This window comes from Sphingobacterium sp. N143 (assembly GCF_030325625.1).
Lineage (GTDB): Bacteria > Bacteroidota > Bacteroidia > Sphingobacteriales > Sphingobacteriaceae > Sphingobacterium.
The window spans coordinates 57,672-115,342 of sequence record NZ_JACAIS010000009.1; the positions used below are offsets into that span (position 1 = coordinate 57,672).

Sequence of the window (57,671 nt, forward strand, 5' to 3'; positions counted from 1 at the left end):
ATTGGGCTGGACAAAGTCTAATAAATTGTTTTCAAAATCCAAACCTCGTATAAATCCACGACGCAGATCACCATCAGTTAAAGAACCTAGCAATACTTTTTGTTCATCAACAACAAATAAAATCGAAGATGGCGAAATAAGGTCCAACTTAATCAAGGCATCTCTAATGGATAAATCTTGATTGATAGTATGTTTCTCTACAATATTCATATTAAATTGTAAAATTTTTTAATGGCCTTAAGTTCAAGATGAGCGTCCATTATTGCAATAATCTGTTCAGCAGCACCGCCATTATCATAGGGAGATTCTAGATTATTTAAGCTCACTTGGAAACTGTCTGCCTTGATTATATCAAAAGCCTTCAATATTTCATTTTCGTCACATGAGACATTGACCACACTTGCAGCCTGTATACGCCCTCGTTGCCTGTCACCAATATTTATTGTCGGTGTTTTTAGAGATGGAGCTTCTAAAATACCACTCGAGCTATTTCCTACTATCGCAGTACAAAACTTGACCAGAGATAGGAATCTTAAGGTGCCCAGTGAAGCGTACGATATCGCTTTGCAGGGATTGTCAGCAACATAGTTGTCTATCATTTGATTAATCACTCTCCCATCAGTATCGGCATTGGCTTTTGTAAAAACAAAAAAACTATCCTCTTGCAGATCTATCGCCCGCAATAAAATCTGAAATTGTTCTTCAGAACTTATTTGCCCTAGTGTCTCTGGATGAAATGTTACTTGATAGTTATATGTTTTGAATCTGATATTTAATGCAGTTTCTAATTCTTCTCTTGTTAATAGGTTTAGATTTTTAATGTTATCCAAACCAATTGCACCTACATTGAATACTGCATCAGGACTCTCCCCCATTTGGATCACGCGATTCCTATATTCTTGCGTTGAGGTGAAATGTAAATGGCTCAACTTTGTTATGGCATGTCTAATTGCATCATCATAGGCACCTTCTGTGATTTCTCCACCATGGATATGGATTATAGGAATTTTAAACATTGTAGCAGCAGAGGCTATAGCCAACATTTCATAACGGTCACCTAAGAGAACTAGCATATCAGGTTTAAGCCGTGGAATGATATCTGCCATACCATGCAGGGCTAATCCCATTGTCTTCACAATCCCTGTTGAGGTATCAGAGGATAGTAGAATTTCCAGCTTTTCATCAATAAAAAAACCATCGGCCTCTATTTGCTTATATGTAAACCCAAACTCAGATGATAAGTGTGTTCCTGTCGCAATAATTTGCAAGGTCATCCTATCAGACTGATCAATTAAATTCATTAAAGGCCTCAACAGGCCGTATTCTGCCCGCGTAGCCGTAACAACACAAATCTTTTTCATCTAAATTTCGATTAGATCATCCTCTTCAAAATTTCGAATTGCTATTTTGCCTATAATTTCATCCCAGCACATAGGTGAAATCCCGCTTCCTGGTCTCTTGACCGTCAAGTTATCTTCCGACAGCAATTCGCCTTCCTTAATGCTCCTTGCTGCAACAATGCTTTTGCGTGCAACTGCGATATTTTTTAATTCAGATTGGGAAGGGACTTTCAGACCGTCCCCTTTCATAGCAAGCTCAATATTTCGTATTGCAGCAACCATCCTAATTAGCTCTACTGGTTCCAGCGAAGCTGCGTGATCGGGGCCTGACATTGTTTTATCCAATGTAAAATGTTTTTCAATAACCGTAGCTCCTAAAGCAACTGCTGCAACCGGAACCTCGATTCCCAAAGTATGATCGGAATAACCAACCTCCGTTTGAAATTGTTCCTTAATAGCCAGCATGGCTCTTAAGTTAACATCTTCCATCGGTGTAGGATATTCGGTATTGCAATGTAAAATTGTTATGTCAGTAATTCCTTCTGCCTTGAGAACGTTAACCGCAGCTGAGATATCATCCATAGTTGACATCCCCGTTGATAATATTACTTTTGAAAATAATCTTGCTGCTTTCCTTAAATAAGGGAGGTTGGTTATTTCCCCAGACGGGATTTTTACTAACTCTAATCCTATATCACTCAAATATTGCAATGAGTCCAAATCAAATGCTGTTGAAAAAAATTGTACTCCCTTTTCATGACAATAATTTATTAGCGTTTCATGATCATGAATTGAAAGTTCCAGTTTTTTCAACATACTAAATTGAGAATCTTCTTCGCTTCCAGTATTCTGAATTTGGTATTCCGCTTTCTTCGCCTCCTTAGAAACTAATTTTTCTGCTTTGAAAGTTTGAAATTTAATAAAATCTACTCCAGCCTCAACAGCAACGTCAATAAGCTTAATCGCATTATTGATGTCGCCATTATGATTCACTCCCGCTTCTGCAATAATCAACGTTCTTTCCATTACTTAAGTTTTTTTGCAGGGTTGCCAACCCAAATTTCATCATTAGGAATATCATGCAAAACTACACTCCCAGCTCCGACAATAACATTCTCACCAATGGTTACCCCTTGCTTTACAACCGAATTTGCGCCTATAAAAGTGGATTCTCCAACAGTAACATTCCCAGCCAAAATAGCTCCGGGACCTATATGTACATGATCTAAAAGAATACATTCATGCTCAATCACACAGGCAGTATTTAAGATGCAATTGTTACCTATCCTTGCAAAAGCATTAATGATACTATTCACGGCAAAAAAATTTCCTACTCCTACAGAAGAATTTGTACTGATATATGCCGAAGGATGGGTAATTGAAACCAATTGTTTATCCTTCGAGATAACAAGATTGGCAATCTTTCTTCTAATCTGATTGTCACCAATTCCAACAATAAAATTATTAACATTATTCCAGTTAAAATATTCACTACTTTCATCCCCCAAATATTTTAACTTATAAGGGTTAAAACTTTTTTCCTCACGTTCACAATAATGGGACACTAATACCCCAGCTTCATTCGCTGCATCCAAAACAACCAATGAATGACCAGAATAGCCAATTATCGCAATATCTTTATTATCGTACACTACTTGGTATATTAACAATACGTTGCTCTAAAAATTCAGCATTGATTTGCTCATCACGATGGCAATGCTGATACATTGGTAATCGGTAAGTCAGTGTCCATATTGGACGCGTCATAATTCCCTTTTCGTTTGTCTCTTTCAAAAAACTGTCACGTTCTGATCGATCGCCTAATTCCACACACATCAACCAATAATTTGCTTTGGTTTCATTTATTTCAGTTCTGAAATTTACGCCAATCGATTTGAAGAATTCTGTATACCCGCCTGCCAATTTTCGTTTATCTGCTAAAAATGATTCCAGCATTTCCATCTGAGCACAAGCAAGGGCTGCGTTCAAATTTGGCATTCTATAATTATAACCTATTTCATCATGAAAAAACTCATAGGGATGTGGTCTCTTCGCCGTTGTTGTCAGATATTTGGCTCTAGTCCCAAGTTCAAGATCATTCGAAACGATCGCACCACCTCCTCCGCAAGTAATCGTCTTATTTCCATTAAAGGAAAAACAACCAACTTGGCCAAGCGTTCCAGTATGCTTTCCTTTATAATAACTACCCAAGGATTCTGCTGCATCTTCCACAACTGGAATTTTCCAGGCTGAACAAATGGTCATCAGCTCATCCAAATGGACAGGAAATCCAAAGGTATGCATAGGAACACATGCTGAAATCTTATTCCCCGTAAATTTATTATAACATCCATCTTCTCGCAACTCGGCATAATTTTCCAGGAACCGTCGAACAGCTCGCGGTGATAATCCCATTGTATCAAGATCAACATCCAAAAAGACCGGAGTGGCACCATTATAAGCAATAGCATTTGCGGTAGCAATAAAAGAAAGTGCTTGTGTAATGACTTCATCACCCTTAGCAACCCCTATCAATCGTAACGCAACTTGTAAGGAGGCCGTTCCATTAACGACAGCAACAGTTTTTCCCGCTCCTGTAAAATGTTCCATCTCACGCTCAAATCGGTCCACATAAGCTCCCACTGAAGACACAAATGTTGAATCTATTGTATCTAATAAATATTCTTTTTCATTCCCCCGAAACCTGGGTTCATGTAAAGGAACAAACTTGTCTGTATGATACTGCTCTCTTACAAAAGAGACAAACTGATTTATACTTTCCATCTTTACATTTTAGCATCTAAGTATCGTCCCATTTCCTTATGCCCAAAATCTGGAAGCATATAGAAAAATAAATCAACAATCTCATTTTTCGTCCATTTGCGATTATCTTTCATCATTAAAATAGCGTCTTCAAAGTTATTCAACTTTTCCGTCTCCACATTTAACTCGTTTTTTATAATCCCGAGGTTTTCAAAACGTCCCATGTCTAAAACCTCCTTATCGGTAAAAAACTCCTCAAAATCTTTTTCACCGGTAGTATCACTAACAGTAAACAAACAAGGCCATTTACCTTTTTGTGGCAGGGTATTCATTAGAGCTCTTGCTTCATCCTCGCTGTCACAATAATGCGGTTCATAGCCCTTTTCCTGTAGATATTTAATAGCAATATCAGCGAAAGTTATCAAGTGCAAGTTTTCATTTAGCTTAGGGAAAAAGATGTCTCTATTTTCACCAAATATGCAAGACATCAAACAAAGTTCTCCGGACTCCTTAGGAATAACAAAATATCTTTTGATATCATTGGGAGCTACAATTGGTTGTCTTTTTTCTATTCTTTTATTAAAACCATGTAACAATGACCCATCTGAAAACGCTACATTTGCAAATCTTGCCGTCGAAATCACAATATCTTTACTTCTCCGCATCAAAAACATTTCCATTATTCGTTTGGAAGCCCCCATCATATTTACAGGGTTAGCAGCTTTATCCGTTGATACACAAAAATATTTCTTAACACCTTTTTTTGCGGCTTGGTTAAGCGTTTTATCTGTATTAAATATATTTACGTCGATCATACGCATCAAGGTATATGGATCTTTCTCGCTACGAACATGTTTTAGAGCAGAAAGATTTAGCACATAATCGTAGGCCCCGTCTGCTTCCCAAAAAGCATCATATTCTATAGAACCTATATCTAATGCAAAAGTCTGAAAGTCCCCATCTATATAGCCAAAAGAACTTCGAATATCACGCACCAATTCAACCAAATTATTTTCACTGATATCAACCACATGTAATTTAATTGGCTTCCGCTTAAAAATTTCTTTGACAGTAGCTTGACCGATGGATCCTGCTCCTCCAATTACCAAAAATCGAGATTGAGAAACAATTTCAGTTAATCTCAATTCATAAGCATCTACATCATTCTTAAATAACTCTTGATTTCTTCCTACAAGTTTTAATATATCCATGGTGATCTTTAATTCGCAGTTACACTTGTATACAATCTTCTTACTGTAAACCAAATCATGGTCAGGAGCCCAAGCAAAAATGCTCCTATAACAGGAGCTTTAATAAATCCAACCTTTTTCTTTTCTAGCGGATAAACTGGAGTATCCACGGCCTGGATTAAAGGGGCTTCCTTCATGAGCGCCATTTTTGACATCTCAAGATGTTGGACCAATTGTCCTAAAATAGCCTTATTCGTTTCAGCTGAAAATTGGGACCTTTGAGAAGGAACTATACGCTGCACCTGTCTCGTTGGGTTTAAATTTGGCGTAGCATCTATCGCCGCCGCTGCCGTACTGATACTCCCATACATGACTGCTCTTACCGAATCCGTCTTATGTTGCAATATCTCAATATTGTTTAATGATTTCTTTGTCTTTGTTGCCAGGTAAAATGCATTAACCTCGTTTACAAGGGCTTCATTAAATTCCTTTGCAAAGATCTCATCTTCGGATTTTACATCAACTTTTATAATAGATAGTTTTGAGCTCGGTTTAGCAACAGATAGGCTACCTTTATTGATATCTTTAATTATTTTTTGCAAGATACTATCTCTATCTCTTTGAAGATTACCTTGATTACTTCTTCTGAAATCAATTCCCATCAAGGACGGTTTTTTAGACTTCCAATCCTTTTTCATTTCGCTTACCTCTAAATAGCGATCTATTAAAAGCTTGGAACTATCTTTTTTTAAAGGTGTCAGCAATGCTGCTTCCAGCATCTTACGGGACTTATACAATTCCAAAAGATTATCTCCTTGAAAGATTCCTCCACTGCTTCCGCCCAAATCTATTCCCACCATTGCCGCAACACCAGCATATTGTCCTAATCCACTCGCTTTTTCTCCAGACTCCAAAACAAATGTAGTAGTTGCAGTAAATATAGGTTTTGTAAATTTTGCATATAAAAGTCCGAGGCCAGCACCGATAAGTCCAGCAATAACCAGAATATGCCATTTCGAAATAAAATACTTTATCCAATTCTGAAGAATCAATACAAATTCTTTAACCCCAGGTTCTTTATCGGTTTGATTTATCTCTGCCATTACGGTTATCCTAATTACTTAAATAAACTAATAATAATCGCCAACGTAGAGGCAATACCAGTACCTATTCCTATCCAAGCCTGTGAGCTCAATTTTTCTCTCGGAGCCCGCTTCGGCACAACAATTTCTGCTCCAGGTTTTATATCCGGATAACCGCCCGACTTTCCTTTAACCGCACCATTGGCATATTGCACAAAGACGCGTTTTTTAAGCGCATTGTCGGTAAAGCCTCCGGCTTGATTGACGTAGTACTTCAGTTTTTTTCCTTTCACATACACCACATTATTCGGATTCAAGACCTCACCAACCACCTTCACCGTTTCCAGTTCTTTTGGTACTGTGATAATGTCGCCGTCCAGCACCAGTAAATCACCACGCTCATACGGATTTTCCAGGATCTTATTCAATTCAATTCCTACCAGATCACTAGGTTCAACTTCTTCTGCAGACATTCCTTGCTGCGACACCTTCGCCAAAGCAGCATTCTTCGCCCTGGAGTTGCCTTCCTTTTCTTCTTCCAACTCTTTCTCCTTACCGCTTTCCTGATCTTGATCCAAGCTATCCTTCTCCAACTCTTTTTGCAGCCGCTCTTTTTCCTTTTTCTCCTCTGCCTTCAATTTGGACATACCGGTACGCTTCAAGGAAGCACCTTCTGTGTAGGCATAGGGAGTCAACCCGCCTGCACGTTTAATGATATCAGATATCCGCTCATCCTCACGCGAGATGGTATAGAATCCCGGGTATAACACTTCGCCTTCAATTTTTACCTGCCGCTGTGTACGGAAGCCCGCATCGCCCAATATGGAGATGACATCATAAGGTTGCAAAGCGATATTCGGATCGGTTAATAGACCATCTTTGATATCCACCAAAATCGTCTGTGAAGAACTGTGGTCATTCACATCACGGTGATTTAACCGTCTTGCGATCTCCACACGTGCATTTTTGGCGGCTTCGGTCAGACCGCCAGCTTTCTGAATGACATCCCCCAGGGTTGCATTGCTGGAAAAAGGTAAGTCGCCAGGAAAACGGACTTCCCCCTGAACGGTAAACTTATATTCATCACGCAGATCGAAAATCGAAGAAATCTCGATCTTATCTTCTCTTTTTAATGGGATATCGGCAGTCGTCCCGGCCAAAACTTCACGTACATTAAAATTGATGAGTTCAGCCGTATTATCCGATTTTAAACGATTAATCAGACCGCGCTCCAAAAAGGCATCCTCACGTACTCCATCGGCCATTTCCAGTACTTGTTTCAAGGTCATGCCCGGTTCCAAACCGAAAATCCCCGGACGGAATACGGCCCCTAATACACTCACACGATTTGCAAAGCGCTCCAATATTGGATCAACAATATATTGGTCCCCGCCTTTCGGGGTATAATTGGCGAACTGATCTGCATACAGATCCTGCACACTTCTTTCCCGGCCTGTGGTCTGCAACACTTTGATTTTGGCACTATAGGCATTTTCAGTAAAGTCTCCCGCATAACGCAAGATATCTAACAGTGACTCACCTGGTACTGTCTCAAATATCGCTGGCCGTTTCACCTCGCCCTCAAACTGCACGCGTGCGCCATAGACCGGAATATGAATGATATCTTGATCTTGTAGGTGAATATTCCCCTGCTGTATCCCATTGGCCAAAAAATCATATACATCAATGGTGCTCACCACACGGTTGGCACGGATCACTTGAATTTGACGGTAGGTTCCGTTTTTATTTGGCCCTCCTGAAGCATATAGTGCATTAAAAACTGTGGCCAAGGAAGGGAGACTATAAGTCCCCGGTTTGGTAACGGCACCCGTCAGGGTCACCCGGATGGTACGGATATTTCCGATCGTAACAGAGATATTTGTTCTCCCCGAACGGATGGCGGGATAGGTTCCACTCAATCGCTGTTCTATTTTGCTCTTTGCTGCCGCAATAGACAGGCCCGCAACATTGATCTGACCTACGTATTCTACCTTGATCATACCATCTGGACTAACAGGAAGGGTATATGAGGCTTCATTATCCCCGGTGATATCCAGCAGTATTTCATCATCGGGACCTATTATATAGGAACTCGGTGTCGCCATGCGGAGGTTAGGTTCAAAGGTAATGGCATTATTTTTAAATAGGTCAGCGCCAAAGATCTTCAGTTTCCCTTCTTCATTATGCATGGAATCCTGCTCACTCAGGCGTCTATTCTGCAGGGAATCCCTATTGGAAGAACCGCCATTGACCTGACGCCCCGAACCCCGACCTGTCGATGAACTATTATAACTGTCCTGAGCCTGATCCGGCTGCTGCTTTTTACGTTTAATCTTCGCCAACCGTTCCTTTAACTTCTGCACTTCGACAGCAGATACCCCCTGAGCACGTGCAAAACCATCCAATTGGCTTTCATCATAGCCCATTAAAGCGGCCTGCTTTACATATTGCTCTATTTGAGCATCTGTCAGATTATCTACCTTAATACTTGCGGGGTTGGTTTGCGCATGTACAGAGCCTACAAAACCCACTATGCATAACCATAATATTATTCTTTTCATTCGATACGTCGGCATTTGCCGCAAAATTAGTAAAACTATTTAATTAAATGGTTTAAAAATTTATCCAGTTATTCTATCGCCAGCTAAACTTTCTTTTCAGGAATCCTGCTTATTCGCGATCTTGTGTTTCTAACGTAAAATGATACTTTTTCGCTACGCTGCCCTCCAAGATACCCTTGAGTAACATTTCCGTAGCATCCTGTTCTGTAACCTGCACTTGGAACGAAGCATTGTATTGGCAAGTATCTATGTTCTAACGCGATAGTTTTTAAAGATAGTAACAGCTTTATCTTATGATCCAAAGCGAATAAAATTTTCGTTGTCCTTGTTCCTATAAAAGATAGAACAACAGTTGTGAAAGTTTTATTAACTTCGTAAAGTTAAGCATAAATTAAAATGAAACGTTTATCTCTTGGTTTTTGGCTACCGTTGAGCATCATTACCTTGCTCTTTTGGGCATGCAATGAAAAGAATACATCAAAAAAAGAAAACGATACTTCGGCAAAACAGCAAGCCGCCGCCAATCCTGCAGATAGCACGCTACAGCATTTTTGGGATACTTTTAACATGCAGGATACTGCTCAGGTTAAAAACCCTGACAAGGGCGAACAGCACCTAGCTGACTTTATCGCCTTATTATCAAAAACACCGGATTCGGCCACAAGAGACCGGGCGGTAAACCTGATGCTGGACAAAGCCAAAGCGAACAGAACCAGCTTTGACCATTTTATCAAGCTTTATGAACATTATCTTTACGATGGCAATTCACCCATGCGTGATGATGTCGTTTACGAATCTGTATTGCGCTATATGATCAAAACCGACCTGCTTTCTGATTTAGAAAAGGAAGCCTACCGACCTGTCTATAAGCTGGTCAGACGGAACAGGGTGGGCCAGCCGGCGGAAGATTTCAGTTTTGAGCTCAGTAATGGTACAAGCCAAAAGTTGTCACAGGTAAAAGCGAAGTACACATTACTGCTTTTCTATGATCCGGACTGCGCCCATTGCAAGGAAACGATTCATCAATTACGTGACACACCGCAATTGGCCGAGCTCTTTACGCAATTACAGGTGCAGATCGTTGCCATTGACCCTTGGGGCGACCGCAGTAAATGGAAGGATTATATGCCAGAGATCGCTAAAGACTGGATCAATGGCTTTGATGCCAAATCCACCATCCTGCAGCAGAGTCTGTATGACCTAAAAGCCTCGCCAACGATTTTCCTCCTCGATGAAAACAAGCAGGTCATCCTAAAGGATACGTACCTGCAATCGGTTATCCAACATTTTGTTCAACCCAATTAATGTGGCATGGCTGAGTATCCTGACAATAGCAGCACACGTATCCTTTCCAATGCACACTATTTTGCTGAGGTCCAGCATATGCTGGATGAGGGTAAAGAGGTCCGCATCCGGATAAAGGGAAACAGCATGCGTCCCTTTATTGCCGACGGCGACACTGTCCTCTTGAAGGCCTACAAAGGCGAGGTACTCCCTTTAGGAATAAATGTACTGGCCAGACACCAGGGGAAATATGTATTTCACCGTTATGTGGGTACCAAGGATTACAAGATCATCCTGGCAGGGGACGGCAATCTGGTACTTTGTGAGTCTGTCGACAGAATTGACATCATGGCCACTGCTATCCAGCACTTTCCGCAAAATCAGTCCAAGCCAATAGACCTGAGCAGAGGCTGGTACAGACTACGAGGGTTAGCCTGGTACCATATCCGCCTTCTTCGCCGGATTATCGCCAAATTGAGACGCTAAGAAGAGAAAATAATTATTAACTTTGGTTTTATTTAGTCCTATACATATGAAATTAAGAGCAGATTTAGTTTTGAGAACAATTGGTTCTGATCATTTGATCGTCGACCCAAGCCAAGATATGGTTGATCTTTCCACGGTGTACACCTTGAATAGTTCGGCGGCATGGCTCTGGGAGCAACTGAAGGACAAAGAATTCGATCTTGGGACTGTTGTTGAGCTGCTCTGTGAGAACTATGATGTGAGCGGGGAACAAGCCCAATCTGATGCTGAAATCTTACTCCAGGATTTTGAGAAGCAGGGGCTATTGGAAAAATAACCTTTTCATAGAGCAAGCAATCTGAATGAGCAGCAATAGCCTGAAACAACATTTGAGCTGGGCATGGTCTCTCAGCGAAGGGTACCGTGGCAGGTTACTATGTTATTTTCTGTTGGAACTGCTGTGCATCATGCTATCCCTTGTTTTTGTTTATCTATCCAAGGCTGCTGTTGATGTGGCAACCTCTCCTGGAGAATTGTCCCTCAAATGGATACTTATGGGCATCGTGGGCAGTATAGCGCTCAATGTGGGGATCAAGGGGTATTCGGGGCGGCTCATGGAACGTATCAAATTGATGCTCACCTTACAGCTGCAGCGCAAAATGCTTGATGCACAAATGCTTTCGGTCTGGAAGCTGATCAAAAACTGGCATACAGGCGACATTCAACTCCGGATACAGACGGATTGTGATGAAGTGGCCAATACCATTGCCAACACAGTGCTTTCCTTCCTGTTGACCACCATCCAATTATTGGCGTCCGTGGGTTTTCTCTGGTACATGGACCCCATGCTTGCCCTAATGATCCTGGCCATCTCGCCTTTATTTGTATTTTCAAAAATCTACTTCCGGAAAATGCGCAAGCTGAGTAAGGCGGTAAAGGAGGAAGAAAGCAATTTTTCCAACGTACTACAGGAGAATCTACGCTTTCGCCTGCTGATCCGTGCCATGGGTATATTCCCCAAAAGGCGGACAAAATTAACGGAAAGTCAGCAACAGCTTTTTCTATTAAAAATGCGGCAGCTTAACTTTTCCACTTATACCCAGGGAGCTATGAAAGTCGCCATGAATGCAGGTTATCTGATCGCTTTCATCTGGGGGATCTACCGGTTACAGGCTGGGCAGATCACCTTCGGCACCATGACTGCATTTTTACAGCTGGTCGCCAGAATCCAGTCGCCGATCCTGGCCCTGATCGCTTATATTCCCGGTTTTGTCCGGTTCAGGGTCTCTGCAGATCGCCTGCTAGAGCTTCAAGAGGGAGAAATAGAACCAGTGGTGGAGCAACAACGCCTTCAGCAGACATCCGAACTCCGGATTAACAACCTTTCTTTTCGCTATGAAGACAAATGGGTGCTACAGCAGTTTAACCTCGTTTTAAAAGCCGGTGAGCCCACAGCGATTATCGGGCCGAGCGGCAAGGGGAAAACGACACTGATCCGCCTATTGCTGTCATTGCTCAGTGCCGAAAAAGGGGAAATTCTGCTGACCGACAAGGATGGTCCACGACCGCTAACGGCGAGCCATCGGATCAATTTTGCCTATATCCCGCAAGGCAACTCGCTCTTTAGTGGCACCATACGCGAAAATCTTCTCCTTCATGTGAAAGAAAATAGTCCAATGACCATGCAGCAGGCGCTTTGGCTAGCCTGTGCAGAATTTGTATTTGAACTCCCGGATGGTATTGATACCCTGGTGGGCGAGTCTGGCATCGGCCTATCCGAGGGACAGGCCCAACGCATTGCCATTGCCCGCGCACTGATGCATGATGGTGATATCTGGCTCTTTGATGAGGTGACCTCCGCCTTGGACCGAAGCACATCCGACATCCTGACACAACGACTATTGGAATATGGAAAGCATAAACTATGTTTATTTGTTACACACGACTTAAATCTTGCCGACAAATGCCAGCACCGGATCTATCTCGACTAAAGTCATATCCAACATGCCAAGGACAATGTGGACGACAAGCCTTCAGGTATATGTTTTTAAATAACTATTTATAGATGAAATAACCATGAACATGATAAAATCAGCTGAACTATCTCAAACACGTTACCGTATCGCAGATTTATTCTTGGAATTTAACCATCCTGTGAGTTTACCCTTAACACAGCTTCTTGCTTCGTTTCGGGATTTCCAGATCAGTTCCACAATGGATAAAGCTGACATTGTCATCAATATCAGCCTGGAGGCTCCCCCTGTCACCGATGATATGGGCATACTTCGCACCGATGAGTCTATTGCCTGGGGTGACCGGTTCCGGTTTTATGAAAAGGGAGATCAATTTATCACCACCATTGCTAACGAGCAGGCTAATGGAACATGGTATCAATATAGCGAGCGTAATTTTGAACAATCCACCATTTATGTACCGGTAAGTTCTGCCGATGAGCAAAGTGCCGTCATCACCTGGATATCCATGATGATCTTCGGCCAGGCCAGCCTATTGCACGACACCATCATGATCCATGCTTCAGTTGTCAACCATAAAGGTCATGGAGTGGCATTCTTAGGGAAAAGTGGTACTGGAAAAAGCACGCATAGCCGGTTGTGGCTCACGCATATTCCAGCTACGGTACTGCTCAACGATGACAATCCGGCGATCCGCCTGACGGCAGCAGGTATTTTTATTTACGGGACCCCCTGGAGCGGGAAAACCCCTTGTTATAAGAATGAAAAGTTGCCGTTAAAAGCTTTTGTCCGTTTACAGCAGGCTCCCGTCAACCAGTTTGAATGGCAACCGGGGATGAAAGGTTTTATCGCGGTGCTTCCAAGCTGCACCTCTATTCGGTGGAATAAGGATCTTTTTTCAAGTATGAATACCATCCTTGAAAAAATTATCGCTGAGGTACCTGTAGGCTACCTCAAGTGCTTACCGGATGTAGATGCGGCGCAACTGTGTCACCGTCACATCTTTAGCAAGTAACGCCTTTATCTTGCGTGCACAGGGCTGTTGGCCCGCACGCCATGCTGAATCCGCTAGATCACTCTTTGAATTTCTTGATCATACCGCGGTCCCGTGGAGCATTGACTGTCCCTGCACCTAAGCGGTGCCGCATTTTGCTGCTCACAGACTGGAGCGCTGCCCGGGTGCTGCTGCTTGGAGCGGCATCATTTAATGCCGTCTCCAGCATGGTTTCCCGCTTGTCTCCGACATCGACAAAAATGTAGTCTTCAATATTCGGTTTGTCAGGGACCAGGCCATCCCAGTAATCGGAGAATCCGGCAGAATTTTTCAACAGAAAGGAAACCGGCCAAAAGGAAACTTTATCCTGAACAACCTGTTCAAAAAAACCAACTGGTTTACCAAAAGTACGGGTCTCCGAAGCTATGATCTGTACGGACAGATGTGGTTTTAGGACATTGATCAACATTTCTGCAGCGGAAGCCGTTTTATCACTGACCAAAAAATAAACTTTATTCAGGTTCAATGCGCTTAATCCTGTAAACTTGGTATCCTGAAACATCTTGTTGACACTTGGGGTTTTCTTAATATATGCGTTCACTTCATAGCTGAGCATGAGCTTACCGCGTGTCTTACTACCACCGATCTTATCCGCAACATAGGCTGACGCATCTACATAACCCCCGCCATTATAACGCAGGTCGACAATCAGGCTCTGGATCTGCGCATCCTCAAATTTTTTAAAGACCGCATCCATCTGTTGCTGATTGAGATTGTTATTTTCAATCTCTTCGAAGGAAGATAAGGCCAGATAACCTACATTATTGCCACTGTTCAGATATACGGTGTCCTTGTAGATCGGATCAATCGTATAATTACTATAGGTTAAGCTCTTCGTCAGGACCTTCCCATCCTGTTGTTTTACCTGCAATTTGAGTGTCCCAGCATCCAGAGCCGCATCCAGCTTGTTCTCAATTCTATTCTTGTCACTTTCATTATAAGTACAGTCCCTATCGTCACAAGTAACAGAAAACGAATAATCTGTATCATTGTTAACAGAAATCACATAATCTGAACGTTTTAAACCAGCCTTTTGAGCCGGAGATCCGCCCTCTACAAAATAAATAATAGGATAGGCTATTTTACCATCTTCTGTCCCAAAACTAAAATAAAGACCATAACCATCGTTATTGTCCATTTTGAGGCCGTTCCTTGCTGAGGTACCTGTATTATACCCATTGATGCCTTCCATAAAAGAAAAACGATCAAGCACACCGCCATCATACGCGGCATGTACAGGGGTCAGCTTTTTCAGTGCAGTAAGCACGTCATCCGCCGAACGATATTTATCCGTAAATTCAGCGGGGTTCTCCGTGTAATCTGGAATGGAAGTATCCCAAAGAGAATATAGTTTATAATATTTATAGATATCGTCCTTGATAAGCTGGCTTTCCGTGCGGTCCACAGGTTCTGGCTCCGGTTCGGGTTCAGGGGCATCCTTTTTACAGGAAAGAATAAAAAGTCCCACCAGGGCAATCAAAGCCCAGTGGCCAACTGGTTGTAAAACCTTTACGTTCATGCTTTCAACAGTTTAATTGAACAAACTTAGATAAATTTGTGCGTATACACAATGACAATGTAATGAGCTCCAAAAAAAATTTCAAGACCACAAGTCACGCTTAAAACGGTGCTATTGTTTCTCGATACAATAATTATTAAGTAATTGAATTAAAGCTCATTAATTATTATCAAGATGTAGCAAAATAAATCCGAAAAAATCACCAATTTAGCTCATAATTGGTACTTCTTCCACCTGAATCAGCCTTGATCAGAACACCTTTATTCACTAAATCCGTAATATCTCGTAATGCAGTATCTGCCGATACCTTTGTCATCTTTGCCCATTTTGATGAAGTTAGATTTCCTTCAAAATTATCTATTAATCTATTCAACATCGTTTGTTGCCTTTCATTACTGACATTAATATTGTTTTGCATCCAAAAGTGATGTTTTCTAACGACTTTACCTATTATTGTATTCGAAGCAATAATAGCTTCTTTGAGACAGTTTAAAAACCATACTACCCAATTGGTAATATCCGAATCTCCTTTTTGTGTTTTCTCCAGAATCGCATAATACTCCTTATGCATCTGTTTAACTTGCGCAGACATACTATAAAAGCGTTGATTGACACCATCCGCTTTCGATAGTTGCATATCTGTTAATGCACGAGCAATACGTCCGTTTCCATCATCAAATGGATGTATAGTCACAAACCATAAATGTACAATAGCAGCTTTTAAGACTGGATCTATGTCAGATTCTGCATTAAACCAGCCTATAAAACTCGTCATTTCTTCTTCGAGCCGTTCAGCTCTAGGTGCTTCAAAGTGTACAACTTCTTTTCCCATTCCTCCTGAAACGACTTGCATATCACCACTTCTCCATTGTGCCACATCAATTTTGTACAAGCCACTTCTTCCAATTGGAAATAATGCACCATGCCAGCCAAATAATCTTTCTTTACCTATGGTCTTATCCGTATTCTGTGTCGCGTCTAGCATCATTTCTACTACACCATCGATATGACGATCAGAATTTACAAGACCTAGATTGTCTAATCCTAATCGAGTCGCTATCGACGAGCGGACTTGTTCTGGATTTAATGTCTCTCCTTCTATTTCTGATGATTGAACAACATCTTGGATAAGTGTTTCCAAGTTTGCTTCGTCTTTTAACTCAAATCCTAGCAACTCTACTTTTCCAATAAGCTTCCCTTGAAGATGCCGAACTTCGCTTAATAGATTAAGAATCTTCTCATCTTCCCATTGAAAATTCGTCCAATTATGTCGCTCGTATATATAGACTGCCATGACCTCAAAATTATATGCGGTAAATATAAGTAATATTTACCGCAAAAAAAGCGGAGAATAAGCTGTTTATTCTCCGCATATAAGTATATCTTTTTATTTACCGCCATCTTACAACAAGTTTAAACCCTATAATTTACGGCCAAAACATTCTCTACTAGCCTTTGGTTGTCCTTAGGGATCATTGGGTCCGGATCAATACCTATATTTTTCCTTCCACTTATCCCGTAGGCTCTGACGCAATTTTTCTTCCTGTGGATTTTGCCCCGGGTCATAGAGCTTTACACCGCTCACTTCCTTGGGCAAAAATTCCTGCAGCACAAAGTTCCCCGGATAGGCGTGTGCATATTTATATTCAGCACCATAATTCAGGTCTTTCATCAATTTAGTTGGTGCATTGCGTATATGCAAAGGAACTGATAGGTCTCCGGTCTGCTTCACTAAGGCCTGGGCTTTATTGATGGCTTCATAGGATGCGTTACTCTTGACCGAAGTGGCCAGGTAGATCACGGTTTGAGAAAGGATGATACGGGACTCGGGCCAACCAATGACATTGACTGCCTGAAAACAATTATTGGCCAGTAATAAGGCGTTTGGGTTGGCATTGCCGATATCTTCTGATGCCAGAATCAGTAGCCTGCGCGCAATGAACGACGGATCTTCTCCACCTTCAATCATTCGTGCAAGCCAGTATACTGCCGCATTTGGATCAGACCCACGGATGGATTTGATAAAGGCTGAAATAATATCATAATGCTGCTCGCCGGCTTTATCATAAATTGCCATATTCTGCTGTACCTGCCTGAGCACAAAAGCATTTGTAATTGGTTCTTTATGGAGGACAGCGGCATTGATCACCAATTCCAGTACATTCAGTAACTTCCGGGCATCGCCTCCTGACAGCCGCAATAAGGCCTCATACTCTTCTACTACGATGTCATGCTTCTGGAGATACTCATCTTCATGAAGCGCCTTCTGGACCAAGCCGATCAGGTCTTCCTCGGATAGATGCTCGAGCACATACACCTGACAACGGGATAGTAAGGCCGATATGACCTCGAATGAGGGATTTTCTGTCGTCGCCCCGATCAATGTGACCAGCCCTCGTTCTACTGCGCCCAGCAGCGAGTCTTGCTGTGATTTGGAGAAACGGTGGATCTCATCGATAAATAATATAGGTTGGTCCTGATTGAAATTCATCAGTCGTTCGGCCTTATCAATGACCTCACGGATGTCCTTTACCCCCGCTTGAATCGCACTCAAAGAGAAAAAAGGTCGATCCAGTTCCTTGGCAATCAACAGGGCTAAGCTTGTTTTTCCAACCCCCGGCGGCCCCCATAAGATCATGGAAGGGATATTTTTTTGTTGGATCGCATGGTAAAGCACCGCATCGGGACCAACGATATGCTGCTGCCCCACATAATCGCTCAATTGATGAGGCCGGAGTCGTTCTGCAAGAGGTATTCGTGTTGCCATAGTACAAATTTAAAAATTATAGCGTACAATAACTAAATATTTTAGCTTAACTCAGGACAGCAGCAGCAAACAAGCCTAACACGAGCTTAGCTAAAAAATACCCAGCACTCATTACTCATTATACCATACTCTATCAGACTTTAACATTTTTTCACATAATTTTTCTTCATATTTGCTCTAATATTAAAAAACCCTATAATGCAGAGCAGAAATCGATAAATTGCTTTTACTATACAATTTATCTAAGTTTGCAATAGACGTTAATTACGATGTAATAATGCATGAGAATGACGAAATACTGGATCTTACTTTTAACAGTCCTAACCATCAGCGTTGGGGCGAACAGAAAAGTGATGGCACAAAAAGCGCCCGAAGATTATACTGGGGCCATAAAAAAATATGATGCCGCATTTAAAGGCATCGGTCCTGAGGTGTATTTTTTACCGCCCCCCAAGACCAAGAATGAAATTATTGAAGACAATTACTCCGATAAAAAAGCTTTTAGTAAAGAAATTGCAAGACAGCTGCTTTTTCAACGCTTATTATTGCAGCTCAGAAGCACCAATAATACGGGCCATTTTCAATATCTGATGAATCCTGTCCCCACCACTGCCCAACAATGGGGCAGTGCCATCGAAAATCAAAAAAAATCAGGAAACTGGATAGCAGGCTATGCCCTGGCGAATGAAGCGGCTTTATTTGCGATCAAAAATCAAGATAGCAGTCATGCTTCCACATTCTTATATGAAGCACTGACCTTAGCAAACCGGACGGATAACAAAGATGATATTGCAACCATCAATATGAATATTAGTAATTTCCTATTGTACAGTGGCGATTTTGTCAAAGCCGAAGAAAGTGCCCAAAAATATCATAGCTATGCCATGACGAACAAAAGCTATTTAGAACAGGCAAATGCCTGGCTTCTGATCGCCATGACACGTGCAGGACAGGGCAACTTTAAAGCCGCTGAGAACAATATCATCCGCAGTGCCATCCCTTTGTTCAACAAGGCCAAAGCCTACGAAGGGAAGATCTTCGCCTGGGAAATGCTAGCTGAAATCTACTTTCAACAAAATAAATACACGCAAGCCCAATGGTTTCTGTTACAAGCACGTGATTTGGCCAACGCAAAAAAACTAAGTAGTGAACTTGCTGAAATCGAATACCTGCTCGCTGCTTCAAAACAGCAGGATGGAAATTATAATGTGGCGATCAAAGAATTTATCCAAGCGGCAGAATTGGCTTCCGGAGAAAACAACAAACAGCTGTCTCTGGCCATCCTGGACAAACTTGGCGAGGTCTACCTGGTATTGAAGGATTATCCTGCAGCCGATCAGACCTATCAGGCGTATATACAATTGAAAAACGAATTATATAATTAAGCTGTACCGCCATGATATTTAAGTTTTTTGTAAATATTAAAGGATAAATCAAATAATTCTTTAGAATCTATGCCAATGTGATGCGAATTTCACTAAATTTAGCACGCTTATTAATAGGAGCTCAATATGACTATTTTGTCTTTTAGGATTAAAAAGTTCTTGATGGCAAAGGAGGAAAATAATGATTGCATGTCTTATGCAAATTTATCTTAACTAAAAATGATTATTAAAACTGTCGAAAATATGTTTAGAAAACTCATATTTGCACTTTTTGTGATATCCATAGTCTCTTGTGGCTCAAAGCCCCGGGTGGCACTTCCCGATGATAACGGACTTAAACCAAGTACACAGCATCAGATCATCGCCAAGGAAGTAATTGGCTTATTGGAAAATGCAAGTTACAAGAAAGTCAACATGAATGATTCGATCTCTGGAATTATTTATGACAATCTCATCAAGGGCCTGGACCAAAGTAAAAATTACCTTCTTCAATCCGATATTGATGAATTTCAGGCTTACAAGAATAATCTTGCCCAAGATATGAAAGATGGCGACCTTTCTGCTGCCTTCCATATTTTCAATGTATATAAAACCAGGTACCTGGAAAGAATGCAATATGCACTCTCCGAGATTGATAAAAAGCACGATTATACCAAAGATGAGTACTACCAGCCTAACCGTGAAAAACTAGCCTGGTTCAAGACCGAGGCCGAAGCCAATGATCAATGGCGGAAACGGGTCAAGTATGATCTACTGAATCTGGAAACCGCCAGTGGGAAATCGACCGACAGTGCCAAGACCAAACAAGTGGAAACGCTGAAAAAACGTTATGTGAACTTAATTTCACAAACAAAAAAATATAATGCAAATGATGCCTTCCAGATCATTATGCAATCCTTGACGGATGCAGTGGATCCGCATACCTCCTATTTCAACCCATCCTATGCACAGGCATTTAACGAGGGGATGGCCAATACCTTTGAAGGCATCGGGGCGAGACTGACCATCGACAATGAAGCGGTGAGCATCAATGAGATCATCCCCGGAGGGCCGATCTTCAAAGACAAAACCATTCAGGTAAATGACAAAATCATTGGCGTAGCACAAGGTAAGGATGGGGAATTTGAGGATATCATCGGTTGGCGACTGGATGCTGCCGTAGCAAAAATCAAAGGACCAAAAGGAACCGTAGTGCGCCTTAAAATTATTCCTGCCGGACAACCGATGAACTCGCACCCGCGCATTGTATCGCTGGTACGTGAGAAAATCGTGGTTGAAGAGGAATCCGCTAAGAAAGAGATCATGAATGTTAAAGGTGCAGACGGAAAAATGTACAAAGTTGGGGTCATCAATATCCCTAAATTCTACATGGATTTTGATGCCTACCGCAGACGTGATCCAAATTATAAAAGTACAACGCGCGATGTCAGATTGATCCTCGACACGTTAAAGCAAGCCAAAGTTGATGCCGTTCTTATCGACTTACGCTTCAACGGCGGAGGTTCCCTGCCAGAGGCCATCGATCTTACAGGTTTGTTTATTGATAAAGGACCTGTCGTGCAGGTAAGGGATACAAAAAACAATATCGACGTCGAAGAAGATAAAAATGCAGGTACAGCCTGGGATGGTCCATTGGGTGTGATGATCAACCGCTTTTCAGCTTCCGCATCCGAAATCTTCGCCGGGGCTATCCAGGACTATGGCCGAGGAATCATCCTAGGTTCACAAAGCTATGGTAAAGGAACGGTACAATCTGCCATCGACATGTCGCGCGTGATCAGTCCTACAAGCCGCTTACTGCTCAAAGCCTCCGGAGAAAAGGATCCCGACACCCCCGAAGGTGCTCCTCAATATGGACAGATCAATATTACTCTGGGTAAGTTTTACCGTGTAAACGGTAGCAGTACACAACATAAAGGTGTAACGCCGGACATTACGTTTCCTTCACAGTTCTCGGCAGAGAAATTCGGTGAAAGTTCGGAAAAGTCTGCGCTCCCATGGGATCAGATCCAATCCAGTAAATTTACGAAAGTAGCCGACATGAGCGGGATAGACAAAAAATTGGAAGCCCTGCATGAAGCTCGGAGTAAGACATCACTGGAATACAAGTACCTGAAAGAAGATGTTGAAGAAGCCCAAAAGGATGAAGATGTCAAAATATCGCTTGAGTTCAACAAGTTCAAAAAAGAAAAAGATGACAATCTGAAGAAAAATAGGGACCGCATCAACGCACTCCTAAAACTGCAGGGCAAGCCGGCCTGGGTAGAAGGAAAACCACAGCCCAAAATGGACCTTGATTTTGTTAAGGATGAAAGTGCAAAAGTAATAACAGATTATATCATTAATTTTTATCAGAAGTAATTATGATTACCAGCTGATCAAAATAATCCTCATTCCAAAAAAGGCAATCATGATGCATGATTGCCTTTTTTGATGCTTATAACCGATCTGCCCCAAGCCCTTATTTCTTCCTTATTCATTCCCCATGATCCGGAGGGGCCTATAGGATCTTATGATTAAATTATCGTTTCTTTACAACATATCGTTGTCTTAGTTGTTTTATCCATAGCGTTCATCTGTACAGAAAGCGATGCAGGCCATCCTGGACAGCAGGCATGAACAATAAATCAATGAATTACACAGCAATTAAACAATAGCACCATGAAACGTATTCTTCTTTTAACCGACTTTTCCGAAAATGCACTTTTAGCAGCAAAGCAGATTGCCTTATGCGCGGAGGCATGGAAAACTGAAAAGGTCATTATCTATCATGCTTACAATAGTGTAACTATCGTCGAAAATGAGCCTATTGTTGTGGTCAATGATGAAGTAAAAGCGGCCAAAGAGAAAGAGCTGCAGGAATGGTATGATCAGGTGCGCCCATTATTCTCCCCACAAGTCGAACTGCTCCATAAAATGGAGGACATCGACCTACCACTTGGGGTTAATGATATGTGCAAATCTGAAGCGATCGACCTGGTTGCGCTGGGTATTACCGGTCAGACCGGCTTCGCCAAGATTCTCGTCGGAAGCAATGCGATTACCCTCATGGATCTTTGCAATAAGCCCATGCTCATTGTATCCCACAAAGTCATTCCGGCCCTTCCCAAAAATGTCCTGGCCACGACAGACCTTAAAGAGGTGGACCGCAAACTAGCCCTATTCGACCTTGATCAGGTCCTGGAAACATTTTCGGCCCAGCTCTACGTCCTGAATGTCGCTCAAAGAGAATCCTCAGCAGCTGATCTGGCCCAGGAACTCAAGCATCTGCATGAAAGACTTGACAAGTATAAACCTATTTATGACTATATCAGCCACGATGATATTACGATGGGGATAGCTGAATATGCGAAAGAGAAACATATCGACCTTATCCTTTCATTCCACAAAAAACAAGGTTTACTGGCAAGCTTGTTCAAGACCAGCATATCGAAAAAAATAGCCTGGAATGGAGCCGCCAACTTATTGGTCATCCCCATGGATAAGGCATAAGTTCAATCGACAAGGTCTCCGCATGCGGAGACCTTGTCGATCAGGATGAAATAGTTCCATCCAGTTATTTCTTATCCACAGAATGCTTTCCAGGTCCGACAAGGACAAGCCCCAGAAATACAAAAAACAACTCAATGGCATGTGAGGCACCAGATACGCCATCCCCTTTGGAAAGGTGCATCAGCCCGGCAATGAGCATGGTAAAGGCAAGCAGCAGTGCCGCAGGTCTAAAAAACAGGCCCAATAACAGGAATAACCCACCGACCGTCTCCGTGGCCGCAGCCATAAATCCCCAAAAAGTAGGTATAAAATGGATCCCTATATTTCCCATGGATTTTCCTACACCTTCCCACAACCCTGGCCCGCCCTGCAGTTTGGGCAAACCGTGCATAATCATCATCACGCCCAATCCAATCCGAAGGATCAACAATCCTGTATCCTTATATTTCCCTAATGAATTCCAAATCGCCATAAATGAAAATTTATAATTACCAAATGTTAATGATTGACCTTTCTAAATTAATCAAATTATCTGTATTGCCAGCGATTTGTTTTTCAATAGAAAAAAATTGCATTTATAAGAGTTAATATGTAATTTAAGGGGTATAGATCCAATTATGATATCGCTATGAAGAATCTACTTTTACTAACGGATTTCTCTGAAAATGCTTATGCAGCAGCAAAGTATGCCGCACAGTTGGCGCCATTGTGGGGTATAGAAAAAGTCATTCTATATCATACTTATGAAGTTGTGCCCACGGTAGGTACCGAACCAGTGGTGATCAGTAACGCCGAAATATTGGACGAAAAACAAAAGGATCTGAACACCTGGCAACAGGATCTCATGCAGCTTTTCCCACAGGGTATCGCCTGGAAGGTTATCCTTGAAGAATATGAATTGAGCTATGGCGTCAATCGGACCTGCGCTGAAGAAGATATCGATATTGTGGTCGTTGGAACCGCAGGAAAGAGCGGCTTTAAGAAACTGCTCTTGGGCAGCAATACCTTAAAGCTTATCGAAAACTGTCATACTCCCTTGTTGGTGGTCCCTGCCAAAGCTGAATTCAGAATACCCAAAAAGATGCTGATTGCAACAAATCTAAAGGAGGTACGACTGAAACTGGATCGTCTGCTGATCAATGCCGCAGAAGTATTGCGCAAAAGCGACGTATATGTCGTGCACGTCACCAAAGAGGACCCTGCCAATAAAGTCGTCAACAGTGAGATCGCCATTATGAAAGAACTCCTGGCAAGCTACCATCCCATCTATAGTTATATCCTAACCACAGATATTGCCGTGGGGATAAACCAATATATCAATGAAAATCATATCGATATGATGGTGACCTTCCATCGGGACAAAGGGCTGCTGAGCCGAATTTTTAATACCAGCATTGCTCAAAAAATGGCTTGGAAGAGCCAGGCTGCCATGATGGTTATTCCGGTGCATAGTGGATAGCAGGTTATTAAAAAGACATGCTTATCTATAAGTAAGTCAGCGAAACGCCATCTTCTGTCGTAGTCAACTTGACCTTTCGGCCCAGTACCAGCGCATGATTGTCATCGATATGCCCTGCTGGATAACCAAAAGCAACAGGAAAATCATATTCCTTCACTTTGTCCCATACCATCTCTTCCACAGTCTGACCAAAAGGTGGGTCATTGTCTTTCATCGATGAAAAACCTCCAACGATCAAGCCCTTTAGTTTTTTAAATTTACCAGCCCGTTTTAAAGCCCACAGCATTCTGTCAACGGAATAGTAAGCCTCCCCTACATCCTCAATAAATAAGATTTTATTGTTATAGTTGCTATCGGAATCTGAAGCCAGTACAGACAATAAGATCGCTAAATTTCCACCGATTAGCTTTCCTTCGCCCTCCCCGGCACGGTTCGGAAACAAAGATTGCTTGTACGCCAAGTCAACTGCTCCACCAAACAATGCATTCTTTAATGTCTCCAGTGATGCCGGTGTACCCGATTCAAAAGATTTGGGCATCTGCCCGTGAATGGTAGGCACCTTAAAATTTCGTTGAATATGGCTATGCAATACGGTAATGTCGCTAAAACCGACCAGCCATTTCGGATGTTTCTCAAATTGTGAGAAATCTATTGCATCAATGATCCGGACACAGCCATAGCCGCCCCTGGCTGCAAATACAGCCTTAATGGAAGGATCATCCAAAGCCCATTGCAGATCTGCGGCACGCAGCTCATCATCTCCCGCAAATTGATGAAAAGAAGTCCCCACTGTGTTTCCCACCACGACCTCCAGGCCCCAGCTCGTTAAGGTTTTAATACCGATATCGATATTTCCCCGAATAAAACTAGCGGGACAGACAATCGCAACTTTATCGCCTACATGAAGAAAATCCGGTAATTTAGACATATCCTTATTATTTATATGGGAATGGTGATTCATTCCTGTTTATTTTTCAATTGTATCCATGAGCTCAAAGGCTCAGTGATTTCATAAAATTTACTGGTGCTGATCCACTTGTATCTACAAATAACGCAAATTTATCTTAGAGCCAGTTTAAAATTATAAAAACATCTAGCAATAAAATTTAAACAGGCTCTTAGTTTAATACCGCAAATTGAATTATCTTTGTCAAAGAAACGGGTAAGATACTTGTTTCTTTATTTCACTTAACTTTAACTTACTTTAAAGCATTGAGTATTCTAGATAAAAAACGTTATACGATTACATCGGCATTGCCATATGCCAATGGACCTTTACACATCGGTCACCTTGCGGGAGCCTATATCCCAGGAGATATTTTTGTCCGTTATTTACGCTTGAATCAAAAAGATGTGGTTTACGTCTGTGGTTCGGATGAGCATGGTGCCGCCATTACCATCCGGGCGAAAAAAGAAGGCATCACACCGCAGCAGATCATCGATAAATACAACAAACAGATTAAGGAAAGCTTTGAGGAGTTTGGTATTTCCTTTGACATCTACCACCGTACTTCAGAACCTATCCACCATCAGCTGTCGCAGGACTTCTTCCTGAACTTATTCAACAAGGGTGAGTTTGTGGAAAAATTTTCCGAACAATATTACGATGAAGAATTCCATCAGTTTTTGGCCGACCGCTATATCACCGGGACCTGCCCCAACTGTAAGTCGGAGGGTGCCTATGGCGATCAGTGTGAAAAATGTGGAACCTCACTGAGTCCGACCGACCTGATCAATCCGATATCCACCCTGAGTGGCAAAACTCCGGTACTGAAGGAAACGAAGCACTGGTACCTACCTTTGGACAAATACCAGCCCTGGCTGGAAAAATGGTTGATCGAAGGCAAGAAAAATATCCTTAAATCCAATGTTTTTGGGCAATGTCAGTCCTGGCTCAAATCCGGCCTACAGCCACGTTCAATGACCCGAGATCTGGATTGGGGTGTGGATGTACCGCTAGCCGAGGCACAGGGTAAGAAATTGTATGTCTGGTTAGATGCGCCGATCGGTTATATTTCAGCAACAAAACAATGGGCTCTTGACCACGGTAAAAACTGGGAAGATTATTGGAAAACGCATGAAAATCCGGCCGATGATGCCACCCTGATTCATTTTATCGGCAAAGATAATATCGTATTCCATTGCATTATATTTCCTGCCATACTTCATGCGCATGGCGGCTATGTTTTACCGGAGAATATTCCTGCCAATGAATTCCTTAACCTTGAGGGAGATAAACTTTCCACCTCCAGAAACCACGCTGTTTGGTTACACGAATATCTACAGGAATTCCCAGGCAAACAGGATGAATTACGTTACGTCCTGACATCCATATTACCTGAAACCTCTGATGCCGAATTTACCTGGAAAGATTTCCAGGCCCGAATCAACAATGAGCTCGTCGCAATTTTGGGCAACTTTGTCAACCGGGTTATGGTACTTTCACATAAATATTTTGAGGGGAAGGTATTGAATGGATCAGCATTGACCTCAGTGGACCAATCGGTGTTAGATGAACTAAAAACATATCCTGCTTCCATCAAATCTTCTTTGGAGCAGTTCCGTTTCCGTGAAGCATTGGCCGAATTTATGCATGTTGCACGTCTTGGTAATAAATACCTTGCGGATGAAGAACCTTGGAAAATCATCAAAACAGATGAAGAACGTGTCAAAACGATCTTAAATGTAGCGGCTCAAATCGTTGCTAACCTCGCGGTACTGGCTCAGCCATTCTTACCGAAGACAGCCATCAAATTATTTGAAATGCTCAATTTCCCACAAGCAAACTGGGATGATGCCGGAAAAGACAAGCTGATCGAAGACGGCCATCAATTGGGCGAAGTACAGCTGTTATTTGAAAAAATAACTGACGAACAGGTGGAATTCCAACTCAATAAACTGGCTGAAGCTAAAGTGAAAAACCTGGCTGACAATGCAAAAGTTGCGCCTGCAAAAGACAACATCAGTTTTGACGACTTTGTGAAGATGGATATCCGTGTGGGTACAATTTTGGAGGCAGAAAAGGTGGCTAAAACAAAGAAATTACTCAAATTGACCATCGATACCGGGATCGACAAACGCACAGTTGTATCTGGTATTGCCGAGTTTTTTAGTCCCGAAGCAATTGTCGGGCGCCAGGTATCTATTTTAGTGAATCTAGAACCGCGCGAAATCAAAGGTATTACCTCACAGGGTATGATTCTGATGGCTGAAGACGCAGATGGCCGCCTGGATTTTGTCAAACCTGATACAACAATCAAAGTGGGCAGCAGCATACGCTAAATGACACACAGGACAATATATGAAAAATGCCTGCCCTACCGGACAGGCATTTTTTTTAGAACAATATACTCTGCAGGCGTTTCTTAAAATCCTTATCCTCCATCCAATCGTAGACGGTCTCTTTCAGTTTTTTGATGATGGCTGTTTTACTTTCCGGGACGACTTTTTTCTTTTTAGTGAGCACGTTGTAAACCGGGGTATTGGTGATCTCAACCTTTGTCGCGAACATATTGATATTCAGACTGGGCACCGATATGCCCAGAATCAATCCGGGAAGCCCATGGATCAATTCAGGGCCACCTGAAATAGGGATCTGTCCGGCAAAAAATGCGACGACATAGATGGAGTCCTGTATAATGCCATTCGCCCGCCGGCAATCATAACCGGCAATATGACGATACTCATCCGTATATTTCCACTTCACCGCAGGCAGGGAATCCTTCATCAGCAATTGCTCATCCCCAAAGGGCAATAATTTAAAGAATTCCTGCTCTTTAAAGTTGATATAGGTCTTCGAATCTGTTAAAGTAGGATTATACCGGGTGACATTACGGTAATTGGCAGGATAGTCTTCTTGTATTGTCTCAAAAAGGGTTTCCCGATCATAGAACTTCAACGTATGATGGGTAAGCATTTCGACAGGGCCATTTTTGACGGCATTGTCCACACTCAGCCTCTCCCAAGTATCCAGATCAGGCTTATTGAGATAGTTTCGTTTCAAATAATTCTGGACGTGAAACTTCCGTTCGAAAGTTACTGTTCCACTGCTCGGAAAATACGCGTTCTGCGCGTGTACCAGCCCTATGGATACGAATAATATGAGCAGGAGCAGCCGTAATAAATCTAGCATCTTCATCATCGGTTCATTGTTGTAAAATTATAGATCACTTTTAACATCCCATACCGACGCAGCACATCGTTGCTCGTCTGTATAAAGGAGGTCCCATTTTGGTAGCGGTATATACCATTGTTTTTATTTAAAATATCATTCACGAATAATTGCGCCTCAAGAGACTTGTCCTTCAAGAACTTCTTGGAAATATAGCCATTCATATTGACCACATTGATCGACTGCAAGGTCTTTGTAGCCGCCTGATAATTTTGTTGCATGGAAAGGGATATTTTGAAATCCTTCGGCAGATAATAGGTGAATTGGGAATAGGAATTGAATTTAAATGTGGTCTGATTCAACTCAGGCTGCAAATAAGAGTTCATTTGTTCAACCCCCGGTCTCAGGGATACATAAAAGTCCATCTTATTGGCTTTATACCGATTAAAACCGATATTTGGAGCGATATTCCAGGTCTGGTTGCGGTTGAGCTGCGGTTCTTCATTGACCAAGGACAGGTAACTGTATTGACTATTGTATTGCCCTTCCATCCCTAGGTTCATCTTTAGTCCCCATTTCTTTTGTAGGACAAAGCTATATCCGCTACCCCCATATATCCGCCAGTTATCTTTGTCGATGTTGACAAATGAAATCTGCTGTGTACCTTCCTGTAGGTTGTAGCGTATGCTGCTATTGATATTTTTCTTGCCTTGGTTTGCGCTCAAATAAACATAGATGTTTTGATCTTTCAGCTGTTTATAAGCATTGTAATTGATGGAATACGAGTTGTTAAAACCGGCTTTAAGATCCGGATTGTCCAGATATTCCACCAGCGGCTGGGCGTTTTGTTTGAGCGGCTCGATCTGTGTCAGCGAAGGCTGGATCGTTCGCCCATTATAATAAACGCCCAGACTTCGGCTCTTGGAGATCTTATAGTTCAGTGAAAATGCCGGCCTTATGGAGGTTTGGTTTCGCTGTAAAGTTGTGTTCAGATTATTGTACGTCCTTTTGACATCCTCAAATTCCGTGAGGTTGCTCAGGTTGACCGTTAGTTTACTGGATTTATAATTTAAGGAAGCATTGATCCCGTTTTTCAGGCTGGAAAAATCAAAATCATTCAATATGCGTTGGTCCAGTACGGTATATTCTCCCGTGGTAGGATCCCGGTCAAAAGACTGGTTCAATGTTTCGGCACTGTTGCTGGAGAATGAATAGCCGATGGAGCCCGTTATCTTTTTGGATAGCGGTTCTGTATAGGTCAGGGAAGCTCCGTACGTATTATTGCCCAGTTTATCATTTTTATACTGGTCAATCAGGGCAGTGCTATCACTATTGTTAAAATAGTTTTCTGAAAAGTACTTGGTCCGGGAACGGTTCTGGTCCGTATTGGCATTGACATTAAAGGTGATGGACCGGCGTTCCTTCTTGAAACGGCGGGTCAGCATGGCATTGATATTAAACTTGTCCTGATCGCTATTGCGGTCTGTATTGGAGTTTGTACGCGTAATCAATTGGCCATCCAATGTACGCTGATCAGCAGCTGAACTGGATGCATTTTCCCGATTGGATTTGCTGAAGCCCATATTGACTGTCAGGTCCGAAAGTGAATCCAACTTGTAATCATAGCGCAGGTTGGCCACATTGGTTTTGGTCTCATTCTCTGACCGGGTTATGTTATTGTCTATCTGGGCACGCTCGGGCAGATTGTTCTGCGCATTGTATGTACTGGTATTGGCTACATCGATCTGGGTACGCTTATAATTTACATTGATCTTATGCTTATCATCTTTCGATTTGTCTGAATAGCTGGCCCCCATATTGATCGCCTTGGGCACACCGCCGCCATTATATTTACCATCCCATCCCCCGTCGGCATCATCACCATTGGATGAGATCATAATACCACCGCCATCCATCATCTGGATATTGCTACTTCCACCCACACCATACTTCTGGCTGTCCTCAAAGCCCAAGCCGACCATACCATCATTGGCCAGAATACCAAATGCCGCAATTTTCTGCGCGCCTTTAAATTTATTGAGCATCACCTTTCCGCCATAGTATTGGTCGGTACCCGCACCAGCGACCGCCTGCCCAAACATGCCCTTCTTCTTATCTTCCTTCAGCTTGATATCAATGGTCTGTGTCCTTTCTCCATCATCCACTCCTGTGCGTACCGCCATGTCTGACTTCTTTTCATATACCTGAACTTTACTGACCATATCCGATCGGATGTTTTTAGTGATCAGGGTGGGGTCATCGCCAAAAAATTCTTCCCCATCCAACAGTACCTTTTTTACTTCTTTCCCCTGCGCCGTAATCTTTCCCGATCCGTCCATGGTGATGCCCGGCAGGACTTTTAGCAAATCCTCTACTTTTGCATCTTTCTCCACTTTAAAGCTTCCGGCATCATATTCTATCGTATCCCCCTTGATCACAACCGGAATCCGCCCGTTGACCTGCACTTCATCCAACAGTAATGCAGCCTTTGCTAAAGATATGCTCCCGAGATCAAGATCGCTCGCCTCAACCTGCACATCCTTGACAAGATCGGCATATTGCGGATACGACACAATCATCTTATAGGTCCCCGTATCCAGGTTGCTGATCTGAAACTGCCCATTTTCTTTTGTCCGGTCGAACTTGATTAAGATAGAATCTTTGGGATTGAGGAGGGCCACTGAAGCTTGATGTAGTTTTGCATGATCTTTAACATCAGTCACAGTACCCGTCAATTTATATTGTGCACGGGCAAGGGGGCCGAGGACTGAAAGCACGAGCAGCAAAAAAAAGGAATAGGCTAGTCTCATAAAATTTCGTTTATATATTGTTGCAGTAAAGATATCAATGTTACTACGGAAAATTCGTAAAATAATGTTAAATAATTATGTAATTAAAAAATATATAGAAAAACATTAAAAAAAACAGGGTATTTAATATCATTAAGGGCAACTAACAGCAAATATAAGAAATAAAAAAAGAGGTGTAACGGATCCGTTACACCTCTTTTTTTAAATCCCCTAGTAGATTTTATTTCGTCTCATCCACATTCAGGTTCAACTCTTTTTCTTTATTGATTAAATGCGCGATGCTCGTATCGTTCAAAATCTGCAGCATGGCATTTCTCACTTCAACAAACGTATCACGGATACCACAGGCATGTTCTTCCGTACATTCTTCACAGGAACGATAAAAATTTAAACTGACGCAGGGTAGCAGCGCGATAGGTCCGTCAATGAGACGCATGACCTGTGATAAGAAGACATCTTCTGGAGCCTTATTGAGGCTATAGCCGCCACCGGCGCCCTTCTTGCTGTAAAGAATGCCCGCATTCCGCATTTCAAGGAGGATCTGTTCCAGAAATTTCTTTGGAATATTTTCTTCCTGTGCAATCTTGACGATTTGCATAGGCTCATTCCCATAATTACGACCAAGCACCATAAGTGCTTTTATAGCATATTTTGTCTTTTTGGAAAGCATAATTTGTTTACCCCCTGTTAAATTGCAAATTTACGTTTTTTATTCAATAGAATAAAACCCGCCTGAATTCGGCCGCTTTGCCGTTCCCCAGGATACATTAAGGCCTATTTACCCCTGCAACCCAGTGCCCAATTGCCCCTCCTGTGAAGCCCATGGAGACAGCAAACCTATAGACAGCAAGAACCCTCAGCACTATCCACCCAGGATTAGAGGCGACAATAGTGCTGAGGGTTTTGTATCCAAGGCGATCGTAAGCTTACTGTCCCAAAACTTCAGTAATGGGTTTACCGATACTGCCGTTTGGCTCCGTAATATGCAATAAGGATGAGATTGTCGGAGCAATGTCAACAATATGTACCTCGGTGTTGGACACACCTGGCTTAATGCCCCAGCCCATAAATACCAATGGAATATGGGAGTCATATCCCGACCAGGTACCATGCGTGGTTCCTGTAGAACGCGGTGTACCATCATACCATTGTGGCTCGCAGACAATCTGAATAACCCCGCTGCGCTTAAAATTATATCCATTGATCATTTTCTCACGGATGGGTTGTGGAATCATCAGGCTTTCCCCTTTTTCCATGTCGGCCACATAAGCAACCCCCTCCGTATGACGCAATTCGCGGATGATCGTCGCTTTGATCTTATCCCTGTCCAATTGTAATGAATCGATCATCTGATTGTTCAGGTGCACTTGATAGTTCATTAAGCTCTTGACAATCTTTTCCTGACCAAAATCCGCTTTCAATTTTTTATTCAGATCGGAGATGATCTGACGCGAGTAGAAATAGCCGCCATTACCCCTCATATCCATATAAAACCTGGAGTTATAGGAAGCGCCATGATCTGCTGTCAAGAAGAATGTATAATTCCCTTTGCCCACCGTATTGTCCAGGTAGCTAAAAAAATCTGCCAGCTGTTTATCCAATTGCAGGTAAATATCTTCGATCTCCACGGCTGTCAGCGAATAACGGTGCCCCACATAATCTGTTGCCGAAAGGCTCACACACAGAAAATCTGTATTTTTGGTCGGATTATTTCCCATCTGTTCATGCTTGATCGCTTCCATGGCCAGGTCTAACGTCAGTTGATTCCCCATTGGCGTTGTCTTGATCAATTCGTAGCCCTCATCTTTCATCAACTTGGATGTTGCACGAGGTAATGTAGGCTTATCCTCACCAGGATATTTTCCTTCATAGCTATTATCATCGGCAATGCTATTGGCAGCATAGGTACTGACATCATACATTGGCTTCCAGTCACCTTTTAGGTATTTATCCGCCAATTTTTTCTTATTGAAATCAACCAGCCATTTTGGCAATTGGTCCATATAAAAATTGGAGGTGATCCAATCGCCGGATTTTGCTTCAAACCAGTATGCTGCATCGGCAAAATGTCCCGCAGGCAAAATGCCGCCTCTATCCTTAATCGCGATACCGATGACTTTGGACTTAAAGTTTGAGGCCAATTTCAATTGGTCAGTCACTGTCGAAGCCAGTAGATTGCGTGGAGATTGCTGCCCTTCTTTGGCTGTTGTCCCAACACCGACCACATAATCATCTTGGGTACAGTACATGTTCTTTCCGGTCTGCTCCTCAATCCAGTCATTGCCCGCAATACCATGTATGGAAGGTACAGACCCTGTATACACCGAACTGTGACCAATGGCAGTATAGGTCGGAATATAATTGATCAAGGTATTCTCGCAGGAGAACCCCTCTTTGAGCAACCGTTTGAAACCATCGTTTCCATACCGATCCGCAAAACGGTACAAATAATCCCAGCGCATCTGATCGACCATCAGACCGACAACCAATTTAGGTCTTTCCGGTTGCTGTGCCATGGCAGAAAATACGGCCATGCCGAGGACAACACTTAAGAAAAATCTTTTAATCATAATAGTATTTAGTATTGAGTAATTAGTATTTAGATTTTAGTTGTGCAAACCTTTGGTTTACTAACATGATCTTTCATTCCTTGCTCTTTAATCTTCGTTGTTACCCGCAGTATCCGGAATACGAATCTATCGCTTAATAACGTATGCTAAAGTAGGATTTAATCCGTTAAATGAGCTTTTAAATATTGTCCTGTATAAGAATCTTTACAATTCACAAGCTCCTCGGGAAGTCCCGCAAAAACCAATTGTCCCCCTTTGTTTCCGCCTTCAGGGCCAATATCAATAACCCAGTCTGCCGACTTGATCATGTCCATATTATGCTCAATCACCAGGATACTATTACCCAGTGAAATGAGGGCATCAAAAGATTTGAGCAATTTTTTTATATCCTGAAAATGCAGGCCCGTCGTAGGCTCATCAAAGATAAACAGTGTTTTCTTACTGTTATTGCCCTTGATCAAAAAGGAAGCTAGTTTGATCCGTTGCGCCTCACCACCTGAAAGCGTACTGGAAGACTGTCCTAATTTAACATAGCCCAGACCAACATCCTGCAAAGGCTGTAATTTGGCCAGTATTTTGGGCTGGTCATCAAAAAAAACGATGGCCTCATCCACACTCAGCTCCAAAACATCGGCCACAGACTTACCCTTATACTGCACATCCAGGACAAACTGCTTAAAACGCTTTCCTCCACAGGCTTCACATGGCAGAACAATATCCGCCATAAACTGCATCTCGATCTTAACCTCGCCTTCCCCCTGACAGACATCACATCGACCACCTTCCACATTAAAAGAAAATGCTGCGGGTTTTAATCCTGCAGCCTTTGCCGCAGCCTGATTTGCATAGAGTGCCCTTATTTCATCCCAGGCCTTGACATAGGTGACCGGATTAGATCTTGACGACCGCCCGATGGGATTCTGGTCCACCATCTCGATTTGTTCAACCTGGTTAATATCACCTTCAATAGCATCATAAACCCCTGTCTGTTCACCGGAATAATTGCCGATTGCTTTTTGCAGTCCCGGATAAAGGATCCGTTTCACCAGGGAAGTCTTACCCGATCCCGACACACCCGATACGACCGTAAATGTATGCAATGGGAACTGGACATCGATACCTTGGAGGTTATTCTCATGGGCACCCTTGACCGTAATGCTATTGGACCATGGCCGACGTTTTTTGGGGATTTCAATCCGGCTTTTCCCACTCAGATATTGGCCTGTTAGGCTTTCATCATCTTTCAGGATCTCGTCGTATGTGCCCGCAAATACCATCTCACCACCGTTGATTCCGGCCTCAGGTCCGATATCAATCAGGTAATCCGCCGCTTCCATCATCTCCTGTTCATGCTCCACCACCACCACGGTATTGCCCACATCGCGGAGCGACTTGAGTACTGAAATCAGGCGCTGGGTGTCCCGTGGATGCAATCCGATACTCGGTTCATCCAGCACATAAATAGATCCGACCAGGGAACTGCCGAGGGAAGTTGCTAAATTGATCCGTTGGGATTCGCCCCCCGAAAGCGTATTGGACAGCCGGTTCAGGGTCAGATAGCTGAGCCCGACATCGCAGAGAAACTGCAGGCGGTTATTGATTTCGGCCAAAAGGCGCTTGGCGATGACCTGCTCATTACCGGCCAGCGGTAAGGTTTTAAAAAACTCCAGTGCTTCTTCCAAAGGCATCAGGACAATATCGGTGATCGATCTGCCGCCCACTTTGACATAGGTAGCATCTTTACGAAGCCGTGTGCCCCGACAGTCCGGACAATCGGTTTTACCCCGATAACGTGACAGCATCACCCGGTATTGAATTTTATAGGTCTGTTCTTCAAGCTCCTCAAAAAATTGATTTAGCCCTGAAAAATAACTGTTTCCTGTCCAGAGCAGTTCCTTCTGCTGTGGAGTCAGATCAGCATAGGCCCGGTGTATCGGAAAATCAAACTTTAAAGAGTTTTTGACCAGCACCTGAAGCCATTCACCCATCTTTTCCCCCCGCCAAGGTGCAATAGCACCATCATATACGGAGCGGCTCTTATCCGGAATAACAAGGTCGGGATCTATACCGATGATTTTCCCGTAGCCCTCGCATCGGCGGCAGGCCCCATAAGGATTGTTGAAGCTAAAAAAGTTGGGCGTAGGCTCCTCAAAAGTGATTCCATCGAGCTCAAATTTATGGGAGAAGTGATGTCTTTCACCATTTTCTTCCACATATAACTCGCCTTTTCCTTCAAAAAATCCAGTTTGAATGGAATCTGATAAGCGGTTGACCGTATCCTCATCCTCTTCTTCTATCCGTATACGGTCCACAACAATCAGAATCTCACCGTCTTGAACGGGCGCATTTTCAATGCCCTTGTCGTCAATAATCTGTTCGATTTTCTGCATCTGCCCCTGATACACTACACGGACAAATCCTTTCTGCAGTAATAGCGACAGCTCTTCCTTTAATTTACGCCCATGTGAAGGGATCAGCGGGGACAGCAGCGTCACCGACTTTCCGGCACCAAGCTGGATGGCAAAATCGACGACAGAACTTACACTATCTTTGGTCACCTCCCTGCCCGACACGGGGGAGATGGTCTTCCCAATGCGGGCGTAAAGCAATTTGAGATAATCGTAAATCTCGGTGGATGTCCCTACTGTAGAACGCGGATTGCTGGTAATGACCCGCTGTTCAATGGCAATCGCCGGGGCAATGCCTTTGATATAATCCACTTCAGGTTTATTCATCCGGCCCATAAACTGTCTGGCATAGGACGACAGGCTCTCCACATAACGCCGCTGCCCTTCCGCATACAGCGTGTCAAAAGCCAAGGAAGACTTCCCTGACCCGGACATACCGGTAATAACAACCAATTTATTTTTGGGGATGTCCACGTCAATATTTTTTAAGTTATTGACCCTTGCCCCTTTTATCTGAATATATTCTTTTGGTGTATGCTCCACTTTTTTACGCATAATGATCCTTATCTCACACAAAGTTACGTAATCTTGACTGATTATGACCCTTTATGAATGAAAAGCCCCGTCGAAAAAATGAACAGCTATAGCGATGGCATCATCTGCCGCCCATGCCGTCAACGTGCTATTCGTCAACGGGGTTTTTCCTTAGCGGTCATGCTATTATAGGGGCCTGATTAAAACGGGCAAATTAATTCCTGCGCAATTTTAATTTACCAAACAATTATTTTAAAATAATACACATATACCGTTAATCCTTCTTAAATTCCCCTAGTCTTAGAAATATAGTTTTTTTACTAATCGTGTAGCAAAAGGAACGCAAATAGCGTTCAATAAATAAAAATTAAAAGATCGTTATGAGAAAAAATATATTGAAAGTGATGGTTATGATGCTGTTTGCCATAGTTGCATCAACAACAGTAAGTCAAGCTCAAATGGTAATAGACAAAATAGACTTGGGTATCTTTCCTTCCCCAGAAAAGGGATATAAGAAAATGGTCATTGAAGTTCCCCATTCGGACAATGACAAAAATAAAAAAATTGAATTCGCTGTCGGTAAATGGATGGAAGTAGATGGCTGCAATACCTTCAACTTATCGGGGACATTGGAAAAGAAAGACCTTCAGGGCTGGGGTTACGATTATTATGTCTTTAAAACCAACGGAAATGTAGCGAGTACCATGATGGCCTGCCCCGATAAAGCAAAAAGAAATCTTTTTGTTTCCGCTCAGCCCGAAACCCTACGTTACAATAGAAGAATGCCTATTGTCATTTATGTCCCTGAAGCATATGACGTGCAGTTCAAAATTTACACGACTGATGGCGACAGCTACCGTGCAGCAGAAGTAAGATCTAAAAAATAACGAAAGATTTCGCAGAACCTGAAATCACAAAAAAAGCCATCGAAAGAAGTTTCGATGGCTTTTTTTATGTGGTACACCTGAGGTATCAATACCCCCGATGCATGCTAATGACTATTGGAATTTTTTCGCATTTTGTTTACGCTCATTTTCCGTCAAATAGATCTTACGAAGACGCATAGATTGCGGCGTTACCTCAATATACTCATCTGCCTGGATGTACTCCATACATTCCTCTAAAGAGAATTTGATCGCCGGAGCAATACGCGTATTATCATCCGAACCGGAAGCACGCATATTTGTCAATTGCTTTCCTTTAGTCACATTGATGGTTAAATCGTTATCACGGATATGCTCGCCCAAGATTTGTCCCTCATATACTTCCACACCTGGATCAACGAAGAAGCGACCACGGTCTTGCAATTTATCAATCGAGTATGCCGTAGTTGAACCTGTATCCAAGGAAATCAATACACCCGCCAAACGGCCAGGGATTGTACCTTTCCAAGGCTCGTAACCTTTCAGACGGTGTGCCATTACAGCCTCACCGGCAGTTGCAGTCAAAACGTTGTTACGTAGACCAATGATACCACGGGAAGGAATAGAGAATTCAAGATGTTGCATATCTCCTCTAGCTTCCATGATCAACAATTCACCTTTACGTTGTGTGACCAGCTCAATTACTTTTCCGGATACATCCGAAGGAACGTCAACAACAAGCTCTTCGATCGGCTCACATTTTTGACCGTCGATTTCTTTCACGATAACCTGAGGTTGTCCTACCTGTAACTCATAACCTTCACGACGCATTGTTTCGATCAATACAGATAAGTGAAGGATACCACGTCCATATACCAACCACGCATCAGGAGATTCGGTAGGAACGACACGCAATGCCAAGTTCTTCTCTAATTCTTTCTGTAAACGATCGTAGATATTACGCGAAGTTACCAATTTACCTTCTTTGCCAAAGAACGGGGAGTTGTTGATGGTAAACAACATGTTCATTGTCGGCTCATCAATGCTGATAACTTCCAATTGCTCTGGATTTTCAAAATCTGCGATGGTATCACCGATATCGAAACCTTCGATACCAACGACCGCACAGATATCACCTGCATGTACTTCTGGCACTTTGATACGACCTAAACCTTCAAAAACCTGAAGTTCTTTCACGCGTGACTTAACCACTTTTCCGTCACGTTTTACCAATGATACCGGCTGGTTTTCTTTGATTGTACCCCGAGCAATACGGCCGATAGCGATACGACCCACGAAAGTCGAGTAATCCAAAGATGTTACCTGCATCTGCAAAGTACCCTCGGATACTTGTGGAGCAGGAATATATTTGATGATGGCTTCCAATAGGTCTGTGAAGTCTTCGGTACGATTTTTCCAATCTGTAGACATCCAGCCTTGCTTGGATGATCCGTATAATACCGGGAAATCCAATTGCTCCTCAGTAGCACCTAAATTGAAGAATAAGTCAAAAACATTTTCGTACACTTCATCAGGACGACAGTTTTCTTTATCGACTTTATTGACAACGACGATTGGTTTGATCCCCAATCCCAGGGCTTTACCGGTAACGAAACGCGTTTGAGGCATAGGACCTTCAAAGGCATCCACCAATAATACAACCCCATCAGCCATCTTCAATACGCGCTCTACCTCACCACCAAAATCGGCGTGACCAGGGGTATCGATGATATTGATTTTAACACCTTTATATGTTACTGATACGTTCTTAGATACAATAGTGATCCCGCGCTCACGCTCTAAATCATTATTGTCCAAGATTAATTCACCAGCATTTTCATTTTCTCTGAATTGATTGGTAAAATATAAAATTTTGTCTACAAGCGTAGTTTTACCGTGGTCGACGTGAGCGATGATCGCAATGTTTCTAATGTTTTGCATTGAGCAAGAATATTTTTATAAAATTTTAGGGTGCAAAGATAAACATTTTGCACCATAAAATTTATAACTATGTGTATTTTATTTAATTACACCTAATTCTTTACCTACTTTGGTAAAGGCAGCGATCGCTTTATCCAGATGGGCCACTTCATGCCCTGCTGAAATCTGAACCCGAATGCGGGCTTTTCCCTGAGGGACAACAGGATAGTAGAAACCAATGACATAGATACCTTCGTCGAGCATCTTTGCCGCAAATTCCTGCGCCAATTTCGCATCGTAAAGCATGACAGGCACAATCGGATGAAAGCCAGGCTTGATATCAAATCCTGCAGCTGTCATTTTTTCGCGGAAATATTTGGTGTTGGACTCCAATTTATCACGCAGCGCTGTCGTCTCGCTCAGCATATCCAGTACCGCAACCGAAGCACCTGCAATAGCCGGAGCCAGGGTGTTGGAGAACAGGTATGGGCGTGAGCGCTGACGTAACAAATCAATAATCTCTTTTTTACCCGAAGTGAAACCACCGGAAGCACCGCCCAATGCTTTGCCCAAGGTACCTGTGATGATATCCACACGGTCAATGACATTGAAAAGCTCATGTGTGCCTCGTCCCGTAGCACCGATAAAACCTGTACAATGCGATTCGTCAATCATGACCAAAGCTTGGTATTTGTCCGCCAGGTCACAGATCTTGTCCAATGGAGCAACAGACCCATCCATAGAGAATGCACCATCCGTAACAATAATCTTATGTCTTGCGCCCGCTGCAGCCTGCAATTGCGCTTCCAGATCGGCCATATCCGCATTTTTGTAGCGGAAACGTTGTGCTTTACACAAACGGACACCATCAATGATAGAAGCGTGATTCAGTTCATCAGAGATAATTGCATCCTCTGCTCCAAACAAAGGTTCGAATACCCCGCCGTTTGCATCAAAGGCAGCCGCATATAAAATCGTATCTTCAGTCCCTAGGAACTGAGAAATTTTCGCTTCCAACTCTTTATGTACATCTTGTGTACCACAGATAAAACGCACCGAAGACATGCCATAACCATGGGTATCAATTGCTTTCTTAGCAGCTTCGATTACGCTAGGATGAGAAGATAATCCCAAGTAATTGTTTGCACAAAAGTTGACGACCTCTTGTCCTGTGCTTACTTTAATGTCTGCTCCCTGAGGAGTAACAATCACCCGCTCCTGCTTATACAATCCCGCTTCTTTGATTGCCTCCAATTCCTTTTGTAAAACTGGTTGTAATGTATTGTACATAATTCGAATTTATTTTTTATACAATATTACAGGTTTTCATTGAGATAATCTGCTTTTTCCCTTTGGGAAAGGGGCTATTCAGATAGAATTCATATCAAATCAATGATTTGATAACATTAAACCGTTTGCATAAAATTCCTTTTTCAGGCCATTCGATTTTCTGCAGCCATCAATCAACATCGTCTCCCTTTGTCCCAAAGAAGAACCTTTGTTGTTCCACTCTGTAGTCAATGCTGTTTCCAGGCATTTACGCAGGCCTGGCAGCGACCAACTAGGAGGCAAGTCTTGGACATATTCGCCCTGTAAGCAGGGTACAAACGGCTTGTTCCTATGGTAACTCCACCTTTAAAAGGTGGAGTCAACGTGGACTTAAGGTGGACTCACTATGCTTTCAGTCCGAAATTGGTATAACCTTATCCCGACTTTGGTCCCTAGCATTTCCAAGTAAACGTGTCGAAATTTAGATAGCAGATAAAGTTCGTAAAGATAGAGAGATAGACGCTCCAATGTGAATTACTCGTAGCGAAGCGCGTCGACGGGATCCAATTTAGAGGCTTTTGAAGCTGGATAGTATCCCGATAACATGCCCACCAGGCCACAGACCGCAAAGCCCAAAATAATTGCCCCCCAAGGGATGATAAATGAAGTACCCAATTGGAGCGCCAGCACGTTGCCGATCAGGATACCGATAAAAATACCCGCCACACCACCGATCATACAGATCACGATCGCTTCCATCAGGAATTGCTTACGGATTACACTGGGCGTGGCACCGATTGCTTTTCGTATCCCGATCTCACGGGTACGTTCCGTCACAGAGACCAGCATAATATTCATCAGCCCAATGGATGCTCCCACAAGCGTGATAAAAGCAATCACGACAGCCCCCAAAGTCACCATCGCCATATTCTGCATCAGCATCTGAGCAACAGCATCCGATTTGGTCATTTCAAAATCATTCGGCTGACGTGATGACAAACCACGGATATTCCGAAACACAATCGTAGCCTCACCAATAGCCGCTTCGAGTCGCAGTGGATCATTTGAAGAGACCGTAATCACATAGGAAGGCTCTACCAGCTGCATCACAGCCCGTGCTTTGATCAGCGGAATAAAGCAAGCCCTATCACCCCCCATCCCCGCAGAAGACCCTTTGCTCTTCAATACTCCGATCACCTGATAGCGAATATTATTGACCGTAATAAACTGCCCTATAGGATCAATGATCTCATTAAAGAGCATCTTACTGACCTCACTTCCAATGATAATCACTGCTCCACCTGTCTCGATATCCCGCACAGAGAAATTACGGCCCTCACTGACCACATAGCCCGAGGTCTGGAGATAATTTTCATCCGTCCCGATCAACCCTATGTTCGGATTGGTTTTCTTCGATTGAAACTTGGCCGTCGAATTCCAGCTCACATTGGCACTGACCGAGGTAACCGCATTAAACTTAAAATTTTGCCTGAAGCGCGAGGCTTGCGCATAAGTAATATTGGCGAATACCTTGGAACGTGTACCGCCGGTACCGATCTGCACATTCAAGCCCCGATTACGAATATTAAAAGAATTCGAGCCCATGGAGGAAAAAGAATCCGTCAGCGAATTCTTCATCGCATCGATCGACGTGAGCACACCGATCAGCGCCATCATCCCTATGGCAATAATAAGCGCCGTTAAAAATGTCCGCAGCTTGTTCCCCACAATAGATTGCAGCGCAAGCTTTACGTTCTCCACATAAGACATTTTTACAGCCATAAGATGATTATAATAGAATAATAGGATGAAAATACTGTTATTCCCGCATAAAACCAAAAGGCAATTTATTTCCATCGAATAAATTGCCTTTACCAGGTCTTTCAATAACAATCCCCAGCCGATATTCACCGGCCTAAATTAGCAAAAGAGCTTTCTCCTACTGCCAAACCTACCTAAAGCTTCAACATCACTGGATTCTCTTCCAGGTCTCTGTCCGCCCCAGCAGACTCACGCCAACATAGCCTCTGATATCCAGCTTGTCTCCTTTTAACGTCATCTTACAACTATAGGTTTTTCCAGACTTGGGATCATAAATTTTTCCATCCACATAGGTATTGCCCTCTTTCACAAAATTGGTCAAGATTTCCAGCCCCTGTGTATTTCTACCCTGAAGTGCTTTATCGGGATTCTTGACATCCTTCTTGGGCTGCCCGGATGCATCATTCGGAAATTTCAGCCAATAGAGCTTACCGAAAAACCGGTCCCCCTTTTTGTAAATCTCCACCCGTCCTTCCCCGCTGGGATTCTCCCATTTCCCCACAACAGGATCAGCTTGCGCAAATAATGCCACCGAAACGAGCAGCATTAGCAATGACATCATCATTTTCTTCATCGGTTTATTATTTTATGAACAAGAATAAATATACAAAATATTTACTATGCTCGCATATATTATTTTTAACAGGCACAACCCATTGTGGCTTCTTTTTCAGGACTCAATTTTCCCTGCAAGAGCAGATCAGTCTATATGCGCAACAAGCTCCATGACAGGAACATCAGCAACAAAACGAAAACGCCAAAGTTTGGCATTGCGTTTGCACGATAGTTTTTATATTATTACTTTATTTACGATTTTATAACTTAGCACATCTTATGAAATTTATTATTAGTCTTTTGCTTACAGGTGTAGTGATTGCAGTGGCAAGCTGGCTTATACCAGGCGCACATGTGGCGGGTTTTGGCTGGGCCATCGTGACAGGACTGGTTATTGGGTTTGTCAATGCTACAGTAGGTTCAATCTTACGATTGTTCACATTTCCTTTAAACTGGCTGACATTAGGGCTTGTTTCTTTCATTATCACCGTATTAATGGTGCTACTTTCAGACTCCCTCTTGGGCTCCAAATTTGATGTTGACGGGTTCTGGACCGCAGCATTGTTTGCTATCGTCGTAGCGCTATTGGAAATGGTCATCGGAAGCAGCTCCTCAACAAAAGAATAAAGCTACCTCCAGCGCTAATAAATTTACAACGATAAAAAGGGATGTTTTTGTCACTTAAAATTATTAATTTTAAATGAATTAATAGAACCCGATCTATGTGCGAATACAATCACGAGCATAGCCATACCCCAAAAGACCGTCCCTGGTGGATAGTCCAAAGCAAGCTCCTCATTGCGCTGGTTATACTTATCCTGCAATTACTCTTAAAATATGGGTTTAAAACAACATTCCCCTTCGGTGTTGCCCTGGTGCTGAATGTTACGGCCTACCTACTGGCCGGCATCCCGGTCATCAAAATGGCTTTTCGCAAAGCAAAACGCGGTGATATCTTCAACGAATTCTTTTTGATGAGCATAGCGACCTTAGGAGCCTTTGCCATCGGAGAATTTGAAGAAGGGGTCGCTGTCATGGTATTTTACCAAATCGGTGAATGGTTTCAGGACACAGCCGTTGACAATGCCAAAAAATCGATAAAATCCTTACTGGATATTCGACCTGACAAGGTCACGGTACTACGCGATGGACAGCAATTACAGGTCAATCCCAAAACTGTCACCATCGGTGAGACCATCCTTGTGAAAGCAGGCGAAAAAGTTGCCCTGGATGGACGGCTTGTCAATGAGCGCGCAGCATTTAACACCGCCGCCCTGACCGGCGAAAGTAAACCTGACACCAAATATACCGGCGATGCTGTTTTTGCGGGGATGATCAACCTGGAGACGGTATCCGAGATTGCGGTCTCAAGCTCTTTCCAGGACAGCAAGCTGAGCAAGATTCTGGAAATGGTACAGGATGCCACAGCACGAAAATCGAAAACACAGTTATTTATTTCCAGGTTTGCACGCATCTATGTGCCCATTGTATTTGGCTTGGCACTTCTGGTCCTCCTCATTCCGGCATTAGTGCTGAGCGACTATAGCTTCCAGGAATGGTTTTACCGTAGCCTGGTATTTTTGGTCATCAGCTGCCCCTGTGCGCTGGTGGTCTCTATTCCATTGGGTTATTTCGGAGGAATAGGTCTTGCTTCCAGAAATGGTATTTTATTCAAGGGCGGCAATTTCCTGGATGCGATCACGGCGGTCGATACCATCGTGATGGATAAAACGGGAACCCTTACACAGGGTGTCTTCGAAGTCAAGGAAGTCAATGCCCTCCATGGAGAGGACAAGGAACTCCTGGATTATGCCAAAGCCATTGAATCAAATTCAACCCACCCTATTGCAAAAGCAATCGCCAACTATCAACCTGGCAGCCTTACGCTCAAAGCCGAGGGGATCGAAGAAATCGCCGGGCATGGTCTCAAGGCAACCGTAAATGGGAAGGAAGTATTGGCGGGTAATAGCAAATTGCTGGACAAATTCAATATTAGCTATCCCGAAGAGATTAAAAACATCGTTTATTCCATTGTCCTGATTGCAATAGCAGGTCAATATAGGGGTTATATCACTGTTGCCGACCGCAGTAAACCTGATGCGAGCGAGGTCATTGCTGCCATGCGGGTGCAGGGCCTATATACCGTGATGCTGTCCGGCGACAAAACCGCGGTGGTGAACGAGGTGGCCAAGGAACTCGGTGTCGATAAAGCTTATGGTGATCTTCTGCCAGAAGACAAGGTAAAACATGTGCAGCAGTTGCTCGATGAAGGCAAAAATGTAGCATTTGCAGGCGATGGCGTCAATGATGCACCTGTGGTCGCCCTGGCCCAAGTGGGCATCGCCATGGGCGGACTCGGGGCGGACGCAACGATTGAAACGGCAGATGTCGTCATTCAGAATGATGAACCCCAAAAAATTCTGTCGGCGATCAGAATCGGTAAAATTACACGCAGCATTGTATGGCAGAATGTGATCCTAGCCATGGGAGTCAAAATTATTGTCCTGATATTGGGGGCCGGTGGGGTGGCAACATTATGGGAAGCTGTCATTGCTGATGTCGGCGTAGCTTTATTGGCCATTTTAAACGCCATCCGCATCCAAAATAAAACCGTATAAGGCTGATAAAGTCCTATCATGCAGAAGGCCGGTCTTAATAAAGACCGGCCTTCTGCATGATATCTTCAGCCATCTAACTGAACAGGAATACCCGGTTAGTCACGCCAGGTTTTATATTGATTGATCAATCCATTGGTAGATGAATCATGCCCTGTGACCGGGTTTGCATCAGCCAGTTCAGGCAGGATCTTATTGGCCAGCTGCTTGCCAAGCTCAACGCCCCATTGGTCGAAGCTATAAATATTCCAAATTACCCCCTGTACAAAAATCTTATGTTCATAACATGCGATCAGTCTGCCCAATGTACGGGGTGTCATTTTTTTCAGCAGCAGTGAATTCGTTGGCCGGTTGCCCTCAAATACCTTATAAGCCTTCAGTGCATCAATTTCTGCAGCCGATTTTCCGGCACCTTGCAATTCAGCGACAACCTCTTCTTCGGTTTTGCCATTCATCAGGGCCTCTGTCTGGGCAAAGAAATTTGACAATAAAAGTTGATGGTGGTTACCGATGGGGTTCAAGCTGTTGGCCGGCGCAATAAAATCGCAAGGGATCAACTTGGTACCCTGATGAATCAATTGATAGAAGGCATGCTGTCCATTTGTGCCTGGTTCGCCCCAAATGATCGGGCCAGTTTGGTAATGCACCTGCTCACCATTGCGGTCTATATACTTACCGTTACTTTCCATATCTCCTTGCTGAAAATAAGCCGCAAACCGGTGCAAATACTGATCATATGGCAAGATAGCATGACTTTCAGCCTGAAAGAAATTGTTATACCATATGCCCAAAAGAGCCAAGATGACAGGAATGTTGGACTCGAATGATGTGTTTTTAAAATGAACATCGGCTTCGTAAGCTCCTTTGAGCAATTCTTCAAAATTATCGAAACCTATGGCCAGGGAAATGGAGAGTCCAATGGCCGACCAAAGTGAATAGCGGCCCCCGACCCAATCCCAAAATTCGAACATATTTGCTGGATCTATCCCGAAAGATTGCACGGCAACAGTATTTGTGCTCAATGCAGCAAAATGCTTGGCCACGTCCTCCTCCTGAGCCGAGCCATCCAGAAACCAGTCCTTGGCGGTATGTGCATTGGCCATGGTCTCCTGTGTCGTGAAGGTCTTGGATGCGATCAGGAACAGCGTTGTTTCTGGATTTAACCCCTTTAATGTTTCTGCTATATGGGTACCATCCACATTGGAAACAAAATGTACATTTAACCGCGTTTTATAGGCTTTCAAAGCCTCTGTTACCATGACGGGACCCAAATCAGAACCACCGATACCAATATTGACAACGTCGGTGATTTCCTTGCCTGTATAACCTTTCCATGCTCCGGAGATAATTTTTTCGGTAAAAGTTTTCATCTGTGCCAGGACGCGTCTAACATCCGGCATCACATCTTTTCCTGCGACAAACACAGGTTGATCCGATTGATTGCGCAGGGCAGTGTGCAACACAGGCCTGTTTTCTGTCACATTAATGCTTTCACCCGAAAACATCGCGGCGATTGCTTCAGGCAGCTCACACTCTTTCGCCATCTGCAACAGCAAAGACATCGTTTCGCTCGTAATGCGATTTTTGGAATAATCTAAAAGGATATCTTCAAAAGTAACTGAGAATTTCTCAAACCGGGCCGGATCTTCTGCAAAAAGTGCGCGTAAGTCTTTGAGTCCGTTGCTATATGGACCAAATAAAGACCCGAAATGCTGTGTCAGATCTTTATAGGCTTGTGTCTTTGTAAAATTAATTTTTGGGAACATACTGTTTCTGAAATTATTGTTTTAAACGTCAATAAGAACCTTCAGCATTTTCTTTCCTTACACATCGTGTAAATGTTTAGATGAAGGTTTATTCTGTTGATGCTATCAAAACTAAAAAAAAAAGGTCAGATATTTATATAGTATGAGCTATTGGTATTGAGACTCTGAAGATACAAACCTGTGGCTTACTAACATTGTCTTTAATCCCCTTTTTACTTTTTAATTTTTAATTTCTACATTAGCAGCTATGACAAAAGAACAAATCCAAGACTTGAGGGACCGCGTGACGTCCCTGAGGAGGCATCTTTGACATTGATGTCCGTAAAGAAGAAATCGAAAGAGATCAGGCAATTACCCTAGAGGCTAACTTCTGGGACGATTCTAAAGCCGCCGAAAAGATCCTCTTGGCCATCAAAAACCAAAAAATATGGACAGATCATTTTGATGAGGTAGCCTCGGCCGTTGATGACACCCTGGTCATGTATGAGTTTTTCCAAACTGGGGATGCCAGCGAGAAAGAGCTTGATGATCAGTATAGCCTTGCCTTGGAAAAGATCGAGGAACTGGAATTTAAAAACATGCTCAGTGCCGAAGAGGATCAACTGGATGCCATTTTACAGATCACCGCCGGTGCTGGAGGTACCGAAAGCTGTGACTGGGCTGCCATGTTGATGCGGATGTATATCATGTGGGGCGAAAAAAATGGATACAAGGTCACCGAACAAGACTCCCAGGAAGGAGATGTGGCGGGGATCAAGAGTGTTACCCTTCAGATTTCCGGTGATTTTGCCTACGGATACCTCAAAGGAGAAAATGGCGTGCACAGGCTCGTCCGTATTTCACCATTTGATTCCAATGCAAAACGGCACACATCCTTTGCCTCTGTCTATGTATACCCATTGATTGATGACAATATCGAGATCGACGTCAAAGACTCCGAGATAGAATGGGATACCTTTCGCTCAGGAGGCGCCGGCGGACAAAATGTCAACAAAGTGGAAACTGCTGTCCGTTTACATCATAAGCCGACAGGCATTATCATTAAAAACCAGGAATCCAGATCCCAGTTGCAGAATAAAGAAAATGCCATGCGCTTGCTGAAATCCCAATTATATGAAATTGAAATGCGCAAACGGCAGGAAGCAACAGCGGCAATCGAAGGAAATAAAAAGAAAATCGAATGGGGCTCCCAAATCCGTAACTATGTACTGCATCCCTACAAATTAATTAAGGATTTGCGGACCAATTACGAGACCTCCAATACCCAAGCTGTATTGGATGGCGATCTGAATGACTTCCTAAAAAACTACTTAATGGAATTTGGAGGCTAAGCCCGCACAGCATTCCATCCATACGATAAAAAGACGCTCCTCACGAGGGGCGTCTTTGCCTTCTTTCCTACACAGTTTGTATCATTTGGCACGACATTTTTTCCCGAAAAGAGGGTTAAAACGTTAAAAAACCTTAAAAGTCTTTTGTTTGTACAAATACGATCAAACACTGCTTATTTGGTTACAAGCCCCTTACAATAACCTACAAATCAATAGATTACAAAACGACATATTGTATCAACAACGTTACAATTGTGTTAATTCGTCCATTTTTGGCACAAAATAAAGGCATGTATTTTGCGTTTATGGATTCGTAATATTTTCATTACAAAAGACACCCTCGGGTGTCAGGTAAAGTAAAAGAAAGAATGTATATCTAAAATAAGAACGGTTATGAATTACATGAAAGAAGACTCAATCGTATCGAAGCAGATGGCCAAACAATGGACACCTGCGGTGTACGAAGTAAATGAAGAGCAGAAACAAACTGCAAACACATCCACAGCGAGCACAGCTGAAGAAAGCAATTTTGGTCCCAAGGAATACGGTATTTTTGGAGGAACCTTCTTTTTACTATTTGCATCAGTATTTGGTGTATATATGCTCCAACCAGATTTTGATGCCTTACGTTTTCAACGTTTAGATAGTGTTGGTGGTACATTCCTGGTAGGTTTCGGTATATTCTTAGCAGCTGTTGCAGTAAGCTTTTTGGTTCTTTTGATTGTACTTCATCGTAGGTATAGACCCATCGCCTCTGTCTCAGACGAGGAGCTTCCTACCTGTACGATCATTGTTCCTGCCTATAACGAGGGACAATTGGTATATGATACGTTACATAGTTTGGCAAGCAGCGACTATCCAGCAAAGAAATTGCAGATTATCGCGATCGATGACGGTAGTAAGGACAACACTTTTGCCTGGATACAACGTGCCAAAATGGAGTTGGGTGACCGGGTAGAAATCTATCAACAACCCAAAAATATGGGTAAACGCCATGCGCTATACCGTGGTTTCAAACTGGGAACCGGTGAAATTTTCATTACGGTAGACAGTGACTCTGTGGTCAAAAAAGATACCATCCGTAATATGGCAAGCCCATTTGTGACGAATCAAGATTGTGGTGCTGTGGCCGGAAATGTGCGCGTGCTGAACAATAAAAAAGCCATTATACCACGCATGTTGAATGTCAGCTTTGTATTCAGCTTTGAATTTGTACGTTCGGCTCAGAGTATGTTAGGTACCGTCATGTGTACACCTGGTGCGCTGGCAGGTTACCGTAGGGACGCCGTTATGAATTGCCTTGAGGACTGGATGAACCAGACTTTTATGGGACAGCCTTCCGATATCGGTGAGGACCGTGCGATGACCAATATGATTTTAAAACAAGGGTATCATGTATTGTTCCAATCGAATGCTTATGTATACACGGATACACCTGTACGTTACAAAAATTTATACAAGATGTTCATTCGTTGGGAACGCAGTAATGTGAGAGAGAATATCATGATGAGCCAATTTGCATTCAAGAATTTCCGCAAAGGGCCAAAATGGGGAGCCCGTATCCTGTTGATCATGCAATGGAAAAGAGTACTGCTTTCTTATCCCATGTTGTTATTGATGCTATGGACAGTATTCCATTACCCGCTGATGTTTTTGAGCTCTACCTTGGTCGGTATACTCATCTTCTCCAGTATTCAGGCTTATTTCTTTGCATCCAAAAACGACAATGCAAAAGAGGCATTCTGGGCATACAGCTATAGTATATTCTATGCATTCAGTTTATTCTGGATCACTCCTTATGCTATCGCAACAGCAGGACGCAGAGGCTGGTTGACTAGAGGTTAGATTCATTATAAAAACTTTGTTTTCATAAATAACCAGAATTTCAAGATATAAACATATTATATAATCTCACCAGAGGGAGCATTCCATATACTAATATGCAGAAGAGGAAAGCTTCCTCTTTTTTAACAATAATCTCTCGAACCCTAAGTTTTAGCTGAACTCATTCAGCTAAAACTTAGGGTTTTTTGTGAATACACCTTATGCAATCGTTTGTTTAAAAAAACATCATCAAATTATTTGTTTTTAATACTAACTTAACACCACAATTATAAATTTGACCTCATTAAACTAAAGGTATTTAGCACAAATTGCGGTAATTATGGAACAGTTAGATGACACCGAGCTACTCAGCAGCATTCAGGCGGACGACCGTCATGCTTTTGCTGAGTTGGTTCATCGCTATTCAGATATTCTTTTCCGTTTTATTCAGCGCCGGATTGCATGTGTTGAAGACAGCGAGGATATTCTGCAGGACATATTTGTTTCGCTGTGGAACCTGCGGCACCGAATAACCATTGAACGCTCCCTCTATCCTTACCTCTTCAAAACAGCCAAATACAAAATCATCGATTGGACCATCAACGAACAAAGGAATGAGTTTGTTGATCAAATGTGAAGCCCAAAAATTTACTGTTGGCATTCAAACTTCGCGGTATCCGCAATCCTGTAAGCTGGCTTTAACAAATCATTGCATAAAAGCATAAACAGAAAGCGATAAGTTGTTTATCGCTTCTTGTTAGTATTAGGCAATATTTCGATCCTTATGATCTGTTTTTATAAAAGTAAACGCCTGTGGAGGACATAGCTCTACCATTTTAACAAGGCCTTTTGGCACCGCTTTATTTTTCTTTCCAGCCTCTCCATATCCAACGCAACCCTATTATCCAGAAGTTTCGCATAATGCTGTGTTGTCTTGATATCTATGTGCCCGAGCATCTTGGATACTGTTTCTATCGGAACATTATTTTAACAAGCGTAACCGAAGTAGCGAAAGTATGGCGTGATTTATGGAAAGTCAATTCTTTGGTAATCTCGCATAGGTCAGCAATTTCCTTTAGATAGCTGTTCATTTTCAGATTGCTGAGAACCGGTAGTACCATATCCTTTGCCACGCACGGTGGATAGTTACGGTACCTTTCAACAATTTCAAGTGGCCTGGGTAGTAACGGAATATTTGATGATGTTTCATGTACTTTGCTGCCGACACAGCCGAACAGCCTATTGTAGCACGCAAGAAGAATTCGTATCCGGTTACAAAACTATGGTCAATCCTTTCTTCTATCAATATCTGCCAATCTGAATTCTTTCTCTAGGTAACCACCAACATGGGAAAGCGAAGTTTTATACCCTTTGGGCGTATTGGGCTTAAATCCATTGCCTAGAAGTGCTTCCATCTGGTTATTGTGCTCCTTGAATACATCTAAGAAATTTTTGCGTTTGATATCCTTGCCCTGAAATCTAAGTTTAAGAGATTCTACATTAATTTCTTCTCCTGCAGCTATCATAGCTGTATTGATCGTACTTACTTTGCTGACGAGAGTGTCACGGTAACAATTCAGGGTCTTGACAGCCTCTGTTGTGCCTTTCAAACGATTGGCTTTGGAAGTCCATTTCGGCGGATCGCATTCCTGTCCTGTGGACACTTCTTTTTTTGGGATACCTTCTACCGTAATCCGCATGTAGATTGGCTTGGGGCCACTAACATAATTTTTTGGTTTCTTCAAGTAGAAGAGCAAGGAATAATTTGTACTCATGACAACATCATTTAAGTGAAACAAACCGAGCCGCCTTTGCGGCGAGCTCTTCATCACCACTGAAAAACAGATTTCAGCGATGCAAATGTAGCCTTGCAATTAAAAACGGATCAAGATGTTCTATTTTTTAATATACTGATTTCCAATTAATTAAATCTCTATCAGTGAGTAAGTAAACTCTAGAAAATGACTCACTTTTTTATTGGGAGTTCATATAGGTTTTGTAGATACTGAAAAACAAAAAAGCCTGCAAACGTTTAATTTGCAGGCTTTTGTATGTTTTGACTTTTAGATGTGTAGCCCGTAGGGGAATCGAACCCCTGTTTCAAGAATGAAAATCTTGCGTCCTAACCCCTAGACGAACGGGCCGTTTTCTGTTTCGGTGTGCAAATATAGAAAGTTTTCTAAATCGCACCAAATTTTTGGGATATTTTTATTCATTTTTTTGATAATCCGGCATAAAGCCTTCCAAAATAGTTATATTTAAGCACATTGAAAAAAGTAACCAACATGACTAATTTTAAAAAAATCAGCACAGCATTTCACTGTACGGCCCTTGCTTTGGCCCTCATGGGGCAAGAAGCCACAGCCCAGCAGTCCAGCTCGATTGCAAACCAACTGCAGGTCACCTGGCAGGTTAAAGACGGGCAGCATATCCGTAAAGATCCTGTATCGACCCTTATCCTGAAAAATAAAGGGACAAGTGATCTTCAACTCAATGACTGGAGCCTTTGGTTTAATTTTATACGGTCTATCGATCCCAATAAAGTAGATCAGCGATTTGCCATAGACCATCGGAACGGGGACCTCTTTCAGGTCAGTTTTAAGAAGGATAAACTCACCTTGAAAGCGCAAGATACGGTCCATATTGATTTTGTGACCACTGGCCTTGTCAATTATACCGATGGCCCCATAGGGCTCTATGTGAAGAATAATACCAGTGGTGTATCCACCGATATTTCGGATTACACAGCCCTTAAAACAGCTCCTCAATCCGAAGCAGAAAAAACGAATTACTGGACGTATAAATATGAGCAGAACAAGCTCATTGATGGCATTGATGCACAAAGTATCATTCCTTTACCGAGCAGCATCTCGATCAATAAGAGCAAAAAATTCAATCTAACGACAGGCACCACGCTTGCTGTCGCCAATGAGTTCGCTTCAGAAGCAAGCTTCCTGACCAGCTTCTTCGACCAATATACTGGCATTAAGCTATCCACTGCTCCGGGCAAGCAAAATGGAATTTCAATTACAAAGGACAACGCGCTCAAACCGGAGTCCTATCACCTGAACATCGACGCAGCAGGCATAAAAATAGCCGCTTCGGACAAAGCAGGCGCTTTCTATGCCATACAGTCTTTAAAATCACTGATCAATCATACCCAATGGAATAAGGCCACCACAATGATCGCATTGCCACAAGTTGCGATAGAAGATAGCCCACGTTATGGTTACCGGGGCTTTATGCTGGATGCTGCGCGTAATTTTCACAGTAAAGCGGAAGTACTGCGCCTATTGGACTTGATGGCTGCCTATAAATTAAATAAGTTCCATTTTCACTTTATTGATGACGAGGGCTGGCGCTTAGAAATACCATCATTACCTGAACTTACAGCAGTTGGTGCGAACCGTTCGGCCAATTTCGAAGACGGCAAAGCGATCCAGCCAGCTTATGGTTCGGGAGCGCTTGCTAAACCGCAACAATATTATACCGTGGCGGATTATATCGAGATCCTGAAATATGCACAGGCCAGACATATTGATGTCATCCCTGAAGTGGAAACGCCGGGGCATGCCAGAGCCGCCATCAAAGCAATGCGCGCCCGTTATGAATATTACATGAAAGCTGGCGATAAGCAAAAGGCTGAAGAATTTTTATTGGACGACGAAGATGATCAGTCGATCTATAACTCGGCTCAAAATTGGAACGATAACGTCATGAATCCTGCTCTCCCCTCTACTTATCACTTTTTGAGTAAAATCATTGACGAAATCCGATCTATACATGATCAGGCTGGGGTTCCTTTGAAAATCATCGATTTGGGCGGCGATGAAACACCAAGCGGTGTTTGGGAAAAATCACCCAAAATCGCTGCTTTTATGAAAGAAAACAATATCGCAAATGTGCTAGATGTATGGCCTCTTTACATTACCAGAATCAATAAGCTTGTCCAAGATAAAGGTCTCATCATGTCTGGCTGGGAAGAGATGGGTATGCGCAATAGAGGGAAAGGCATGCAAGTCAATGCTGAACTGGGCAAATCAGGCATTCACCTCAATGTATGGAACAACCTGCCTGGTCAGGGACAAGAAGACCTGGCCTACCGACTAGCCAATGCAGGCTATAAAGTTGTCTACACCAGTGCTGCAAACAACTATCTGGACATGTCCTGGGACCGTGATTTTGCCGACCCTGGACATAGTTGGGTGGGAACAGTGAATTTGAATAGAACCTACTCTTTCGCTCCTGAAAACTTTTTCATCAATTTGCGTAAGGATGACACGGGACAAGACCTCAAACCCACGGCTTATACCAATAAAGAACAACTTACCGCTGAAGGCAAGAAAAATCTACTGGGCATAAAGGGCGCACTCTGGGCCGAAAAGGTATCCACAGACCAGCGCCTGGAAGAAATGATATTCCCCCGCCTGATTGCCATTGCTGATCGTGCCTGGGCACCTGAACAAGCTTGGGAAAAAGGCAGTTCATTTAACGAGACTACCTACCGTCAGTCTTATACTTCATTTATAAAGAAACTAGGGGAAGATGAGCTGAAAAAACTGGATATAATAGATCATGGTTATCATTATCGTATGCCTAAAATCGGGATCAAACAAGAAAATAATCAATTACATATCAACACGGATTATCCTGGTTTTAAAGTCTATTATACGGACAATGGTGACACACCAACGCAGCAGTCTAAGCTCGTGAACGGCACAATTCCATTTCAGTCTGGCAAGAAATATTTGTTCAAAGTATTTGATGCCAAAGGAAGATCTGGCGACACGATCCAATATTAAGCAAGCTGAAAGGGGCATGGCGACCGTTGTTGGACCAGCATGCCCCAGGCGCACCTTTACACAGCAGGCCGATTTCTGATTGAAATCGGCCTGCTGTGATTTGTACGGAAATCTCCTATCGATTAGAATTTATAGTGCAATGAAAAAGCGACATTTCTCGGGTCGATCTGATTGATGAAACCTCCCCGGAAGTAGGAGTTTAAGCCAATCTCATTAGTTATATTATTGACAAATACTTTCGCATCGAATTTACGCCACTTGTAACCGACTTGGGCATTTAGCGTGGTATAGGCCGGCATATTGAAGGGTTCTGTACCATAATATTCACCATGACCATTTGGTGTAAGACTATATTCGTTCACAGGACGATCGCCTACATAGTATACACCAGCACTTAGGCTCAGGTTTCTCAGGGCACCTTGATTAAATACATATTGTACCCATGCATTGGCGGTATGGTCCGGTGCGTTCATTGGTGCCGATCCGTCCATATAAGAAGGCGAATTTTTATATCTGGCATCTAAATAAGCATAGCCTAACATAACGGTCAGGTTTTCCAGGATACGGCCATTCAATTCTGCTTCAATACCATCACGGACCAGGTCTCCGGCTTTGAAATATAAACCTGTTGCAACGTTCGTTCCAGCCGTATATTCTGCATTTGTCAGGTTGGAGGTATAGATATGGAAGTACGTTAAATTGAACCGTAATCTATTATTTAACCAATCGGACTTGATCCCGCCTTCAAACTGCTCAGTTTTGGATGCGCCCGCTGTTGTTCCATCGGTCAATGGGTTAGCCGCATTCCTTAAATTCGTGGAGTTCGTATACGATCCAAAGACATTGAAATTCTCGAAAGGCGTCACGATTATACCCGCCATTGGGTTCCAGGCAGACTCTTTTTTATTTCCATTCGAAGTAAAATCCTTTGTATTGATTTCGGAATACCGAAGTCCCAAAACTGCTTTAATATATTTATTGAACTCAATGACATCCTGTGCCATAAAACCGATGGAAGAATAATAACTTCTTACCGGTGTATTGGCTGTATACGTAATTTTCTTCCCTTTTCGTTGATTTCCTAACGAATCGACATACGCAACTTCCGAAAGATCATTCACCCAGTCACCATGGATATCAATGACATCGATAACTGAGCCATTTTGATCGGCTTGTTTCAATAGCACATTTTTCTCCAACGGGCTCAGCTTGCCTGCAAAGGAAGTTGTGGTGGCATCCGCAATACGATAATCTACACCTGCTTGTACCAGATGCTTCACTTTGCCTGTATAAAGGTCTTTTCCGATCAAGTCAAATTGGAAGGTTTTATTTTTGTCATCACGCAAGCTCCGGCTCATCTTACGTGAAAATGTGTTATATTGCTTCGCTTCATCTTTAATCAAGGAAGCGGCTGAAGATTGATTATCCACTTGATAAGAAGAGGTCGCCACAGAGGCCCGAATGCTCCAACGATCTGTCAGCTCATGATTGATCTGGGCCATGAAGCTCTTCATTTCGGTATTGTTATTGTCGGAATCGAACCCCAGAAACTTATTATTAGGAATCACATACAATGCATTCACTCCTTGGGAAGGGTTTAAATTAACAGCAGAGTTGACTGGTGTGCGATTATCATTAAAATAATCACCTTCTAAGGTAATTGTCGTTCTATCAGTAGGTTTCCAGGCCACTGATGGGTTTAGGTATACACGATTGGCCGATAGCCCTTTTCTGTAGCTGTCTCCTCTTTCGTAAGCTCCATCCATGCGGAAGGCTACCGTTTCTTTCTTATCCAGTACCGTCTGGAAGTCAAAGGTAGGCCGGAATTGCCCCCAGCTTCCGACACGCACACCGACATCGCCTGCATTTATAAAATTCGGTGTCTTTGTCACAACGTTGATCACCCCTCCGGCATTACCGATATCGGTAATAACCCCTTGGGTAACCGCTGCAGAACCTTTAATCATCTGAATGGACTCAACTCCTTGCATATCGACCACACCAGAGGCCGTCTGAAACTGTGAATCCATACGTACGCCGTTTTTCAATACCGGAACACCACGAAAACCACGTGTCGACAGCGACTCTTTAACTCCACCATAGGATCCGAATAATGTCACTCCGGGAATATTTCTTAC

At 42.8% G+C, this 57,671-nt stretch carries 42 protein-coding genes and 1 tRNA gene (2 of these 43 cut by a window edge); 17 read left to right on the plus strand and 26 right to left on the minus strand.

The features are described from left to right. The 8 genes in view from HX021_RS16820 to HX021_RS16855 are tightly spaced (at most 14 nt apart) and all read right to left on the minus strand, a layout consistent with a single transcriptional unit that may run on beyond the window. Window positions 1–210, minus strand: partial view of a nucleotidyltransferase family protein gene (locus tag HX021_RS16820; protein WP_286591668.1) — the beginning only. It extends 840 nt beyond the left edge of the window; only the first 210 of its 1,050 coding nucleotides appear in the window; it begins with the start codon at window positions 208–210; its stop codon lies beyond the left edge, outside the window. Further along, a complete protein-coding gene (neuC, locus tag HX021_RS16825; RefSeq protein WP_286591669.1) occupies window positions 207–1,361 on the minus strand; it encodes a UDP-N-acetylglucosamine 2-epimerase in 1,155 nt (384 codons plus the stop codon). The genes HX021_RS16820 and neuC overlap by 4 nt, the downstream gene beginning before the upstream one ends. Then, window positions 1,362–2,366, minus strand: coding sequence for an N-acetylneuraminate synthase (gene neuB / locus HX021_RS16830; RefSeq protein ID WP_286591670.1), 1,005 nt, complete (start codon window positions 2,364–2,366; stop codon window positions 1,362–1,364). Beyond that, window positions 2,366–2,992 carry an acetyltransferase gene (locus HX021_RS16835; protein ID WP_286591671.1) on the minus strand — a complete coding sequence of 209 codons (627 nt, stop codon included), beginning with the start codon at window positions 2,990–2,992 and terminating at the stop codon, window positions 2,366–2,368. The genes neuB and HX021_RS16835 overlap by 1 nt, the downstream gene beginning before the upstream one ends. Then, complete coding sequence (locus HX021_RS16840) at window positions 2,982–4,124, minus strand: LegC family aminotransferase (RefSeq protein WP_286591672.1); 1,143 nt, start codon at window positions 4,122–4,124, stop codon at window positions 2,982–2,984. Before HX021_RS16840 ends, HX021_RS16835 begins: the two co-directional genes overlap by 11 nt. A 2-nt stretch (window positions 4,125–4,126) precedes the next feature. Further along, a complete protein-coding gene (locus tag HX021_RS16845) occupies window positions 4,127–5,314 on the minus strand; it encodes a UDP-N-acetylglucosamine 4,6-dehydratase (protein ID WP_286591673.1) in 1,188 nt (395 codons plus the stop codon). An 8-nt stretch (window positions 5,315–5,322) separates the two neighbouring features. After that, entirely contained in the window at window positions 5,323–6,396 is a 1,074-nt protein-coding gene (locus HX021_RS16850) for a lipopolysaccharide biosynthesis protein (protein ID WP_286591674.1), read from the minus strand. 14 nt (window positions 6,397–6,410) lie between these two features. Beyond that, window positions 6,411–8,936 (minus strand): SLBB domain-containing protein, encoded by a 2,526-nt coding sequence (locus HX021_RS16855; RefSeq protein WP_286591675.1) that lies wholly within the window; start codon window positions 8,934–8,936, stop codon window positions 6,411–6,413. 396 nt (window positions 8,937–9,332) lie between these two features. On the opposite strand from HX021_RS16855, the gene HX021_RS16860 reads away from it, so the two are divergent. The 5 genes from HX021_RS16860 (at window position 9,333) to HX021_RS16880 (ending at window position 13,673) form a co-directional block, all read left to right on the plus strand. Further along, on the plus strand, window positions 9,333–10,241 hold the full coding sequence (locus tag HX021_RS16860; RefSeq protein WP_286591676.1) for a DUF5106 domain-containing protein: 909 nt from the start codon (window positions 9,333–9,335) through the stop codon (window positions 10,239–10,241). Between the two features lie 6 nt (window positions 10,242–10,247). Continuing rightward, window positions 10,248–10,706 carry a S24 family peptidase gene (locus HX021_RS16865; RefSeq protein WP_286591677.1) on the plus strand — a complete coding sequence of 153 codons (459 nt, stop codon included), beginning with the start codon at window positions 10,248–10,250 and terminating at the stop codon, window positions 10,704–10,706. A gap of 46 nt (window positions 10,707–10,752) precedes the next feature. Further along, window positions 10,753–11,022 (plus strand): PqqD family protein, encoded by a 270-nt coding sequence (locus HX021_RS16870; protein ID WP_286591678.1) that lies wholly within the window; start codon window positions 10,753–10,755, stop codon window positions 11,020–11,022. 25 nt (window positions 11,023–11,047) lie between these two features. Further along, window positions 11,048–12,676 (plus strand): ABC transporter ATP-binding protein, encoded by a 1,629-nt coding sequence (locus HX021_RS16875; protein ID WP_286591679.1) that lies wholly within the window; start codon window positions 11,048–11,050, stop codon window positions 12,674–12,676. 91 nt (window positions 12,677–12,767) lie between these two features. Continuing rightward, window positions 12,768–13,673 (plus strand): hypothetical protein, encoded by a 906-nt coding sequence (locus tag HX021_RS16880; protein WP_286591680.1) that lies wholly within the window; start codon window positions 12,768–12,770, stop codon window positions 13,671–13,673. 58 nt (window positions 13,674–13,731) lie between these two features. Here the strand turns inward: HX021_RS16880 and HX021_RS16885 are convergent, their stop codons facing one another. The 3 genes from HX021_RS16885 to HX021_RS16895 form a co-directional block, all read right to left on the minus strand. Further along, entirely contained in the window at window positions 13,732–15,231 is a 1,500-nt protein-coding gene (locus tag HX021_RS16885) for a S41 family peptidase (RefSeq protein WP_286591681.1), read from the minus strand. 199 nt (window positions 15,232–15,430) lie between these two features. Next, on the minus strand, window positions 15,431–16,525 hold the full coding sequence (locus tag HX021_RS16890) for a Fic family protein (RefSeq protein ID WP_286591682.1): 1,095 nt from the start codon (window positions 16,523–16,525) through the stop codon (window positions 15,431–15,433). Between the two features lie 192 nt (window positions 16,526–16,717). Further along, the gene (locus HX021_RS16895) at window positions 16,718–17,998 is read right to left on the minus strand and encodes a replication-associated recombination protein A (protein ID WP_286591683.1); all 1,281 of its coding nucleotides are present in this window, start codon (window positions 17,996–17,998) and stop codon (window positions 16,718–16,720) included. 287 nt (window positions 17,999–18,285) lie between these two features. On the opposite strand from HX021_RS16895, the gene HX021_RS16900 reads away from it, so the two are divergent. The 3 genes from HX021_RS16900 to HX021_RS16910 all read left to right on the plus strand — a co-directional run bounded on the left by HX021_RS16900 (window position 18,286) and on the right by HX021_RS16910 (window position 22,875). Beyond that, on the plus strand, window positions 18,286–19,383 hold the full coding sequence (locus HX021_RS16900; protein WP_286591684.1) for a tetratricopeptide repeat protein: 1,098 nt from the start codon (window positions 18,286–18,288) through the stop codon (window positions 19,381–19,383). A 243-nt stretch (window positions 19,384–19,626) separates the two neighbouring features. Then, the gene (locus HX021_RS16905) at window positions 19,627–21,744 is read left to right on the plus strand and encodes a carboxy terminal-processing peptidase (RefSeq protein WP_286591685.1); all 2,118 of its coding nucleotides are present in this window, start codon (window positions 19,627–19,629) and stop codon (window positions 21,742–21,744) included. Window positions 21,745–22,044: 300 nt separating this feature from the next. Next, complete coding sequence (locus tag HX021_RS16910) at window positions 22,045–22,875, plus strand: universal stress protein (RefSeq protein ID WP_286591687.1); 831 nt, start codon at window positions 22,045–22,047, stop codon at window positions 22,873–22,875. 64 nt (window positions 22,876–22,939) lie between these two features. Here HX021_RS16910 and HX021_RS16915 read toward each other — a convergent pair whose 3' ends face one another. Then, entirely contained in the window at window positions 22,940–23,347 is a 408-nt protein-coding gene (locus tag HX021_RS16915; protein ID WP_286591689.1) for a DoxX family protein, read from the minus strand. A 156-nt stretch (window positions 23,348–23,503) separates the two neighbouring features. Between HX021_RS16915 and HX021_RS16920 the strand changes: the two genes are divergently transcribed. Beyond that, window positions 23,504–24,334, plus strand: coding sequence for a universal stress protein (locus HX021_RS16920; RefSeq protein WP_286591690.1), 831 nt, complete (start codon window positions 23,504–23,506; stop codon window positions 24,332–24,334). Between the two features lie 25 nt (window positions 24,335–24,359). On the opposite strand, the gene HX021_RS16925 is transcribed toward HX021_RS16920, so the two are convergent. Further along, a complete protein-coding gene (locus HX021_RS16925; protein WP_286591691.1) occupies window positions 24,360–25,262 on the minus strand; it encodes a S66 peptidase family protein in 903 nt (300 codons plus the stop codon). Window positions 25,263–25,546: 284 nt separating this feature from the next. Here HX021_RS16925 and metG point away from each other — a divergent pair, with 284 nt between their 5' ends. Further along, window positions 25,547–27,616 (plus strand): methionine--tRNA ligase, encoded by a 2,070-nt coding sequence (metG, locus tag HX021_RS16930; RefSeq protein ID WP_286591693.1) that lies wholly within the window; start codon window positions 25,547–25,549, stop codon window positions 27,614–27,616. 55 nt (window positions 27,617–27,671) lie between these two features. Here the strand turns inward: metG and HX021_RS16935 are convergent, their stop codons facing one another. From HX021_RS16935 to uvrA, 5 genes are all read right to left on the minus strand, one after another. Beyond that, window positions 27,672–28,475: a GLPGLI family protein gene (locus tag HX021_RS16935; RefSeq protein ID WP_286591694.1), complete on the minus strand. Its 804-nt coding sequence runs from the start codon at window positions 28,473–28,475 to the stop codon at window positions 27,672–27,674. Further along, window positions 28,472–31,255 (minus strand): outer membrane beta-barrel protein, encoded by a 2,784-nt coding sequence (locus HX021_RS16940; protein ID WP_286591695.1) that lies wholly within the window; start codon window positions 31,253–31,255, stop codon window positions 28,472–28,474. The genes HX021_RS16935 and HX021_RS16940 overlap by 4 nt, the downstream gene beginning before the upstream one ends. Before the next feature lie 220 nt (window positions 31,256–31,475). After that, window positions 31,476–31,925, minus strand: coding sequence for an RrF2 family transcriptional regulator (locus HX021_RS16945; protein WP_286591696.1), 450 nt, complete (start codon window positions 31,923–31,925; stop codon window positions 31,476–31,478). 256 nt (window positions 31,926–32,181) lie between these two features. Next, complete coding sequence (gene pafA, locus HX021_RS16950; protein WP_286591697.1) at window positions 32,182–33,825, minus strand: alkaline phosphatase PafA; 1,644 nt, start codon at window positions 33,823–33,825, stop codon at window positions 32,182–32,184. 158 nt (window positions 33,826–33,983) lie between these two features. Then, window positions 33,984–36,788, minus strand: a complete 2,805-nt coding sequence (gene uvrA, locus HX021_RS16955) for an excinuclease ABC subunit UvrA (RefSeq protein ID WP_286591698.1) — start codon at window positions 36,786–36,788, stop codon at window positions 33,984–33,986. A gap of 359 nt (window positions 36,789–37,147) precedes the next feature. On the opposite strand from uvrA, the gene HX021_RS16960 reads away from it, so the two are divergent. After that, window positions 37,148–37,654 carry an ecotin family protein gene (locus HX021_RS16960; RefSeq protein WP_286591699.1) on the plus strand — a complete coding sequence of 169 codons (507 nt, stop codon included), beginning with the start codon at window positions 37,148–37,150 and terminating at the stop codon, window positions 37,652–37,654. Between the two features lie 111 nt (window positions 37,655–37,765). On the opposite strand, the gene typA is transcribed toward HX021_RS16960, so the two are convergent. From typA to HX021_RS16980, 4 genes are all read right to left on the minus strand, one after another. After that, window positions 37,766–39,571: a translational GTPase TypA gene (gene typA, locus HX021_RS16965; protein WP_286591700.1), complete on the minus strand. Its 1,806-nt coding sequence runs from the start codon at window positions 39,569–39,571 to the stop codon at window positions 37,766–37,768. 78 nt (window positions 39,572–39,649) lie between these two features. Next, window positions 39,650–40,840, minus strand: a complete 1,191-nt coding sequence (kbl, locus tag HX021_RS16970) for a glycine C-acetyltransferase (RefSeq protein ID WP_286591701.1) — start codon at window positions 40,838–40,840, stop codon at window positions 39,650–39,652. Window positions 40,841–41,353: 513 nt separating this feature from the next. Further along, entirely contained in the window at window positions 41,354–42,601 is a 1,248-nt protein-coding gene (locus HX021_RS16975; protein WP_286591703.1) for an ABC transporter permease, read from the minus strand. A gap of 187 nt (window positions 42,602–42,788) precedes the next feature. After that, complete coding sequence (locus HX021_RS16980; RefSeq protein ID WP_286591704.1) at window positions 42,789–43,214, minus strand: DUF2147 domain-containing protein; 426 nt, start codon at window positions 43,212–43,214, stop codon at window positions 42,789–42,791. 260 nt (window positions 43,215–43,474) lie between these two features. Between HX021_RS16980 and HX021_RS16985 the strand changes: the two genes are divergently transcribed. Beyond that, window positions 43,475–43,822, plus strand: a complete 348-nt coding sequence (locus tag HX021_RS16985; protein WP_286591705.1) for a phage holin family protein — start codon at window positions 43,475–43,477, stop codon at window positions 43,820–43,822. Window positions 43,823–43,917: 95 nt separating this feature from the next. After that, window positions 43,918–45,813: a heavy metal translocating P-type ATPase gene (locus tag HX021_RS16990; RefSeq protein WP_286591706.1), complete on the plus strand. Its 1,896-nt coding sequence runs from the start codon at window positions 43,918–43,920 to the stop codon at window positions 45,811–45,813. Window positions 45,814–45,908: 95 nt separating this feature from the next. On the opposite strand, the gene pgi is transcribed toward HX021_RS16990, so the two are convergent. Continuing rightward, window positions 45,909–47,576, minus strand: coding sequence for a glucose-6-phosphate isomerase (gene pgi, locus HX021_RS16995; protein ID WP_286591708.1), 1,668 nt, complete (start codon window positions 47,574–47,576; stop codon window positions 45,909–45,911). A gap of 247 nt (window positions 47,577–47,823) precedes the next feature. Here pgi and prfB point away from each other — a divergent pair. From prfB to HX021_RS17010, 3 genes are all read left to right on the plus strand, one after another. Then, a protein-coding gene (gene prfB, locus HX021_RS17000) for a peptide chain release factor 2 (protein ID WP_286591709.1) occupies window positions 47,824–48,907 on the plus strand; the annotation gives its coding sequence in 2 pieces (ribosomal slippage) (window positions 47,824–47,883 and window positions 47,885–48,907; 1,083 coding nt in all). A 393-nt stretch (window positions 48,908–49,300) separates the two neighbouring features. Further along, window positions 49,301–50,752: a glycosyltransferase family 2 protein gene (locus HX021_RS17005; RefSeq protein WP_286591710.1), complete on the plus strand. Its 1,452-nt coding sequence runs from the start codon at window positions 49,301–49,303 to the stop codon at window positions 50,750–50,752. Between the two features lie 319 nt (window positions 50,753–51,071). Further along, window positions 51,072–51,368: an RNA polymerase sigma factor gene (locus HX021_RS17010; protein WP_286591711.1), complete on the plus strand. Its 297-nt coding sequence runs from the start codon at window positions 51,072–51,074 to the stop codon at window positions 51,366–51,368. 649 nt (window positions 51,369–52,017) lie between these two features. Here the strand turns inward: HX021_RS17010 and HX021_RS17015 are convergent. After that, window positions 52,018–52,506, minus strand: coding sequence for an Arm DNA-binding domain-containing protein (locus HX021_RS17015; protein WP_286591712.1), 489 nt, complete (start codon window positions 52,504–52,506; stop codon window positions 52,018–52,020). Between the two features lie 297 nt (window positions 52,507–52,803). Continuing rightward, a tRNA-Glu gene (locus HX021_RS17020) sits at window positions 52,804–52,875 on the minus strand. 141 nt (window positions 52,876–53,016) lie between these two features. Between HX021_RS17020 and HX021_RS17025 the strand changes: the two genes are divergently transcribed. Then, window positions 53,017–55,533 carry a family 20 glycosylhydrolase gene (locus tag HX021_RS17025; RefSeq protein WP_286591714.1) on the plus strand — a complete coding sequence of 839 codons (2,517 nt, stop codon included), beginning with the start codon at window positions 53,017–53,019 and terminating at the stop codon, window positions 55,531–55,533. Between the two features lie 122 nt (window positions 55,534–55,655). Here HX021_RS17025 and HX021_RS17030 read toward each other — a convergent pair whose 3' ends face one another. Further along, window positions 55,656–57,671 carry the 3' portion of a TonB-dependent receptor gene (locus HX021_RS17030; RefSeq protein WP_286591716.1) on the minus strand. Its footprint extends 474 nt past the window's final position, so 2,016 of the gene's 2,490 nt are visible here — the last part of the coding sequence; its start codon lies beyond the right edge, outside the window; the stop codon is at window positions 55,656–55,658.

Bases quoted from the DNA above. Each gene is read 5' to 3' on its own strand.
- neuC (WP_286591669.1), bottom strand. From the start codon at position 1,361: ATGAAAAAGATTTGTGTTGTTACGGCTACGCGGGCAGAATACGGCCTG.
- neuB (WP_286591670.1), bottom strand. From the start codon at position 2,366: ATGGAAAGAACGTTGATTATTGCAGAAGCGGGAGTGAATCATAATGGC.
- HX021_RS16840 (WP_286591672.1), bottom strand. From the start codon at position 4,124: ATGGAAAGTATAAATCAGTTTGTCTCTTTTGTAAGAGAGCAGTATCAT.
- HX021_RS16845 (WP_286591673.1), bottom strand. From the start codon at position 5,314: ATGGATATATTAAAACTTGTAGGAAGAAATCAAGAGTTATTTAAGAAT.
- HX021_RS16850 (WP_286591674.1), bottom strand. From the start codon at position 6,396: ATGGCAGAGATAAATCAAACCGATAAAGAACCTGGGGTTAAAGAATTT.
- HX021_RS16855 (WP_286591675.1), bottom strand. From the start codon at position 8,936: ATGAAAAGAATAATATTATGGTTATGCATAGTGGGTTTTGTAGGCTCT.
- HX021_RS16860 (WP_286591676.1), top strand. From the start codon at position 9,333: ATGAAACGTTTATCTCTTGGTTTTTGGCTACCGTTGAGCATCATTACC.
- HX021_RS16865 (WP_286591677.1), top strand. From the start codon at position 10,248: ATGGCTGAGTATCCTGACAATAGCAGCACACGTATCCTTTCCAATGCA.
- HX021_RS16870 (WP_286591678.1), top strand. From the start codon at position 10,753: ATGAAATTAAGAGCAGATTTAGTTTTGAGAACAATTGGTTCTGATCAT.
- HX021_RS16875 (WP_286591679.1), top strand. From the start codon at position 11,048: ATGAGCAGCAATAGCCTGAAACAACATTTGAGCTGGGCATGGTCTCTC.
- HX021_RS16880 (WP_286591680.1), top strand. From the start codon at position 12,768: ATGATAAAATCAGCTGAACTATCTCAAACACGTTACCGTATCGCAGAT.
- HX021_RS16885 (WP_286591681.1), bottom strand. From the start codon at position 15,231: ATGAACGTAAAGGTTTTACAACCAGTTGGCCACTGGGCTTTGATTGCC.
- HX021_RS16890 (WP_286591682.1), bottom strand. From the start codon at position 16,525: ATGGCAGTCTATATATACGAGCGACATAATTGGACGAATTTTCAATGG.
- HX021_RS16895 (WP_286591683.1), bottom strand. From the start codon at position 17,998: ATGGCAACACGAATACCTCTTGCAGAACGACTCCGGCCTCATCAATTG.
- HX021_RS16900 (WP_286591684.1), top strand. From the start codon at position 18,286: ATGACGAAATACTGGATCTTACTTTTAACAGTCCTAACCATCAGCGTT.
- HX021_RS16905 (WP_286591685.1), top strand. From the start codon at position 19,627: ATGTTTAGAAAACTCATATTTGCACTTTTTGTGATATCCATAGTCTCT.
- HX021_RS16910 (WP_286591687.1), top strand. From the start codon at position 22,045: ATGAAACGTATTCTTCTTTTAACCGACTTTTCCGAAAATGCACTTTTA.
- HX021_RS16915 (WP_286591689.1), bottom strand. From the start codon at position 23,347: ATGGCGATTTGGAATTCATTAGGGAAATATAAGGATACAGGATTGTTG.
- HX021_RS16920 (WP_286591690.1), top strand. From the start codon at position 23,504: ATGAAGAATCTACTTTTACTAACGGATTTCTCTGAAAATGCTTATGCA.
- HX021_RS16925 (WP_286591691.1), bottom strand. From the start codon at position 25,262: ATGTCTAAATTACCGGATTTTCTTCATGTAGGCGATAAAGTTGCGATT.
- HX021_RS16935 (WP_286591694.1), bottom strand. From the start codon at position 28,475: ATGATGAAGATGCTAGATTTATTACGGCTGCTCCTGCTCATATTATTC.
- HX021_RS16940 (WP_286591695.1), bottom strand. From the start codon at position 31,255: ATGAGACTAGCCTATTCCTTTTTTTTGCTGCTCGTGCTTTCAGTCCTC.
- HX021_RS16945 (WP_286591696.1), bottom strand. From the start codon at position 31,925: ATGCTTTCCAAAAAGACAAAATATGCTATAAAAGCACTTATGGTGCTT.
- pafA (WP_286591697.1), bottom strand. From the start codon at position 33,825: ATGATTAAAAGATTTTTCTTAAGTGTTGTCCTCGGCATGGCCGTATTT.
- uvrA (WP_286591698.1), bottom strand. From the start codon at position 36,788: ATGCGTAAAAAAGTGGAGCATACACCAAAAGAATATATTCAGATAAAA.
- HX021_RS16960 (WP_286591699.1), top strand. From the start codon at position 37,148: ATGAGAAAAAATATATTGAAAGTGATGGTTATGATGCTGTTTGCCATA.
- typA (WP_286591700.1), bottom strand. From the start codon at position 39,571: ATGCAAAACATTAGAAACATTGCGATCATCGCTCACGTCGACCACGGT.
- kbl (WP_286591701.1), bottom strand. From the start codon at position 40,840: ATGTACAATACATTACAACCAGTTTTACAAAAGGAATTGGAGGCAATC.
- HX021_RS16975 (WP_286591703.1), bottom strand. From the start codon at position 42,601: ATGGCTGTAAAAATGTCTTATGTGGAGAACGTAAAGCTTGCGCTGCAA.
- HX021_RS16980 (WP_286591704.1), bottom strand. From the start codon at position 43,214: ATGAAGAAAATGATGATGTCATTGCTAATGCTGCTCGTTTCGGTGGCA.
- HX021_RS16985 (WP_286591705.1), top strand. From the start codon at position 43,475: ATGAAATTTATTATTAGTCTTTTGCTTACAGGTGTAGTGATTGCAGTG.
- HX021_RS16990 (WP_286591706.1), top strand. From the start codon at position 43,918: ATGTGCGAATACAATCACGAGCATAGCCATACCCCAAAAGACCGTCCC.
- pgi (WP_286591708.1), bottom strand. From the start codon at position 47,576: ATGTTCCCAAAAATTAATTTTACAAAGACACAAGCCTATAAAGATCTG.
- HX021_RS17005 (WP_286591710.1), top strand. From the start codon at position 49,301: ATGAATTACATGAAAGAAGACTCAATCGTATCGAAGCAGATGGCCAAA.
- HX021_RS17010 (WP_286591711.1), top strand. From the start codon at position 51,072: ATGGAACAGTTAGATGACACCGAGCTACTCAGCAGCATTCAGGCGGAC.
- HX021_RS17015 (WP_286591712.1), bottom strand. From the start codon at position 52,506: ATGAGTACAAATTATTCCTTGCTCTTCTACTTGAAGAAACCAAAAAAT.
- HX021_RS17025 (WP_286591714.1), top strand. From the start codon at position 53,017: ATGACTAATTTTAAAAAAATCAGCACAGCATTTCACTGTACGGCCCTT.